The sequence below is a fragment of the Flavobacterium sp. B183 genome (genome assembly GCF_023539155.1).
In the GTDB taxonomy this organism is placed as follows: domain Bacteria; phylum Bacteroidota; class Bacteroidia; order Flavobacteriales; family Flavobacteriaceae; genus Flavobacterium; species Flavobacterium tructae.
In genome coordinates this window covers 634,387-692,057 of record NZ_CP097434.1, presented here as the reverse complement: position 1 = coordinate 692,057, position 57,671 = coordinate 634,387, and the positions used below count along the sequence as shown (strand labels likewise).

Annotated in this window: 46 protein-coding genes and 1 tRNA gene (1 of these 47 running past the window's edge); 25 read left to right on the top strand and 22 right to left on the bottom strand. The window is 36.9% G+C overall.

Annotated elements, in window-relative coordinates; all coding sequences use genetic code 11:
• Both M4I44_RS03180 and M4I44_RS03175 read left to right on the top strand, forming a co-directional pair.
• Positions 1-269, top strand: the 3' portion of a protein-coding gene (locus tag M4I44_RS03180) for a hypothetical protein (protein WP_249966496.1). 850 nt of this gene lie to the left of the window's left edge; only the last 269 of its 1,119 coding nucleotides appear in the window; the start codon falls outside the window, past its left edge; the stop codon is at positions 267-269.
• Positions 266-1,621, top strand: coding sequence for a hypothetical protein (locus M4I44_RS03175; protein ID WP_249966495.1), 1,356 nt, complete (start codon positions 266-268; stop codon positions 1,619-1,621). The genes M4I44_RS03180 and M4I44_RS03175 overlap by 4 nt, the downstream gene beginning before the upstream one ends.
• Before the next feature lie 261 nt (positions 1,622-1,882).
• Here the strand turns inward: M4I44_RS03175 and M4I44_RS03170 are convergent, their stop codons facing one another.
• Complete coding sequence (locus M4I44_RS03170; RefSeq protein ID WP_249967405.1) at positions 1,883-3,244, bottom strand: hydroxymethylglutaryl-CoA synthase family protein; 1,362 nt, start codon at positions 3,242-3,244, stop codon at positions 1,883-1,885.
• A 321-nt stretch (positions 3,245-3,565) separates the two neighbouring features.
• Between M4I44_RS03170 and M4I44_RS03165 the strand changes: the two genes are divergently transcribed.
• The 3 genes from M4I44_RS03165 to M4I44_RS03155 all read left to right on the top strand — a co-directional run bounded on the left by M4I44_RS03165 (position 3,566) and on the right by M4I44_RS03155 (position 7,088).
• Entirely contained in the window at positions 3,566-4,231 is a 666-nt protein-coding gene (locus M4I44_RS03165; RefSeq protein WP_017497708.1) for a succinate dehydrogenase cytochrome b subunit, read from the top strand.
• Positions 4,232-4,242: 11 nt separating this feature from the next.
• Positions 4,243-6,243, top strand: a complete 2,001-nt coding sequence (locus tag M4I44_RS03160) for a fumarate reductase/succinate dehydrogenase flavoprotein subunit (protein WP_249966494.1) — start codon at positions 4,243-4,245, stop codon at positions 6,241-6,243.
• 98 nt (positions 6,244-6,341) lie between these two features.
• The gene (locus M4I44_RS03155) at positions 6,342-7,088 is read left to right on the top strand and encodes a succinate dehydrogenase/fumarate reductase iron-sulfur subunit (RefSeq protein WP_017497710.1); all 747 of its coding nucleotides are present in this window, start codon (positions 6,342-6,344) and stop codon (positions 7,086-7,088) included.
• 241 nt (positions 7,089-7,329) lie between these two features.
• Here the strand turns inward: M4I44_RS03155 and M4I44_RS03150 are convergent, their stop codons facing one another.
• Entirely contained in the window at positions 7,330-9,633 is a 2,304-nt protein-coding gene (locus tag M4I44_RS03150) for a family 20 glycosylhydrolase (protein WP_249966493.1), read from the bottom strand.
• Positions 9,634-9,822: 189 nt separating this feature from the next.
• Between M4I44_RS03150 and M4I44_RS03145 the strand changes: the two genes are divergently transcribed.
• Complete coding sequence (locus tag M4I44_RS03145) at positions 9,823-10,599, top strand: DeoR/GlpR family DNA-binding transcription regulator (protein WP_249966492.1); 777 nt, start codon at positions 9,823-9,825, stop codon at positions 10,597-10,599.
• Here M4I44_RS03145 and M4I44_RS03140 read toward each other — a convergent pair.
• The 11 genes from M4I44_RS03140 to M4I44_RS22515 all read right to left on the bottom strand — a co-directional run bounded on the left by M4I44_RS03140 (position 10,596) and on the right by M4I44_RS22515 (position 26,952).
• Positions 10,596-11,666 (bottom strand): dipeptidase, encoded by a 1,071-nt coding sequence (locus M4I44_RS03140; protein ID WP_249966491.1) that lies wholly within the window; start codon positions 11,664-11,666, stop codon positions 10,596-10,598. The two genes, M4I44_RS03145 and M4I44_RS03140, sit on opposite strands and share 4 nt — an antisense overlap.
• 138 nt (positions 11,667-11,804) lie before the next feature.
• On the bottom strand, positions 11,805-12,920 hold the full coding sequence (locus M4I44_RS03135; protein ID WP_249966490.1) for a D-TA family PLP-dependent enzyme: 1,116 nt from the start codon (positions 12,918-12,920) through the stop codon (positions 11,805-11,807).
• A gap of 3 nt (positions 12,921-12,923) precedes the next feature.
• On the bottom strand, positions 12,924-13,571 hold the full coding sequence (locus M4I44_RS03130; protein WP_017497715.1) for a bifunctional 4-hydroxy-2-oxoglutarate aldolase/2-dehydro-3-deoxy-phosphogluconate aldolase: 648 nt from the start codon (positions 13,569-13,571) through the stop codon (positions 12,924-12,926).
• A 9-nt stretch (positions 13,572-13,580) separates the two neighbouring features.
• Complete coding sequence (locus M4I44_RS03125; protein ID WP_249966489.1) at positions 13,581-14,612, bottom strand: sugar kinase; 1,032 nt, start codon at positions 14,610-14,612, stop codon at positions 13,581-13,583.
• A 224-nt stretch (positions 14,613-14,836) separates the two neighbouring features.
• The gene (locus tag M4I44_RS03120; protein WP_017497717.1) at positions 14,837-15,304 is read right to left on the bottom strand and encodes a RidA family protein; all 468 of its coding nucleotides are present in this window, start codon (positions 15,302-15,304) and stop codon (positions 14,837-14,839) included.
• Between the two features lie 4 nt (positions 15,305-15,308).
• Entirely contained in the window at positions 15,309-16,628 is a 1,320-nt protein-coding gene (locus tag M4I44_RS03115; protein ID WP_017497718.1) for a GntP family permease, read from the bottom strand.
• A gap of 220 nt (positions 16,629-16,848) precedes the next feature.
• A complete protein-coding gene (locus M4I44_RS03110; RefSeq protein WP_249966488.1) occupies positions 16,849-18,378 on the bottom strand; it encodes a SusD/RagB family nutrient-binding outer membrane lipoprotein in 1,530 nt (509 codons plus the stop codon).
• Between the two features lie 11 nt (positions 18,379-18,389).
• Positions 18,390-21,545, bottom strand: coding sequence for a SusC/RagA family TonB-linked outer membrane protein (locus tag M4I44_RS03105; RefSeq protein WP_249966487.1), 3,156 nt, complete (start codon positions 21,543-21,545; stop codon positions 18,390-18,392).
• Between the two features lie 363 nt (positions 21,546-21,908).
• Positions 21,909-23,408: a SusD/RagB family nutrient-binding outer membrane lipoprotein gene (locus tag M4I44_RS03100; RefSeq protein WP_249966486.1), complete on the bottom strand. Its 1,500-nt coding sequence runs from the start codon at positions 23,406-23,408 to the stop codon at positions 21,909-21,911.
• An 18-nt stretch (positions 23,409-23,426) separates the two neighbouring features.
• Positions 23,427-26,663: a SusC/RagA family TonB-linked outer membrane protein gene (locus M4I44_RS03095; RefSeq protein ID WP_249966485.1), complete on the bottom strand. Its 3,237-nt coding sequence runs from the start codon at positions 26,661-26,663 to the stop codon at positions 23,427-23,429.
• 160 nt (positions 26,664-26,823) lie between these two features.
• Positions 26,824-26,952: a hypothetical protein gene (locus M4I44_RS22515; RefSeq protein WP_256472438.1), complete on the bottom strand. Its 129-nt coding sequence runs from the start codon at positions 26,950-26,952 to the stop codon at positions 26,824-26,826.
• A gap of 240 nt (positions 26,953-27,192) precedes the next feature.
• Between M4I44_RS22515 and M4I44_RS03090 the strand changes: the two genes are divergently transcribed.
• Positions 27,193-27,960 carry a nitrilase family protein gene (locus M4I44_RS03090; protein WP_249966484.1) on the top strand — a complete coding sequence of 256 codons (768 nt, stop codon included), beginning with the start codon at positions 27,193-27,195 and terminating at the stop codon, positions 27,958-27,960.
• 15 nt (positions 27,961-27,975) lie between these two features.
• Here the strand turns inward: M4I44_RS03090 and M4I44_RS03085 are convergent, their stop codons facing one another.
• Together M4I44_RS03085 and M4I44_RS03080 are read right to left on the bottom strand one after the other, a co-directional pair.
• Complete coding sequence (locus M4I44_RS03085) at positions 27,976-28,419, bottom strand: cytochrome c oxidase assembly factor Coa1 family protein (RefSeq protein WP_249966483.1); 444 nt, start codon at positions 28,417-28,419, stop codon at positions 27,976-27,978.
• A 24-nt stretch (positions 28,420-28,443) separates the two neighbouring features.
• Positions 28,444-30,138, bottom strand: coding sequence for an Ig-like domain-containing protein (locus tag M4I44_RS03080; RefSeq protein ID WP_249966482.1), 1,695 nt, complete (start codon positions 30,136-30,138; stop codon positions 28,444-28,446).
• A 174-nt stretch (positions 30,139-30,312) separates the two neighbouring features.
• Between M4I44_RS03080 and M4I44_RS03075 the strand changes: the two genes are divergently transcribed.
• From M4I44_RS03075 to M4I44_RS03060, 4 genes are all read left to right on the top strand, one after another.
• Positions 30,313-31,317 carry a hypothetical protein gene (locus tag M4I44_RS03075; RefSeq protein WP_249966481.1) on the top strand — a complete coding sequence of 335 codons (1,005 nt, stop codon included), beginning with the start codon at positions 30,313-30,315 and terminating at the stop codon, positions 31,315-31,317.
• Complete coding sequence (locus M4I44_RS03070; RefSeq protein ID WP_249966480.1) at positions 31,277-33,634, top strand: hypothetical protein; 2,358 nt, start codon at positions 31,277-31,279, stop codon at positions 33,632-33,634. Before M4I44_RS03075 ends, M4I44_RS03070 begins: the two co-directional genes overlap by 41 nt.
• A 22-nt stretch (positions 33,635-33,656) precedes the next feature.
• Positions 33,657-34,061: a methylmalonyl-CoA epimerase gene (gene mce, locus M4I44_RS03065; protein WP_017497728.1), complete on the top strand. Its 405-nt coding sequence runs from the start codon at positions 33,657-33,659 to the stop codon at positions 34,059-34,061.
• Between the two features lie 147 nt (positions 34,062-34,208).
• Positions 34,209-34,282 (top strand) — tRNA-Ile (locus tag M4I44_RS03060).
• A 209-nt stretch (positions 34,283-34,491) separates the two neighbouring features.
• Here M4I44_RS03060 and M4I44_RS03055 read toward each other — a convergent pair.
• The 3 genes from M4I44_RS03055 to M4I44_RS03045 are packed head-to-tail and all read right to left on the bottom strand — an operon-like array spanning position 34,492 to position 38,517.
• Entirely contained in the window at positions 34,492-36,987 is a 2,496-nt protein-coding gene (locus tag M4I44_RS03055) for a TonB-dependent receptor domain-containing protein (RefSeq protein ID WP_249966479.1), read from the bottom strand.
• Positions 36,977-37,933: a FecR family protein gene (locus M4I44_RS03050; RefSeq protein ID WP_249966478.1), complete on the bottom strand. Its 957-nt coding sequence runs from the start codon at positions 37,931-37,933 to the stop codon at positions 36,977-36,979. The genes M4I44_RS03055 and M4I44_RS03050 overlap by 11 nt, the downstream gene beginning before the upstream one ends.
• A gap of 2 nt (positions 37,934-37,935) precedes the next feature.
• Positions 37,936-38,517: an RNA polymerase sigma-70 factor gene (locus M4I44_RS03045; RefSeq protein ID WP_249966477.1), complete on the bottom strand. Its 582-nt coding sequence runs from the start codon at positions 38,515-38,517 to the stop codon at positions 37,936-37,938.
• 139 nt (positions 38,518-38,656) lie between these two features.
• Here M4I44_RS03045 and M4I44_RS03040 point away from each other — a divergent pair, with 139 nt between their 5' ends.
• On the top strand, positions 38,657-39,247 hold the full coding sequence (locus M4I44_RS03040; RefSeq protein WP_249966476.1) for an outer membrane beta-barrel protein: 591 nt from the start codon (positions 38,657-38,659) through the stop codon (positions 39,245-39,247).
• A 245-nt stretch (positions 39,248-39,492) separates the two neighbouring features.
• On the opposite strand, the gene M4I44_RS03035 is transcribed toward M4I44_RS03040, so the two are convergent.
• The 3 genes from M4I44_RS03035 to M4I44_RS03025 all read right to left on the bottom strand — a co-directional run bounded on the left by M4I44_RS03035 (position 39,493) and on the right by M4I44_RS03025 (position 48,614).
• Positions 39,493-41,676, bottom strand: coding sequence for a TonB-dependent siderophore receptor (locus tag M4I44_RS03035; RefSeq protein WP_249966475.1), 2,184 nt, complete (start codon positions 41,674-41,676; stop codon positions 39,493-39,495).
• A gap of 145 nt (positions 41,677-41,821) precedes the next feature.
• A complete protein-coding gene (locus tag M4I44_RS03030; RefSeq protein WP_249966474.1) occupies positions 41,822-48,139 on the bottom strand; it encodes an Ig-like domain-containing protein in 6,318 nt (2,105 codons plus the stop codon).
• A 31-nt stretch (positions 48,140-48,170) separates the two neighbouring features.
• On the bottom strand, positions 48,171-48,614 hold the full coding sequence (locus M4I44_RS03025) for a hypothetical protein (RefSeq protein ID WP_249966473.1): 444 nt from the start codon (positions 48,612-48,614) through the stop codon (positions 48,171-48,173).
• A 765-nt stretch (positions 48,615-49,379) separates the two neighbouring features.
• On the opposite strand from M4I44_RS03025, the gene M4I44_RS03020 reads away from it, so the two are divergent.
• Positions 49,380-49,592, top strand: a complete 213-nt coding sequence (locus M4I44_RS03020; RefSeq protein ID WP_249966472.1) for a hypothetical protein — start codon at positions 49,380-49,382, stop codon at positions 49,590-49,592.
• Positions 49,593-49,627: 35 nt separating this feature from the next.
• Here the strand turns inward: M4I44_RS03020 and M4I44_RS03015 are convergent, their stop codons facing one another.
• Positions 49,628-50,218 carry a riboflavin synthase gene (locus tag M4I44_RS03015; RefSeq protein ID WP_089077199.1) on the bottom strand — a complete coding sequence of 197 codons (591 nt, stop codon included), beginning with the start codon at positions 50,216-50,218 and terminating at the stop codon, positions 49,628-49,630.
• Positions 50,219-50,275: 57 nt separating this feature from the next.
• On the opposite strand from M4I44_RS03015, the gene pdxA reads away from it, so the two are divergent.
• The 12 genes from pdxA to M4I44_RS02955 all read left to right on the top strand — a co-directional run bounded on the left by pdxA (position 50,276) and on the right by M4I44_RS02955 (position 57,593).
• Positions 50,276-51,325 (top strand): 4-hydroxythreonine-4-phosphate dehydrogenase PdxA, encoded by a 1,050-nt coding sequence (pdxA, locus tag M4I44_RS03010; RefSeq protein WP_070906468.1) that lies wholly within the window; start codon positions 50,276-50,278, stop codon positions 51,323-51,325.
• 105 nt (positions 51,326-51,430) lie between these two features.
• Positions 51,431-51,973, top strand: coding sequence for a DUF177 domain-containing protein (locus tag M4I44_RS03005; RefSeq protein ID WP_017496279.1), 543 nt, complete (start codon positions 51,431-51,433; stop codon positions 51,971-51,973).
• A gap of 9 nt (positions 51,974-51,982) precedes the next feature.
• Positions 51,983-52,177, top strand: a complete 195-nt coding sequence (gene rpmF / locus M4I44_RS03000) for a 50S ribosomal protein L32 (protein WP_007137315.1) — start codon at positions 51,983-51,985, stop codon at positions 52,175-52,177.
• A 173-nt stretch (positions 52,178-52,350) separates the two neighbouring features.
• Positions 52,351-53,349 carry a beta-ketoacyl-ACP synthase III gene (locus tag M4I44_RS02995; protein ID WP_017496278.1) on the top strand — a complete coding sequence of 333 codons (999 nt, stop codon included), beginning with the start codon at positions 52,351-52,353 and terminating at the stop codon, positions 53,347-53,349.
• Positions 53,350-53,372: 23 nt separating this feature from the next.
• The gene (gene accB / locus M4I44_RS02990) at positions 53,373-53,864 is read left to right on the top strand and encodes an acetyl-CoA carboxylase biotin carboxyl carrier protein (RefSeq protein ID WP_017496277.1); all 492 of its coding nucleotides are present in this window, start codon (positions 53,373-53,375) and stop codon (positions 53,862-53,864) included.
• A 107-nt stretch (positions 53,865-53,971) separates the two neighbouring features.
• Entirely contained in the window at positions 53,972-55,321 is a 1,350-nt protein-coding gene (gene accC / locus M4I44_RS02985; protein WP_017496276.1) for an acetyl-CoA carboxylase biotin carboxylase subunit, read from the top strand.
• 299 nt (positions 55,322-55,620) lie between these two features.
• A complete protein-coding gene (locus M4I44_RS02980; protein WP_017496275.1) occupies positions 55,621-55,917 on the top strand; it encodes a hypothetical protein in 297 nt (98 codons plus the stop codon).
• 73 nt (positions 55,918-55,990) lie between these two features.
• Positions 55,991-56,287: a hypothetical protein gene (locus tag M4I44_RS02975; RefSeq protein ID WP_249966471.1), complete on the top strand. Its 297-nt coding sequence runs from the start codon at positions 55,991-55,993 to the stop codon at positions 56,285-56,287.
• A 29-nt stretch (positions 56,288-56,316) separates the two neighbouring features.
• The gene (locus M4I44_RS02970) at positions 56,317-56,607 is read left to right on the top strand and encodes a hypothetical protein (protein WP_026109966.1); all 291 of its coding nucleotides are present in this window, start codon (positions 56,317-56,319) and stop codon (positions 56,605-56,607) included.
• A gap of 29 nt (positions 56,608-56,636) precedes the next feature.
• Positions 56,637-56,933 (top strand): PepSY-like domain-containing protein, encoded by a 297-nt coding sequence (locus M4I44_RS02965; RefSeq protein ID WP_017496272.1) that lies wholly within the window; start codon positions 56,637-56,639, stop codon positions 56,931-56,933.
• Positions 56,934-56,979: 46 nt separating this feature from the next.
• Complete coding sequence (locus M4I44_RS02960; protein ID WP_017496271.1) at positions 56,980-57,285, top strand: hypothetical protein; 306 nt, start codon at positions 56,980-56,982, stop codon at positions 57,283-57,285.
• An 11-nt stretch (positions 57,286-57,296) separates the two neighbouring features.
• A complete protein-coding gene (locus M4I44_RS02955) occupies positions 57,297-57,593 on the top strand; it encodes a hypothetical protein (RefSeq protein WP_017496270.1) in 297 nt (98 codons plus the stop codon).
• Positions 57,594-57,671: the final 78 nt, after the last annotated feature.

The window sequence follows — 57,671 nt, the reverse complement described above, 5'->3', positions numbered from 1 at the left end:
TGATTGAAATATATCGAGTTATGGGAACTGAGCAAAAAAATGGTCCGTATCAAGAAGAATATTTTTTAAAATTTGAAAGCTATTTTTCTCAGGAAACCATTCAAAAGATTAAAGATTTAAAAACTTCTGCAGATCAAGATGATTATACTAAAGCAGATTTGATGTGGTTCTATGGTTTTTGGGTCAGAAGAAATAATGAAGGGAATTTAAAAGAAGTAGCCTTGATTTTAAAAGAAATAAAAGAACATTATGAAAATTCTGAAGAATGATAAAATCTTATAAAATAATTTTAATCGTTCAGTTTTTTGTACTTATCGCATTAGGTTTTACCTTTTCTAGGGTAGAGTATGGGGAGTTTTTTTCTATAATTACAAAAATTCCATTATTCTTAATTGGCTTTTTTCCTCTTATTTTATTGGGAGTTTCTATTCTAGTACAGCGATTAGTAATAACAGTTATTTATTCGGACTTATCAAAAAATCATTCTGAAAAAGAAGGTGAAGATAAATTTTGGACCATTTCTTTTTTTACCTATGTAATTTTTGCGAGTTTTATGTTTTTAACTTCTCTCATTTGTATTGCTTTAAGTTTCAGAAGTGCAGCAGAAGAGTATAAAGTTTTTATTTTAAAGCTCTGTATTTTCGTAGTTCTTTTAATGGTAGTAAGCTTAATTATTGGTCTTTTTTTTAAGGTAAAAGAAAAGGTTAATGAAGTAAGTAAAATGCTTAGTTCTTTAATGGTTTTTCTTTCGCTAATTCTTTTTGGAGGAGCTTTCTTTATTGGGGTTGGAAGCATGGCTACTCCGGAATGCTATTTAAATGTAATGTTTGACGCTATAAAAGTAATGCCGTTAGTAGATGAAAGACTGGCTTTAGTTGATAGCAGTACTGTAGAGGAAACTGAAGTAATTGGAAATGGAGTGAAATATGTAGAGGATTATTATGGTTTTATAGATATGAATACCTCTAATGTAAAATCTACTGGATTTTTGAGGAATCGATATGATGAAGAATATAGCGATTCTAGAATAAGTAACGAGATAAAATTTTTCTTCAGAGATTTTTTGTATTTAAGGAAAAATCAGTCTTTAACAGGTTATAGAAATGAAACTAAAATTGGGTTGCATATTGATGAATATGTATATGAAACTAAGCTTCTCACGGATAAGTTAAGAGAGAATCCTGATGAACTTAGAGATGCATATGAAAGTTATAGACCGATTTTGTTTGCGCTCTTATCAAGAAATATATACAACGATTCAAATCTAGATTTACTTATAGAGGTCTTGATTTCGAGCAGAGATGATATTTCTCGTGCTGAAAATGAAAATAAGGGTGAAATTGAAGTAATAGATATGATTTATAAAACAATGATTTATGGTGCTGAAAAAGAGTTTCCAAATCATCATTTTAATGAAATCAGCCCTTTTGTTTCAAAAAAAACGTGGGGTTTGATTACTAGAAATTCTAAGCAAAATACAAAAACTGACTACAAAAATAAAGCGACAGCAGTTTGGATTTACAGCTTTTGGGCAAGAAGAAGTCAGGAAGGAAACATGGATGTCGTTTATGCGATATTGAAAGATGTTAAACAGCATTATCAAGTTTTTGATTCTCAATGATTTTTATAAAAGACTGCTCCACGTAGTTAAAAAGGTTTCTGTAGCTTTTGACAAAGTTTTTAGCGCAATCTTGTCATTTCGACCGAAAGGAGAAATCTTCGCGAGTAATTCTACAAAGATTGGTAACATTCTAATCGCAGCTATTTGCGAAGATTTCTCCCTCGTCGAAATGAGAAACTATCTGTATAAAACCAAAAAACCGAAGCAAACTGCTTCGGTTTTTTTATTGGAATTTGGAATTTAAAAAGTTTGGAATTTTACTTAATCTATCCATTTATAATATCTCGCCCCAATCAAAACAGGGATCTCTTTTTCGATTCGGTCTAGAATCCATTCGTTTTTTGGAGTTCTGACGCTTTGTTTTTGTTCTTTTTTATGAAGGCCTTCGTAAGTGTTGAAATCAATTTCTGTGCTTTCTTCCAGATTTTCAAAAAGCTTCACATTTTCCAGTGCAGCTTTCCATTCCGGCTGGATTGTACCTTCAAAAACTTTTGATTTTGATCCGCTTCCGTAAGCTAAGAATCCAAATTGAGTTCCGGCGATTTCTTTATTGGTGTCATAAAAATGAGCCAAAGTCGATAACAATCCCATGAAAATAGAACCCGTATAAAGATTACCAATTAAAGACGAAGCCAATTCAGCAGGTTGTAATTTCTCGGTTACAAAATTTCTATATTCTTCAGATTTTGCGACTTCCTTAATTTTAAGCTGATAATCTGCAGACTCAATGTTTTCTGAAATGATTTTTTCGGCACTGTCTAAAGCGTAGATTTCAGATAACATACGTCGCCCCTGAAAAGAATAGGGAAGGTGCATGATGATGCTGTTCCAGGAATTGTATAAAGTTTCTGTAGTATTTTTTAGTTTCTTGAAGGAGAAATAAGCATTACGGGTACGATCCATATAACATTGGTTAGAGTACTGACCGTCGAAAACCGGTTGGTCTTTATGGATTTCTATTTCGGCTTCTAAATTATCAAACCAGAGATCGTTGTTGGTGTTTTTGGTGATTTCTTCTTTAGAGAGGGTTCGATATGGTTTAAAGAAGTCAAAAACTCCTTTTGTGCTGGTTGCCCAGTTTTCGTCAAAAGCGATAATTCTGGGGTTAGAAGTCACTAACATTGCAACTGCTCCGGCACCCTGGGTATATTCTCCGGTAGAGTTTAAATCATATTTGGCAAAATCAGTTGTTACGACAATTGCTTTTTTGGCGGGATTCAATTTTACGAAGTCAATACAGTTTTGCAAAGCGTCAACACCACCAATACAGGCAAAAGTAAAATCGACTACATCACATTCCGCCAAAGTATCTTCTCCAAATTTTTGCTCCATCAAACTAATTAAAAAAGAACTGATCGGTTTAGAACTGTCGATACTACTTTCGGTTCCAACATAGATCCTGCTAATTTCGTTTAAGTTGATATTGTGATCCAGAATAAGTTTCGTTAAAGCATTGGCTCCAAAAACTACCGGATCCTGATGAACATCGGGTAAAGTCATTTTAATTAGTCCAAGGCCTTTTTCTAATTTTTCGGGTTCAATATTTCTGGCAGTCGCCAAAGTTTTTATAGGTAAATGTATGTTGGCTACATCAAAAGAAATAGCGTCAATTCCAGTTTTCATTGTCATTTTTTTTGAAGCCGATAAAGGTAAAATTATGCTCTTAAAATTCCCTTGTTTTCATTCAATAAAATTCGGGCTCGCTTTACTTTTGAGGAAAACAGAGCAAAAAGGGGTGAAAAATAACAATTTGGTAATTATATAAAAACTAGGAATTCGTTAAAATCACTTGCGAAAAATTTCTATTTTCTTGTTTTTAAATAATTTGCAATAATATCACCGAAAGCTCTTTAAAATCATTATAAATAACAACGAAATGGTTGTAGTTCATGTCTAATTGCTTTATTTTTGTCTAATTTTTTAAAACAAACTACTTTAACACTTATGGCACAATCTGCACTATTGAATGCTTCCATCTTAAAGAAAGTGGCTATGGCTCTTTCGGGAATATTCTTAATCACGTTTTTAGCGCTGCATGTTTCCTTAAATTTTATTTCTATTATTAGTGAAGATGTTTTTAACGAAGCTTCTCACTTTATGGGATACAATCCGCTGATTCAATATGTAATGCAACCTGTTTTGGCAATCGGAGTAATTTTCCATTTCGTAATGGGATTTGTATTGACTGCTCAGAATAGCGCAGCAAGACCAATTGCTTATGCAAAATACAACGGAGCTGCTAATGCTTCTTGGACTTCGAGAAACATGATTATCTCAGGCTTAGTTATTTTGGCTTTCTTAGGATTGCATTTCTATGATTTTTGGTTTCCTGAAGTTACTTACAAATATATTGCAGGTACAGCACCGGACGCGACAAGATATTATGGAGAGCTAGTGCATAAGTTTCATGATCCAATCCGCACAGGTATTTACTGTATCTCATTTGTGTTGTTAGGATTTCACCTTTGGCACGGATTCAGTTCATCTCTTCAATCCGTTGGGATGCACAATAAGTATTCTCGATTCTTAAGTAAAGTTGGTTATGGATTTGCGGTTGTAGTACCGGCACTTTTCGTTATCATCGCATTATTTCATCATTTCAATAATTAATATCAATTATAATGGCATTAGATTCAAAAATTCCAAATGGTCCAATATCGGACAAATGGACAAATTATAAAGATCATATTAATTTAGTAAACCCTGCTAACAAACGTAATTTAGATATTATTATAGTTGGAACAGGTTTGGCTGGAGGTTCTGCTGCGGCTACTTTGGCTGAGTTAGGATATAACGTAAAAGCTTTCTGTTTTCAGGATTCACCACGTCGTGCGCACTCTATTGCTGCACAAGGTGGTATCAATGCTGCAAAAAATTATAAAGGTGACGGTGACTCTGTTTACAGATTATTTTATGATACTGTAAAAGGAGGTGACTACCGTGCACGTGAGGCAAACGTTCACCGTTTGGCTGAAGTTTCTGCTAATATTATTGACCAATGTGTGGCTCAAGGGGTACCATTGGCTCGTGAATATGGTGGATTATTGGATAACCGTTCTTTTGGAGGAACTTTGGTTTCCCGTACTTTTTACGCACAAGGACAAACCGGACAACAATTATTGTTAGGAGCTTATTCTGCAATGAACCGTCAGATTGGTCGTGGAAAAGTAAAAATGTACAACCGTCACGAAATGCTTGACATTGTAATCGTTGACGGAAAAGCGAGAGGTATTATCGCTCGTAACCTTATCACAGGAGAAATTGAAAGACACTCTGCTCACGCGGTAGTAGTAGGTTCAGGAGGATACGGAAACGTGTTTTTCTTATCTACAAATGCTATGGGAAGTAACGCAACAGCAGCTTGGAAAATACATAAAAAAGGAGCGTTTTTCGCGAATCCTTGTTACACACAAATTCACCCAACTTGTATTCCGGTTTCAGGAGATCACCAGTCAAAATTGACTTTGATGTCTGAATCGTTACGTAATGACGGTCGTATTTGGGTTCCTGCAAAATTAGAAGATGCAAAAGCAATCCGTGAAGGAAAGAAAAAAGCAACTGATTTATCTGAAGACGAAAGAGATTATTTCTTAGAAAGAAGATATCCTGCTTTTGGTAACTTAGTACCTCGTGACGTTGCGTCTCGTGCTGCAAAAGAAAGATGTGATGCCGGTTTTGGTGTGAACAAAACAGGAGAAGCGGTTTACTTAGATTTCGCCGCTGCTATTAAACGTTACGGTGCTGAGGCTGCTCACGTAAAAGGATTGAATGAAAATGACAGTGCTTTAGTAACTAAGTTAGGAACGGATATCGTAAAAAGTAAGTACGGAAACTTATTCCAGATGTACTTGAAAATTGTTGACGAAGATCCTTATGTAACGCCAATGATGATTTACCCTGCGGTTCACTACACTATGGGTGGTACCTGGGTTGATTATAACTTAATGACTACCATTCCGGGATGTTTCTCAATCGGAGAATCGAACTTCTCTGATCACGGAGCAAACAGACTTGGAGCTTCTGCCTTAATGCAAGGTTTAGCAGATGGTTATTTCGTATTACCGTATACTATCGGAGATTATTTAGCTCCGGATATTAAAATGGGACCTATTTCTACAGATTTGCCAGAATTCGTAGAAGCAGAAAAAGGAGTAAAAGATCAAATCGAGAAATTTATCAATAATAAAGGAACTCATTCTGTAGATTATTTCCATAAGAAATTAGGGAAAATCATGTGGGATAAAGTAGGTATGGCTCGTAATGCTAAAGGTTTAGCCGAAGCTATCGAAGAAATTGCCGCTTTACGTGAGGAGTTTTATAAAGACGTAAAAGTACCTGGAAGTGCTAACGAATTTAACCAGGAATTAGAAAAAGCAACTCGTGTTGCCGATTTCTTAGAATTGGGAGAGTTGTTCGCAAAAGATGCTTTACACCGTAACGAATCTTGTGGAGGTCACTTCCGTGAAGAGTATCAAACAGAAGAAGGTGAAGCACTTCGTGATGATGAGAACTTTGCATACGTTGCAGCTTGGGAATACAAAGGAAAACCAAGTGAGGCAGTATTACACAAAGAACCTCTGGTTTACGAAAACATCAAATTAGTACAACGTAGTTATAAATAGGGTTTAGTCCAAAGTCCTAAGTCCAAAGTCTTACAGTATTAAGCTTTCGATTTTTGACTTTATGACTTTAGACTTTAAGACTTTTAAACTTATAGAAAATGAAACTTACATTAAAAATATGGCGTCAGAAAAACGCCCAAGATAAAGGAGGGATTGTTGAATATCCTATTGACGGAATTGAACCGGATATGTCTTTCCTTGAAATGCTTGACGTTCTTAACGAACAATTGATCAATAAAGGAGACGAACCGGTAGCATTTGACCACGATTGTCGCGAAGGAATTTGCGGAATGTGTTCTTTGTTTATCAACGGAGAAGCACATGGACCAGACAGAGGAGTTACTACTTGTCAGTTGCACATGCGTATGTTCAAAGATGGTGATACGATTTTTATCGAGCCATTTAGAGCAAAAGCTTTCCCGGTAATTAAAGATTTAGTAGTTGACAGAAGTTCTTTTGACAGAATTCAACATGCAGGAGGATTTATCTCTGTAAATACTTCAGGAAATACAATTGATGCGAATACAATTCCTATCAACAAAGACGATGCAGATAAATCTTTTGATGCTGCAGCTTGTATTGGTTGCGGAGCTTGTGTTGCAACTTGTAAAAACTCATCAGCAATGTTGTTCGTTTCTGCAAAAGTATCTCAATACGCTTTATTGCCGCAAGGTAAAGTTGAAGCAGTTGACCGTGTTTTAAATATGGTTCACCAAATGGATGCTGAAGGTTTTGGTAACTGTACAAATACCGGAGCTTGTGAGGTAGAATGTCCTAAAGGAATCTCTCTTGAAAATATTGCACGTATGAACCGTGAGTATTTAGCAGCAAGCTTGAAAGGATAATTTTAAACGTAGCCTTTTAGATATACAAAAAGCATCCGTCGATAGGCGGATGCTTTTTTTTGTTAGCTCCAGAGGAGCGATAGGTGTTAGATTGTAAATATATATCGCTCCTCTGGAGCTTTTTTATAGGTCTTGTTGAAGTTTTATAAATATATTACCCCGTTGGGGTTTTACTGTTGCTTTTTTATGAATTTTTGTTCCATCAAAGGAGTTGTTATTTTGGGTTATCTCTTTTGTGCTTTTATTCGTAATAGAATTGCGAAGCGCTTATTTCCTGTTTTTCTTTTCCTTCGGGCTGGATGAAACAGTTTAAAGTAGTTCCGCCTACCTGATCAAAATAGCTGATGTTGAACTTGTGAAACCCTTTTTCAAGTTTTACGGTTCCGTAGGCTTCGTTGAGCCAATGTATTCCGTCGTTATTTACGATCAGTTCATTGTCGATAAAAAGCTTCGACCCGTCGTCTGAGAGCGTTGAAAAGGTATAATTTGCAGTTTCCGGTACGTAAATATATCCGTCGAATTTTAGGCCAATGTAGCGCTCTTTTTTCGTTTTCCACTTTTCACTGCTCATGGTACCTTCGAATATTCCTGAATTTACGGGTTTCACTAATTCTAAATCCTGAACCTGCTGAAATAAGGTTCCGATAAAGTATTCGTATTTTAAACCTTGTTTGGTTGGTTTTACAGCTAAAGCAGGTTTTAAATCAGGATTTCGGAGTATAATTTTATTAATAGAGCTTTTTCTTCCGCTTGGGCTAATCTGAACTGTTTTTACGATTCTGAATTCTCCTTTTGGAACATGTATCGTGACAGGTTTGGTGTAAAGTTCTGCCGTTTCATCGGGGTTATAGCCATCAATGGTATAAAAAATTTGTCCGTTTTTGATGGTTGGTTTTAGATCCAAGGTATATTTAGAAGTGATTAAAGCGGTTTCGTTTGCTCCAAACGGTGTTGGTACTTTGTATAATCTTTTCTGTAATTCCAGTTTTTCTAAATGATGAGGCATGCGATTCAGAACAAAATTATCGTAATTTTTATTTTGTGGTGCTGTCCAGGCAGTTTCTGCCAAAGCAAATATTCGGGGATAAAGTTGATAATTTAGTTTGGCAGGGCTCGTTAAATATTCCGACCACAAATTGGATTGTACGCCCATGATGTACTTTTGTTCGTCAATCGTTAAACTGTCCACCGGAGTCGGGTTGTAGTTGTACATTTTTTCGACCGTGACTAATCTTCCCACCGTTAAAGGTTCATTTGGCGAATACGCCTGGTTGTAATCCAGATACAAAATGTGCTCCGGATTCATGATGACAAAGTGTTTTTGTTTGGCGGCGGCAATTCCGCCCGATTCTCCACGCCAGGACATTACTGCTGCGTTTGGCGTTAATCCGCCTTCGAGCATTTCGTCCCAACCGAGAATTTGTCTACCATTATTGTTCAGGAATTTTTCGATTCTGGTGGTAAGATAAGTTTGTAATTCATGTTCGTTTTTCAATCCTAATTCTTTGATCTTTTTTTGACAGTTTGGGCATTCTTTCCATCTGGCTTTTGGGCATTCGTCACCACCAATGTGAATGTATTTGCTAGGGAATAACGCCATGACTTCGGTTAAAACATCTTCGAGAAAAGTAAAGGTTTCTTCTTTTCCTGCACAGAAGATATCTTCAAAAACTCCCCAGTACTCAATAACTTTATAAGAACGATCGGGAAAACAGGATAAATTTGGATAAGCGGTAACGGCTGCAGTGGCATGTCCCGGCATTTCGATTTCGGGGATCACATTGACATAATGTTCTTCTGCAAACTTCACAACATCTTTGATTTCTTCCTGAGTATAAAAACCTCCGTACGGATTTCCGTCAAAAAAATAAGGGAATCTTTCGAACTTGTTTCCTACGAGAGTCTGTGCTCTTTTGGAACCTACTTCGGTTAGTTTTGGGTATTTTTTAATTTCAATTCTCCAGCCCTGATCGTCAGTTAAATGCCAATGAAAATTATTTAATTTATAACTGGACATCTGAGCGATAAAATCTTTTATAACATCAACACTAAAAAAGTGTCGGCAAACGTCTAAATGCAGACCTCGGTAATCGTATCTCGGTTCATCTTCTATGGTGACACAAGGAAGTTTTATTTCCTGACTTTTGGGTTTGTTCGGAAGCATTTGCAGTAAACTCTGAACCGCATAAAACAATCCTTCTTCACTTCCGGTAACGGTTATTTTTTTTGGAGTGATAACAATTTTGTACCCTTCTTTTTTTAGAGAGGAAGCTGGATTTTGTGTTATGAATACGACATCGATAGTGCTTTTTTTGTTTGCAGTATTTGCGTTTATGACAGACTCCAACAGCTTTGCCGTTTTTTGTTCTTTAGCGCTGTATTTATTCTTTTCAAACAGTACTTTAATTTGTCCGTTGAAACGAATACTGTCTCCGGTGGCTTTGTAGAAATTGGGAGCCGGAATGATCGAATTATTATTTAAGGAAGTTTGAGCACTTCCAAAAGAATAACAAAATAGTAAAAGAAGAAAAACACTTTTTTGCATGGTTACTTTTTGAGTTTGTTAAACAAATATAAGATTTGTTGGTTGAGTTGCATTTTTTTTGCAAAAGCGATTTGTATTTAAAAGTCTTTATAATAGATGAATTAACTTTTTTATTACATTGTATTGTAATTTGTTTCGCAATAATATTGCATTAATTGTTTACATTTGCTTTACTAAAAATGAACTTGCATGAATAATGATAATGAAGTGGTTAATTACACCAAGGAAGAACGTAAAAATCTTATTTTAAAAGAGATTAACCTGCACACCCGTGTAAGTTTTGAAACCCTTTCGGCTAAATTATTTGTTTCAGAAGATACTGTGAGACGGGATATTAATGAACTTGAATCAGAGTCCTTATTGATTAAAGTAAAGGGTGGTGCGATGACAAAAGCCTATCACCATTCGTCTTCCAATCAAACTTATGCAGGTGAAGCAAAACAAACCATTGCACAGAAAACTTTAGGTTTACTTCGTGATGGTATGGTTTTATTGCTTGGTGGCGGAACAACGATCAGAGAGTTTATCCGATTGATTCCTGATACTTTAAATCTGACTATTTTTACCGTTACTGTTTTATCAGCAGTGGAGCTTCTGGACAAACCCAATGTTAAAATTATCATGATTGGCGGCAGCATTTCGTCGTACAGCCAAATGTGTGTGAGCGGCGATGTCTACAATCAGCTGGCTAATATTAAAGTCGATTTGTTAGTATTAGGAACCAATGCCTTAGACATCGAAGGCGGCTTTTCGGATTCTGACTGGGAAACGGTTCAGGTTAAAAAAGCAATGATTCAGGCTTCTGAAAAAACGGCCATTCTTACGATTTCTGAAAAACTGGATACGGTTCTAAAAATGAAAATTGCCAACTTATCCGAGGTTGATTATGTGGTAACGGAAGTAGATCCCGATCACGAAAAACTACAGGCGTATAAGAAGGCAGTTCCCAGTTTAGTTTTTGTTTAATCCCAGTTTTTTAGTAAAAAGTTGATCCAGTTTTGATGAAAGATTTTATTTAAATCTTCGTCATTATACCCATGATTTTTAAAGATCAGAACTAGTTTCTGTAAATCGGCGATAGTGTTTAAATCGTACGGAGATTGCTCTGTACCAAAAGCACCATCAAGATCGGAGCCTACACCGATATGATTGGCATTTCCGGCCAATTGGCAGATGTGATCCATGTGTTTGAAAACAGTTTCAAGATTGCAGTTGGTTCCCTGTGGGGTCGAAACGCCTCTTTCCCAATTCGGAACCAGCATCCAGGCATCTAAAGCACCTCCAATAACTGCTCCACGCGAAATCAAAGCCTTGATCATTTCGTCGCTGTACTGACGGTTGTGATCTACCAGACTTCGGCAATTGTTGTGGCTTGCCCAAACCGGTCCGTTGTAGTGGTCTAATGCCTGCCAGAAAGCATCATCGCACAAATGAGTGGCATCCAGAATAATGTTCAAACGTTCCATTTCTTTGAGTAAATCAAGTCCGTTTTGCTGCATTTTTCCGGTGGCATCCGTTCCGTTTGCGTATCGGCCGGGACCATAATGTGCCGGTCCGATAGCGCGTAATCCGTACTGATGTGCTTTTGCCAGATATGAAATATCAATAATAGAATCAGCGCCTTCTAAACTTAAAATATAGCCAATCGGCTTTTTATCATTTGGGGTTCCGTCATTCCATAAATCAATCTGTTTCAGTAGTGATTTTTTGTCTGTAATGGGAGTTATTTCTCCGGCTTCTTCCATGGCTTTGTACCAGGAGAGCTGCCCTTGTGTTTGTGCCCATGCCTGTTCAGGAGAGTTCCAGCCGGGGATAAGGCTGTCGGGTTTTACAAATCGTGCAATTTGCGTGGCGACCACAATTCCAATATTTCCTTTTCGCAAATCAGGAAAAGAAACAGTGGCACGTTCGCGATCGGGTTTGTCTGTCATGCCTTTTTCTAAATGGCGTAAAGTGGAAACGTCGTTTCGTAGGTCTCTGTTCCATTCCATCGCATTCATGCTAAGGTCTAAATGGGCGTCTATTATAAACATAGTATTATTTTTAAGGTGCAAAGGTTCAAAGGGACAAAGGGACAAAGGTTCAGAGGTTTTCTACAAGGTCTATAGTCTTTTTTCTTTATTCTATTCTCTTTCTTCTTGATTCTATTCTCTTGATTCTATATCTCTTCACTAGATATTAATTTTCCGACTTCTCGCAACCACTAGCCACTGATCACAAATCTGCTGTTCGCTATTGACTACCTGAACGGAATCGTACAATGCGCAAGTGGGGCAAACGTGGTAGGGCTGTGCGTAAATGGTATCCCCAATCGCATAGTTGTTTTCACTACGATTTTCGATGATCAGATGTTCTTCAGAATGTGAAATTGGAATTAGGTTATTGTCATTTAAAATGACCAGTCTTTTATCGATAGGGTTTTCAGAAGCGACTGCTTTGTACCCAATGTCGATACAAAAAGTAGTATTGGTTGGTTTTGAGATGATGGTTCCAACGATTACCAAAGCCGGTTCGAAATTTTGCTCCGGTAAGTTAATTTGATAGTTGGAATCCCAGAAGACAAAAGTTCCCGGACTGCATTCTACATTTTTCTGTGTGGCATAAAAGGGAAAGGTGTTAGATCCTCCGGCTACAATTTTTAATTCATAACCCAGTTTTTTCTGTAGAGCTTCGATTTCTTCGTTTATGCTAAAGAAGATATTTGAGGCAACCGAATTTCGATGTTCGACATCTCCTTTCAGATGACCATCATACAGATGAATACCTGCAAAATGTATATTTTTAAGTTTGATAATTTCGTCAATCAGCGCTTCCCAGTTTTTAGAAATTGAAATTCCGGTTCTGTTCATCCCGGAGTTCAGATCCAGGTAAAGGGTAAGTTTTAGGTTGTTTTTATGTGCCGCAATATCCAGTGCTTTTGCCGATTCGTAATTGTCAACAATGGTTGAAAAAGCGGTAGCAGGATATTTTTTAAGTAACGAAATCCATCGCTCTTTTTTATTGCCTACAGGCTGATAGGCGAGAAGTACGTCTGCAATTTCGTGTATGGCAGCAAGTTCTGCTTCGGCAATTGTGGCACATTTAACTTTGTTGATGTTATAGGTTTTAAACAAGTCCAGAATCTCCCCAATTTTATGGGTTTTGATGTGTGGTCTTAATTTTTGAGTATCACCGTTCACAGATTCTATCAGACGTTCAATGTTGGTCTGAATACGATCTTCGTAAACGGCCAAAAATGGTGTGTCTACACGGATTTCGGAGCTAATTTTCCACCAATTGTTTTGCATAACTTAGTTTCTTGTTTTTTTGACAACTTCAATTAAATTTTGAAAAGCCTGAAGTGACTGCTCATAACTTAAATCGAGCATCATTTCTTTTGTAAATAAATTAGAACCAATTCCAACGCAAACCACTCCCGATTTGAACCATGATTTCAGGTTGCTTTCTTCTAAGGTTACGCCGCCGGTCGGCATTATTTTTAAGTTTGGAAAAGGGGCTCTGATAGCTTTTACATATCCGGGACCACCAATTTTATCGGCCGGAAAAAGTTTTACAATTTCGGCACCTAATTTATTGGCATGGAGTATTTCGTTTAAGGTCGCGGCTCCGGGAATCCAGTAAATATTGTTTTTGAAACAGTAGTTCCCAATTTCCGGATCGGTATGTGGACAAACGATACAATCTGCTCCTAACTGATGAAAGGTTTCAGCATCCTGAACGCTTAATATTGATCCAACGGCTATTTTAACCTCTAAATTATTTGCTTTTTTAAAATGGATCATTTGGCTAAAAACTTCTTTAGCATCAGTTGCACGAGCAGCAAACTCGATAATTTTTATGCCAGCATCAGCCGCCGATTGCAAGACTATTTGGGCTGTTTCAATGTTGATTTGTGTCACTAACGGAAGTACACCTTGCGTTTTTAATATGCTGTACATGTTTTTGTTTTATCTGTTAATTCTGTTACTTGAGCCATTTTTAATAAAATGATTTACTTCGTCAGGAGTGCTTATCGCGAAATCTCCATGAATACTTTGTTTGATGACACCACAGGCAGTTGCCCATTCGATGCAATCCTGACCGGATAATTTATGAGTCAGTCCGTATAATAATCCTGCGTTGAAGGCATCACCGGAACCTATCTGATCTGTTACCGCATGAATTTTATGTTCAGATGTCTGATAAAAATTGCCTTCATGAAGGAGTAATCCTTTGTATAAATGTGCCGGCCCGTCAGACTTTCTGAAACTCATGGCGAGTGTTTTTAGAAAAGGCATTTTTGCTTTTAACAATTCGAATGTTTTTTGAAAACGGTCGGCATCCGATTCTCGTGTGTCGGTTTTTATTCCGAAATAAATTTCAATCGCATCTAAATCGGCAACTGTGATGGTGCTGTATTGAAGCAGATCAGGCATGACTTCTGACGGATGTTTCCCGTATTGCCATAATTTGGAACGGTAGTTAAAGTCGGAAGAAATAGGGAGTCCTTTTTGATGTGCCGCGAGAATGGCTTCTTTACAAACCAGAGTTGCTTCATGCGAAACTCCCGGACTTATTCCGGACCAATGAAAATGGGTGACATCGGCCAAAGCCAAATCCCAGTTAATCTGATCTTTTTGTATGGTCGCAAAAGACGAATTGCTTCGGTCGTAAATCACTTGTGATTGTCGGATTTGATTTCCGGCTTCGACAAAATATAAACCTAAACGGTCTCCGCCATAAACACATTTCGAGGTGTTTACTTTGTATTTCTGAAGTTCGTTTACAGCCAATTGCGCTAAGTCATTTTGAGGCAATCGGGTAATGTAATCGGTAGGTATTCCTAGTTGAGAAAGCAAAACACAAACATTTGCCTCGGCACCACCCACGTAAACTTTTATTTCGTTGGCCTGTGTAAATCGATTTCCGTTGGCAACATTCATCCGGAGTAATAATTCACCGAAAGTTGCGATTTTTGTTTGTGAGGTATTTGTATTCATGTTTTTTGTTTTTTTGCCACAGATTATATGGATTTCAAGGATTTATTAAAGGTACGGTTAATTTTTTTTTAGCGAACTACTCGAACGATAGCGAACAGGCGAAGCAATTCACGAATTTTTAATTTACTGCCGTAGTGGTGAAATTCATAAATTGTTTCGTTTGTTCGTCACAACGGACGGAAAAATAATTCTTTTTAATCCTGTAATCTGTGGCATAACTTTTTTTAATATAATTCGAAAACGGCTTCAACCTCAACAGGAATATTATCTGGTAAAGAACCCATTCCTACGGCACTTCGTACTCCAATTCCGTTTTCGGGTCCCCAAACTTCAGCAAATAATTCACTGCAGCCGTTTATAACGTACGGATGTCTTAAGAACTCGCCATTGCAGTTCACCATTCCGAGTACTTTTATCACTTTTTTTACTTTGTTCAGACTTCCAAAATTGGTTACAATTGTAGAGAGCATGGTTAATCCGACTTGTCTTGCTGCTAATTTTCCTTCTTCGATGTCCATGTCATCACCAATTCGGCCAATGATTAAGGATTTGTCGTCTCTTACAGGCCCGTGACCTGAAAGGTATAAATATTTACCATCAACTAAATAGGGCTTGTATATTCCTAAAGGCTGTGGTGCCGGAGGAAGAGACAATCCAAGGGTTTCAAATTTTTCTTGTGGTAATAAATTCATGATATTAATGTATTATAGAGTTTAAAATAAAAACGAAAATGATTCCTAAAACAGATACTAAGGATTCCATAACGGTCCATGATTTGAAAGTATCTTTCAGGCTGATGTTAAAATATTCTTTGAACATCCAGAAGCTTGGGTCGTTTACGTGAGAGCACATTAAACTTCCTGCTCCAACAGACAGTACTAATAGGTTAGGATCAAGTCCGGCTGTTTGTAATAGAGGCAATAGAACCGTGGCGGTCATTAATCCGGCCGCTGTTGCTGAACCTACGCAAACACGAATAATTGCTGCCATCATCCATGCTAATAGATATGGGTGAATGTTTATTTGTGTTAAAGCTGTAACGATGGTTTCATTAACACCGCTCACAATCATGACTTCTTTCAGACCGCCGGCTCCTCCAACAATTAAAACGATTAAGGCAACATCTTTTATCGCAACGGCATAGTCCTCCATTACAGAGGTGATGCTGCGGTTCATTCGGATGCCTAAAGTATAAGTACAGATCAGTAAAGAGATCAGCATGATCATGCTAGGTTCTCCAATTGTTTTGCAGATATCAGCCAGAGTTTCATTTTTAGAAATCATGGGTACTATCGAGGTCACTGTTAATCCGAAAACCGGAAATAAAGCAGAAAACAAACTCAGTGAAAAACTCGGAAGTTTGCCTTCGTTTACAACTTCTTCAACATTTAAGATTTCGTGATCCGATTCGGTTTTGATGTTTTTGAGTAAATTCGAAAACAATAAACCTGCAATAAAAATGGTTGGTATGGCGATGATAATTCCATAAACTAAAACGAGTCCAAGATCGGCATTAAAAATACTGCTTAAAGCCATGGGTGACGGATGTGGGGGTAAGAAACCGTGTGCTACTGAAAGCGACGCCAGCATTGGAATACCGAGATATACTTTTGACAGCTTAAATTGATGGGCTACTGAGAAGATTAAGGGTACTAACAAAACAAAACCAACACTATAAAATAGAGGTATCCCAACAATAAATCCGGTAATCATTAAGCCAAGGCGAACGTATTTTTTACCCGTCCATCCCATAACCGTTTTGGCAATAACATTGGCGGCGCCTGATGAAACGGTAAGTTTACCAATACAGGTTCCGAAAACAATAATCAGCGTAATAGATCCTAACATTTCGCCCAAACCTTTTTGTACAGTTTGTGATAAAGTGTTTATCGGCAGACCTAAAAAAAGGCCTGCTAATAAAGCTGTTATGATAAAGGCGATAAACGGATTGATTTTAAGCCAGGCGATCTGGACGATTAGAAATGCAATGCATGCCGTAAGAATTAAAATGCTCATTTATCTATTTGTATTATTAACTCCGTTGAGAGTAATTGGTGTAAAATTTATTAAACACATAGTAACATAGATTTTTTACTTAATAAAAGAATAACAAAAAAGTCAGCTTTTAAAACATAGTCCCGATGCATCGGGATGCGTATTAATGCAAGTGAAACATCTTTTTAGGATTGCAGGATCTATGTTTCTATGTGTTTGATTTTGTCAACGGTTATTATTTTTATTTATCCCACCAGATTCTTGTAGTAAACGCATCAGGTCCCTGACGTTTAACTGCTTCTGCTAAGTTAGCTGAATTCACGGAATATTCACTTACCGGGTATTTGATACGTCTTGGAATGGTTCCGTTAGTAACATTGCCTGGAAAGTTTATCGGGACTAATGCAGGATACCCGGTTCTTCTCCAGTTGGCATAAATTTCCTGCTCGTCTACAAACAATGCAATCCAGATCTGGCTGTGGATCTGATTCATCTTTTGGTCAAAAGTTCCTGCCAGATTATACGGATTTGTTGTTAGATATGCTGTTGCGTCGGTAATAGCATAAGCTGCACCGTAAATTCCCATGTTCAGGAAAGATGCTTTTACAGCTTTCTCATATAAATCTTTATCGTTTTCAGCGGTGTACCATCCTCTTATGGCGGCTTCGGCCAGATAAAGGTTCGTTTCGGCATTGCTCAGGATCATCATAGGAGCATCGTATCGGAACACAGTACTTTGGTTAGGTTCAGAATAAGTGCCTTGTTCTGCCGGAGACGGAGCCGTTTTAGTTCCGTTCGGAAAACCTTTTTGTACTGCAGGATCTGTATTTTGTACCGTTCCCTGCCAAACACCAGAATAAACACTAAGTCTTGGATCTGAAGTAGCTTTTAGTACATCGATGAAAGTTTTGGCCAGTTTTCCGCCTTCTGTGTTTTTTTGTCCGAAGGAGTCTTTGGCAAAATCAAGACTTCTGGAGTCAATACCGGCAGGATTTCTGTTGAAATCATTTGGCCCATCAGTGTATTTAATAAGCGCATTGTCCGTTCCGTTTACGATTACTCCACCGGTAATGGCTTTTGTTACCCAGGTTTTGGATAATGCAGGATCAACTTTTGAAAGTCGTAAACCAAGACGAAGCATTAAAGAGTAAGAAAACTTCTTCCATTTGGCGATATTGCCTTCATAAATAAAATCGGCCTTGCCAAAACTTGCTTTGGCCGGATCTAAGGCTGCTGCTGCTTCATCAAGTTCTTTTAGTAAGTCCTTGTAGATGAATTCTTGACTGTCATATTTTGGAAGAAAATGTTCGTTAGTATATGCTTTTGATGCCTCGGTATAAGGAATGTCCCCATATAAATCGGTCATACGGTGGTAGATATAGGCTTTCCATATTCTTGCGATATTGAGTTTGTTGCTCTCGACCGGATTATCTTTTAAAGTGTTAATTACCGTTTGGATTTCATTGACAGCCGTTGGATAACCTCTGTTGAAGTAAGCAGAATAGTAAGACTCGTTATTTAAGTACTTGTCTCCCACACCTGATGCTTCTTTATAGGTAGCATAATGCTGTAGCATACCTCCGCATTGCAACACGTTTGTAAAAAAGTAGTTGTTGTTTAGGCCATCAAGTTGTGACTGACTAAAAATAAAAGTCGCATTTGGTACTTCAACAGAATTGGGGTTGGTGTTGATTTCTTCAAAATCTTTGGTACAGGCTGTCATACTTCCTAAAAGTATACCTGCCATATATAAAATGGTTCTCTTTTTCATGGTTTTGTTCTTTAAAATTTAACATTTAAACTTAGTCCGAAACTTCTTGTTCTAGGTACTCCAAATTGCTCTATACCCTGAGCATTTCCGGCACTAAACACAGATTCAGGATCCACATTTGGAGTTTTCTTGTAAAGAATGAACAGGTTTCTTGCAATAAAAGAAACTGAGGCTCCCTGAAGTTTGGATAAAAAACCGAATTTTTCAATTGGCAGTTGATAGCCAATAATCACTTGTCTTAGTTTTATGAAACTGGCATCGTAAACGAAATAAGAAGATATGTTTCTTAAACCGTCATAATAAGTTCTTAGATCTGCCGGAGCAATAACCATATTTACAGGATTTCCTTTAGGATCAACACCTGAGATTGGCAATCCGTTCTCACGACCTTCCAGTGTCATTTTGGTCAATCCCATACGGGTTCCGTACAAGTCAGTTCCGGAGTATAAATCTCCACCAAATTTACCGTCAATTAAAAAGCTGAACGATACTGATTTGTATTTAAATTCATTACTGATACCTGCCGACCAGGGATGAACACCCTGACCCAATTCTTCAAGAGGACCTTGTGCGACAGTTGCCGTATTGCCGCTTACATTATACACTGTGTTGCCATTGGCATCTTTAAGAGGTTTGTAACCTTTTATAGTACTGTAAGGACGACCAACGTCGCTGTTCACGGTGACATATCCGTTCACAGAAGTTGCCATAGTAAGCGAATTCAATTGACCAGTAAGTGATTCAACGGTGTTTTTGTTGTAAGATCCGTTGATGCTGGCTTCCCATGAAAAGTTATCGTTGTTAATGATTTTTCCGCTCAGTAAAAGTTCAACTCCGGTGTTTTTCATTTTTCCAAGATTCAGTAAAGCGGTTCTTGCTCCTGAGGCGTTGGAGATGGTAGTTTCTACAATGTCATTTGTGGTTTCGCGGTTGTACCAGGCAAAATCAAGATTTAAGCGATTGTTGAAGAATCCCATGTCTGTTCCAACCTCCACAGTTGTTGAAGTTAATGGACTTAGTGTCGAATTTGGAACTCTTGAACCTGTTGTACTTTGTAAGTATTGACCGTTATGTCCACCCTGAATCATAGAGTAAGATTGGTTTAAGGCGTATGGGTCCGGAGTAGCTCCACCAACTTGTGCCCAGGAAGCTCTTACTTTGCTGAATGAAATCCATTCCGGCATTTTTACAATGTCTGAAAGAATTACGCTTGTTCCTACTGACGGATAGAATATCTTATTGTTGTCTTTTGAAAGGGTAGAAAACCAGTCCTGACGTCCAGTAAAGTTTAAGAAAACCACATTTTTATAATCTAAATCTGCGGCAGCGTAGACAGAATTTGTTTTGGTTTTTCCGTACGGATAGGCATAGGTTATGGTGGCTAAGTTGGTTAAAGAGTAGAAGTCGTCTAATATAAAATTAGATCCGTCTATTCTCACTTCGTCTCTTACATTGGTACGGGAGTTAACTCCAAGTAAAGCATTCAAAGAGAAATCTTTGTAGATGTTTTTCTTAGTGTAGTTCAGAATGGCTTCAGAGTTTAAATTGGATAATTTAACTTTTGATCCCTGTCCGTATCCAACAGGATTGTTTAAACTTGTTTTAGGAATGTAGGCGTAAAAATCGTAATTCGTATAGTCTTGCCCGATTCTTCCCTGAAGGAATAATTCGGGAGTAAAGTTCACTTTTACGTTTAGCATACCGATAAAGCGGTTTTTGGTATCGCTGTTTTTAATTTTATTAACGGCGAAGTAAGGGTTGGTAGCCACTGCAACGGGATTCCAGGCTACCTCTCTGCCATTCGCATCATAACCCGGAGAAAGATTTCTAATGTCGACTGTATTGCCGATCATATAAGTTGCCCAGTTCGGATTTGCTTCTGCATCAGATACTGTAGTTCTGTTCTCTGTTTTGTCGATATTGTATTGTGCGACAACGTCAAATTTTAACCAGTTTGTTACGTTAACATTACTCGCAATGTTGACGCTTTTTCGATTAAAAGAAGTATTAGGTACAATACCCTGATTGTCCATATTCATAAACGAAAGACGTCCGGATGCTTTGTCGGTTCCTCCTGATAAAGCAAGAGAGTTGATAAATGTAGTTCCGGTTTGGTAGAAGTTTTTAATGTTGTCTTTTTGAGGAGAGTAAGGTCTTTTTACACCGTCAAACTGAATTACGTCTGTCCCGTCCATTTTAGCTCCCCACGACCAGCGTCCGTATTCTATAGCCTTTGCTTGAGTTAATGGCTTTTGTCCTGCATCTCCGGATCCGTATTCATATTGCCAGTCCGGTTTAATAGCCGGAGTTTCAAAAGTAAAGGAAGTGTTGTATTCTGCACCAATTCCTTTTTGAGCTGATCCTCTTTTAGTCTGAATTAAGATCACACCGTTTGCAGCATTTGCCCCATACAGTGCGGCAGCGGTTCCTCCTTTTAGTACCGTGATGCTTTTGATGTCATCGGGATTGATAACGGAAGTACCATCACCACGGTCTACGTTAATTCTTGGTGATCCCGGTGCATTTCCGGTACCCGGTAAGTTTAATTGTGTATTGTCTATTGGCAAGTCGTTTACAACGTACATCGGTTGATTGTTTCCGTTTAAGGAACCATTTCCACGAATTACAACTCTGGTTGATCCGGTTGGCCCTGTTGCAGTACCACTCACGTTTACACCGGCAATTTTTCCTGCCAGGGCACTGGTGATGTTCGTTTCTTTGGCTTTTGTAAATTCAGTTCCCTTAAGTTCGGTTACAGCATAAGAAATTGCTTTTGTACTTTTTTTAACTCCCAGTGCAGTTACTAAAACCTGTTCGAGTACATTTTCAGCAGGTTTTAAACTTATTACTACATCTGTGACCTTATCTAGTTTATACTCTAAAGTTCCGTAACCCATGTAAGAAATGATGATGTGAGTTTCATTTTCCGGAACATTTAGTTTAAATTTTCCTGTTTCATCGGTTATAGTAGCTGTTTTCGTATTGCCTTTGGCGTAAATAGTAGCTCCGGCAATTGGCATTCCATCGTCCTGACCAATGACCTGGCCCGAAATTTCAATCTGACTGCTTTTTTGTTCAAAGAGATGCGTTTTAATTGCAGTCTCTTTTGCATTTGCTGAGAAGATTACTCCCCCAATAAATACTAATGAAATTAGCTTTGCTTTCATAATACTTTGGTTTTCATGTTTTATTTTGGTTTTATTGGCGATCAAATATATAGATAATTTCTATTCATTTGCATTTTTTTTGCACAAAGTGCATTTTTTTTGCAATATTTTTTTCTGAAGTGTTTTTATAATCCAAAAGAAATGAGGTTTCTAAAGGTGTTCTGAGAAAATTTTGCAGAATGAGTTTTTTTGGAAAGAATTTATTTTAATCTTAAAATTCGTATTTTTAGATTGGTAGGAATGGGTGATTTTGCTTGTTTTTGATCGGAAAGGCCTAAAAAAATACCATTCGCAATTCTTTATAAATTACGAATGGTATTAGGATCAACATGAAAGGAGTTGTGTTGGATAGGGTTTAGTAGTTTAATCTACATCCCACCAAAGTTTAGCAAACCAGCTGTTGTTGTTGTATTTAGCACTGGCAGCAAGGTAGTTCTGTTTGTTAGCGGTAGATTCTTCAGGCGGATAGGGTAGTCTTGAAGGCATAATTCCGTTTGTTGTAGATCTTACAGTGGTTATTTTAATCAAAGTTGGAAAATTTACGCGTCTATGATTACTATAAGCTTCCATTCCGTTTAAGAATAAAGTGAGCCACTGCTGGGTTGCGATCTCTTCCAGTTCTTTCCCTGGTGTAAGGTTCTTTGTGGCTAAAAAGGCAGTAATAGCATCATTGTTAATAATGCTGGCATCTTTAAAAATAATCCATTGTCTGATTCCGGCTTCAATTCCTTTTTTGTAAAGAGTTTTGGTGTCGCCTGTGTATAGATTTCTAAAAGAAGCTTCTGCCAAAAGGAGTTGTGTTTCAGAGTAGGTGAGATGCAGGTACGGAGCACTGTTTTCGTATAAATAAGGTTGTATTTTAGAAAGACCATCACTTCCTCCGGGTGCGAATTCGTATCCATAGATGTTTGGGTCAATACCAACATAATTGCCATTTACGGGTAAGAACCATATTTTTTTTCTCGGATCATCCCCCAGTGCGTTAAGTATCGTGATAGTAGCACGATCGAATAATTCATTGCCTTTAAAGGCGTGAGAAAGTCCATTACCATTGTTTGTTGCCCCACTTGTTTCCGGAAGTGTCGAGTCGTGTTTCATGAAACAATTGTCATCATTGCTCGTAAATATACCATTGGTAACGGCTTTTTGAATTTGCTCTTTGGCAAGGGCAGGATCTGCTTTTGAAATCCTCATCGCGCAGCGTAATCTCAATGAATTAACCATTTTTTTCCATTTTGAGATATCGCCAGCATAAAAAATATCCCCTCTTATCGGATCGGTACCTGATTGTAGTTGATTATAAGCTTCGTCCAGAAGTTTAAAAAAGTCAGTGTAAATATCCTTTTGGCTGTCGTATTTGGGATAGAGAACTACTTTGTGATAGCCTAAACCTGCTTCAAAATACGGAATGTCTCCGTATAAATCTGTGAGACGCTGGAATGCCATTACTTTAAGTGTTTTTGCTAAGGCATTCATATTTTTGTATTCCGGTTTTCCGTTGGTTTTTTCAGTGAGATCTACTACATTGCGTATTAAGCCTCCGCCATAATTTGCGTTCCAAAGTGCTCCCTGATATTCCGTATTTGCAGCATAGAAAGAGCCGTAAGTTGTAGTTGCCCATGCTGCTCCTAAGTGCTGCACAAATCCTTCGCCATAAATAAGATTGGCTCTCCACTGTTCAAAGATTCCGCCAGAAAGGGCAGCCTCGACTCCGGTTAATTGTAAATGAGGAGCTACACCTAAGAAAGATTCCGGATTGGTATTAGTTTCTCTAAAAAGTTCATCGTCTGCGCAATTGGTTGTGCTAAGCAATAAAATTACACCCAGCATACAGTTTGTTAAATGTGTTATATGTTTTTTCATTAGGATCAAATTTGAGTGTTAGAATGATAATTGTAAGTTAAAACCATAAGATCTTCTATAAGGCAAAGAACCATATTCAAACCCTTGCCCGTTTCCGTTCGTATAGGTAGATTCGGGATCGATGTTCGGAACTTTAGAATATACATTCCATAGGTTTCTTCCGATAATAGAAAATTTAAATCTTTCGAACCCCGTACCTTTTAGCCATTTTTTTGGAAAATCGTAACCTATAGAGACTTCTCTCAGTTTTACGTAAGAGGCATCATAAACAAAAGGTTCCGGTGTAGTGTTGTCGCCATATAAACTTCTCCAGTACGTTTGTGGGTTGACATATCGGGTGTTATTTTGGTATCCGGTTACATTGCCTGTATTGTCTCTAACTTCGGTTACTCCAGGGACAATAAGACCTGCAGTTGGGGTTAGCTGGCCTATTTGATTTAATGTTTTTCCTGCTGCGACCTGCTCGGCAACCCATGCGTTGTACCCGTCTCTTCCTTCTAAGGTTTCATTTGTTAGTCCATTATAAGCGGCATAAGCATTGGTCATGGAATAAACTTTACCTCCAAATTTCATGTCAAAATTGGCTCGAAGACTAATTCCTTTGTATGAAAATTCGTTTGTTACACCGCCGATCCAGTCCGGAGCAGTTCTGCCTAAACTCTCATAACCATCAGTTAAAAGTGGAAGCCCGTTAGATCCAATAATGACTTGACCATCTGGGGATCTCTGGAACTTTCTTCCGTAAATTTCGGTAGAACTTTCTCCTACTTTGGTTACAATTTGTGCACCGGCCCATCTTGCATTGGATACTACCTGAAGATCAGTTTGATCGGTTAGTTCAAGTAAAGTATTTCTGTTTTTTGCAAAGTTCAGAGTCATGTCCCAATTGAAACCGTCGGGATTTCTAAAAATTCCTCCGGTTATTAAGGCCTCAAAACCTTTGTTCTCAACTGCACCGGCATTGGCATTTATGCCTACAAAGCCAGAGGCCTGCGAAACGTTTAATACGATGAGCTGATTTTTAGTTCGGGTGTAGTAATAAGATAAATCAAGCTGTAGACGATTTTTGAAAAAACCTAAGTCAGCTCCTACTTCGTAACTTGTTGTAAATTCTGGCTTTAAGTGGTTGTTCGGAAGGATGCTGTTCGTTATAGAGCCTATAGAGTTGCCTAATAAGGGTTTAGATTGTATGTTGTAATAAAGAGCTGTATTGTAAGGTGTTTCCAGTGCTTTTGCAGTTCCTGCCCATGAAGCTCTGATTTTTCCAAAAGTTAATACATCGCTTTTCATGTCGAAACCATCAGTAAAGATAAAACTGGAGGATACTGACGGGTAGAAGTAGGAATAATTATTGTTACCCGCTGTGCCAACAGCCGTGGCTAAAGTGGAATTCCAGTCGTTACGTCCGGTAAAGTCTAAAAACAGATAGTTTTTGTAATTGGTTCTTAAGTACGAGTATACCGAGCGTACGAGTATTTCGTCGTTTGTTTTTGGACTCAGAATACTGGATACGAAATTAGCTTGTTTATTGATTCCGTTTGTAATCATATCACTAAGAGCAACTCCTGAAATTATTCTTTGAGAGTTTCTTTGATTGGCTCCAACACCAAAGGTTATGTTAAAATCGCCAAACGTTTTTTGAGCGTTCAATAAGGCTTCTGTGTTGTATTCCTGAAAGGTAGTGTTGTTGTTTATCAGGGAGCCATTTTGCCTGGAGTTCCAGGTGCTTCCAGCGTTAACAAAATCAGAACTTTCAAATGTAAAACGGTCAATTCCGGCCCTAGCTGTAGCGCTTAACCAATTGGTAATGGCGTAAGTGGCACTGAAATTTCCTAGAATTCGATTTTTTTGCGTTTCGTTTTTGTTTTCGTTTAGTACAAAATAAGGATTTAGTCGGTTGGGGTCTGAGTTCCAGGGGTAATATATGCCGTTTGGGTTTTCGTAATTTTTTAACCAGGCCTGGTCAATATTTGGGGCTATTGCAGCTACAGATAATCCGAGGTTGCCGGCATCGTCGGATAATGAAGGTCTGTTGTCTGTGTTTTCAGTGATATAGCTAAATTTTGCATCCAGTGTCAGTTTCTGTATTTGTGAATTAACGCCTAATGTAAAAGTGTTTCTTTTTAAACCGCTTTTAGGAACTATGTCAGTAGCGTCAAGATTGGAGTAATTTAATCTAAAGCTGGTATTGTCTCCTCCTCCTGATAAACTAAAGCTGTTGTTGACACTTACTCCAGTTCTGAAAAAATCTTTAGTGTTGTTTCTGGCATTCTCATAAGGTTTGTAAGAGCCGTCAAAAATTCGTGTTGTAGTATTGCCGGCCGATCCAAATTTTGGCCCCCATGCACTTGTAGTGGCATTTTTTGCGTTCGCAATATCATTTGGATTTGGGAGTAGACCATTTGATCCAGTACCATATTGTCTTTGAAAATCTTTATAGGTTGTATTAATTTGGTCAAACGTGGTTGTTCCGTTATATTCTGCTTTTAATGAGTTTTTTTTTCCTTTTTTGGTGGTAATAACGATAACCCCGTTGGCACCGCGCTCTCCGTAAAGTGCACTGGCGGCTCCCCCCTTCAGTACAGAAATGTTTTCGATGTCATCCATGTTTAAGCTGGATAATCCATCCCCATTATCGACACCATCTGAATATCTTCCTGATTTAGAATCAGTGACCGAGGCTAGTCCGGTATTGCCTAAAGGAACTCCGTCTACAACAAATAGAGGCTGATTGTCACCACTAATAGATCGGTTTCCTCTTATTACAATGCGGGAACTGCTTCCAAAACCCCCTGTAGTTTGCGAAATGTTAACCCCTGCAACTTTTCCATATAAAGATTGTGCTACGCTTAGTGTGGGATTGTCTGCTAAATCTTTTCCTTTTACGTCCTGAAAAGAATAGCCCAGTTCTTTTCTTTCTCTTTTGATGCCTAATGCGGTAACGACTACTCCAGAAAGGGCTGTTGCAGCAGCTTCTTTTAGTTTTATGTTGAGGTTGTTAGAATTGCCTATTAGGATATGTTGTGGTTCTAATCCTAAAAAGGAAATCGTAAGTGTTTTTCCTTCCTGTACATCGATAGAGAATTTACCGTCAAAATCGGTTGTGGTACCTCTTTTTTCTTCTTTTATGCTTATGGATGCTCCCGGTATCGAGATGCCATTAGTATCGGTCACCGTTCCTTTGATGGTTTTTACTTGCGCCTGGGTGACCTGTATCGCAAAAAAGAACATAAATAATAAAATAGTTTGTTTCATTCTTTGGGTTTTTAGTTAGTTGAGGTTTATTGATTGATTGTTTTTTTTGTTTCACTGGTGAGGTGAAAAGAGTTTCTTAATTCGTTTCCTGAAGACGAATTATTAGAAATAGAATCCTGTTGCTTTTACTACAGTTGTGGTCTTTACTGTAGCTTTAGTATTACGCTTTAAAGAATAAGGAATCTGCTTGTGGTATTTTAGTGCTTTGCTTTTTTATTGCAAATGATTCGTGACTGTTTGTAAGAATCATTGTTGGCGGTCCGCCCTTTAAAACTGGGTGTTTTTTCATAATTAAGTGTTTTTTAAGGTGTTGTGTTTTTTAATCAGCGGTCAAATATATATAAATTATCTTCATTGTTAGCAATATTTTCGCATAAATTGTGCAAGATTTTTGCATAATTTTTTCAGATAATGTTTTTTTATTCTGAAAAATCCGATATTTACTGGGTTTGTGGCTCTTTGTAGGAGGGTTTGTGAAACTCAAATCTTATTTAGACTTTTTGTTTTAAAAAAAAGGTATTTTTACCATATGAAAATCGCACTTATACAATCAAATCTTTACTGGGAGAATGCTTCAGAGAATAGAAAGCAGTTTGAGACCAAAATCAATTTAATCGATGCTGACGTTAATCTGATCGTGCTGCCGGAAATGTTTTCAACGGGATTTACGATGAATGCCGCAGCTGTTGCCGAAACGATGCAAGGGGAGACTATCTCCTGGATACAGTCTTTGGCGAAACAAAAAAAAGCAGCTATTGTGGGAAGTCTCGTTATTGTTGAAAACGAGAAGTATTACAATCGAATGGTATTTGTTTTTCCGTCAGGTGAACTTCAATATTACAACAAGCGCCATTTGTTTTCGCTTGCAGGAGAAGATCAGTTTTATACCAGAGGAGATGAAAAAGTAATTGTGAATTATCTGAATTGGAAGATTTGCCTGCAGGTTTGTTATGACTTGAGATTTCCTGTTTTTGCCAGAAATGTCGAAAACTACGATTTGCTGCTGTATGTGGCCAACTGGCCCAAAGTAAGAACCAACGCCTGGGATGCTTTGCTTAAAGCTCGTGCGATCGAAAATCTGAGTTATGTGATTGGGGTTAACAGAGTAGGGCTGGACGCCAATAATTTTGAACATATTGGACATTCGCAAGCGGTTGATTTTTTAGGAAATTATATTCTCGAACCACAGGAGAGTGAAGATGTTTTTGTGGTGGAATTGGATAAAAATTCGATGTTAGAAATCCGAAAAAAACTTGATTTTTTAAGTGATAAAGATGTGTTTAGAATCGATTTTTGATTCTAATTCGAAAGCTTATTTTTGAGGTTTTTCTAAGACGATAATTTCGTTTTTAGGATTTTTGGTGCGGACAGCAATTTTTTGGTACACCCATTCTGTTCCTTTTTTGAAAGCGGAAATGTTTAGTTTACCCTTTTTTTTGGCTCCGTTGACTCTCACGGATAAATTAACGGTATTGTGATTGTTGGAATACATAACGTTTCCTTCCAGAATAGCCAGTTTATCGATAGTTTCAATTGTGCCAATGTTTTCAAGTATGCTTGGGTTTTTGTTCGCTTGTTCAATTGCTTTTTCAAAAAGCAGCTCGTCTGAATAAGCTTTGGCGATATCAGTAATGCTATTTTGAGAGGTTGACGCAGCTAAAATTCCAATTAAAAAGATACATAGAAAGGCGGAAGGTAAAAACCATTTCCAGTTTCTTTTGAACCAGTTTTCTTTTTCAATTAAATCGTTTTCCATAGCGCTGCGCTCAGCTATTAAAATTTAAAAGGCTTTCCTTTTTTTCTCCTCGTCTTTTTTCTTTTTTTCTGCTTGTTTTTTCTCTACTTCAGGATTGAACGGGATACTTAAATCAATAGCCTGATCGACATCCCAATTAGTGCGAACATCTACTGGAGTTTGGTAATAAAATACTTCTTCGGCGTACTTTTTATTCAGGAAATCCCCTGAGTCATAAATTTTGTTCTTATTGTCGTCGTAGATTATTCGAATCGTAAATTTATCAGGGACTAATAAATTGAATTCAATTTTAGTCTTGCCTTCAGAATAATCACTGGCGTATACAACATCCCCTTTTGCGTTAGTTGCTTCAACAATAATTGGAAAACGTTTTACATTTTTTAGGTTCAGAACCAGGTTTCCATAATCAGCAGGTTCTTTTGTGCTTAGTTTAATAGCCAGAGTGTCATTGGTTTTTTCGTAAAAATCAGTCAGTGCACCCGGGAAAAATGTTATGCTGTATTTTTCAACAGGCTCTTTTTTGAAATCAACATAGAGTTTTTGCTCAAATTCATCGTATTCTGTAGTAAAATCTACAGCAGTTGAATCTTTGTTAACCAATCGAATTTTTGATTTGTCAAATTTTACCAGCGGGGTAGTTGATTCTAAGGTAAATCGATCACGGAAATTGATAGTCCCGTTTTGAACAGCGGTTATGTTTAAAGTGTCTTTCTTTTGGTCTTTAATTTTTACACTAAATCTTTTGTTGTATTTTTCTTTACTAACCTCTACTGCCAAAGAATCTGCTTTAACTTTTAGAGGTTTGTACCAAATTTGCAGGGAATCCTTTTTAGGAAATGCGGTAACAATCGTTTCCATGGTATCGTTCCCGTGTTTCAGGACCACTTTAGGTTTCGAAAGTTTAAAGTTTTGCTTGCTTTCATAAGGAAGGTACAGCCTGTTTCCTGAGGCTTGTACAGGTTTTACAGCTTTAAACGGAAGAACTTCTTTGAATAATTCCAATTCAAAAACAGTGTCGTTCGGAACGGTAATGTAGTGTTTGATAAAGCCAATTTTATCATCTTTCGGGTTGTATCTGTTGTTGCTTCCTTTGTCTTTCAGGGCCATCAACAGGTATTTTCCGGCCTTTAAGTTTTCTAATTTGAAAGTACGTAAACTGTCCAGCGTATTGGTAATGTAGCGCGGACTTTGCTTGTAAATTAAAGAATCCTGGTAGGTATCGTTTATCTCATAAAGCATTACCGAAACAAAATTATCTACATTTTTCTCATAAGCATCTTTAATTTGTCCGCTTATCGAAAGCGAATCAATAGAAGAACCTGTTGAAAAAACATATTTGAATTGGTTTATCGAGTTTCCTTCGTTGTTGTCTGCTATACTTTGTCCGAAGTTAAAACTGTAGGTAGTGTTCGGCAGCAAAGTGTCTTTTATTTTAATCGTGATCACTTTACTCGGTGTGGTAGGTAAAATCAACGGCTCATGTTTCATTGGCGGCGAAACAATAAGCTGCTTGTTGAGGTTTTTAAGTTTTACATACTCGTCAAAACCCAGAATAATTTCGTTGCCTTTAAAATCAGTACTGAAATTTTTAGGCGAGCTGTATTTTAAAACCGGAGCCAGTGTGTCTTTTAGTCCGCCGGTAATGCTGCCGCGTTTGGCACAGCTTAACATAAAAAAGACCAGTAAAAATGCAATATATCTAAAGTTGTTTTTCAACATAACGGTTTCTGAATTTGATTGCACAAAATAACAATTATATTTGCTTTAATTGAAACTTTTTAGCCATTTATTAGGATTTACAGCTTTTGCAAATTGCTCTTTTTTTAAAAATTCAAAACAATAACAGCGAAGAATTTCTTACTTTTGGGTTTAAAATGTAATTTTTCCTAAGTTTTGATCAAAAGATTTTTTATTGGTTTCTTAATTCTTTTTCTGATTTCCTGTAATAAGAATGAAAAGCCGGTTGTTGCTTTTTATTACTGGAAAACCATTCTGAAATTATCTGAAACGGAGAAGCTTGCTTTGAAGGACAATGAAGTCACTAAACTTTATATCAGGTATTTTGATATTGGCCAGCATCCCCAGACCAAAGAACCCATTCCGCTTAGTCCGATTCGTTTTCAGGACGCCGTAACCAAGTTCGAAATTGTACCCGTAGTATTTATTCAAAACAAAGTTATGTTGTCTTCTTCTCTTGATGTGGAGGATCTGGCGCAGAAAACAGTTCGTCTGATTGAAGAAATCAGCACGAAGAACAAAATTACATCTCAGGAAATTCAGATCGATTGCGACTGGACCCTTAAAAGTAAAGACAACTATCTTAAATTTATTGAGCGTGTTAAAAAGCTTTCCGGAAAAAAGCTCTCCGCAACAATTCGCTTGCATCAGGTGAAATATTTTAAGAAAACTAAAATTCCGAACGTAGATTCCGGAGTTTTGATGTATTACAACATGGGGTCAATTGCTCCCGATTCTTTAAATTCGATATACGATCAGAAAATTGCAGAACGCTATTTAAAAAGCCTGAAAAAGTATCCGATGCATCTCGATTTTGCCTTGCCCATATATTCGTGGGGAATTCATATCCGAAACCAAAAAGTAATTGGTTTACGTTCTAAAATGAATGTAGCTGAGCTCAAAAGGGATCCAAATTTTCAACAACTAAGCGGGATCTTTTTTAAAGCGAAAAAATCCAATTATAAGAATGGAGTTTTTTACGAAGAAAATGACCTCTTAAAAATGGAGACAATTTCGGCAGAAGATTTAAAACAAATGGCGGAAGAACTGGGCGAGAATACCGCGCAGCAGCCAAAAGAAATTATATTTTACGATTTAGACGAATTCAATTTAAAAAACTATGAAAAGAATATTTTTGAACAAGTTATTTCTTGTTTCTAGTGCGGTTTTACTTTTTGCATACGGAGTAATTTATGCCTGTGCAGATGGCGATTGGGATTATTTTGGATCGTACAGTTCTAATTTTACTCCCGAAACTTTTGCAGACAAATCGTATTCACCGCTTTTCCTGTCGGGTGGAATTTTCTACGGAATTGGTTTTGATACCGAGCACAATTCCCGTTTCAATAAAGATATTAAGTCCGATTGGGGAACCTATCTTAAAGGAAAAATCGATACCACTACCGTCAATTATTTTTTAATTGGAGACGAAAAACCGGATTATTATTCGGAGAATAAAAGCCCGATAAAAAACAAAGAAGAAATCAAAGATCTTCATGTGTATTATAAAAACAAAAAGGAAAATAAATCCTCTTTGAAATGGGGGAAAAAGATTTCGCTTAAGGATGATAAAGTAAAAAGCTTTGTAGAGTTTTTGTATCTGGCGCAAAAAATAGAAACCGTTTCTATTAACAGAGATTATTGGAGTTACGATCCGGTGGTGGCAAAAACATTCAATGATGCCAAAATGATTCAGTCGATCGAGAATGTGTACAACACGACTTCGGATCCTTTCCTGAAAAACAGATATTGGTTTTTGACCATGAAAGCTCGTTTTTACAGCAACAACAAACAAAAAGCCGTTGATTTTTTTAATAAAACAGAAAAATCGGTTCCTAAAAATGTACTGTATTACCGAGCACTTTCCTACGTGGCAGGAGTGAATCACAAGCAAAATAAATTTGCAGCTTCAAACTATTTGTACGCACAGGTTTTTGATAAATGCCCGGAATTGAGAACCGTTACGGCTTATTGTTTTAGTCCGAAAAATGAAACCGACTGGAATAAAGCGTTGACGATGGCTAAAAATAATAAAGAAAAAGCAGCGCTTTGGGCTGTTCGTGGTTACTACAAAGACGAAAAACAGTCCATTGAAAAAATCTATGAATTAGATCCTAAAAGCGAACATCTGAATTATCTGGCAACACGATTAGTGAACAGACAAGAGGAGGCGATAAACAATTCTTTTCAGAAAGATGGAGGAGAAAATCAGCCTATGAAAAAACTTAGTGTGGCTGAAAACAAAACCGAAAATCAGGTGAAGGTGGATCAAAAAACATTGGATTTAATCGCTAGAATTTCAGCAGCGGGAAATACAGACCGACCTTACTTATGGGATTTGTCTCTGGGGTATTTACAGACTTTAAAAGGAGATTATGCCAATGCAGATAAGAATTTTGATAAGGCGGTAAAAACGCTTCCTAAAACAGAACTGGCAGGAATGCAGCTTCGTTTGCTTCGTTTTGTAAATAACTTAAGCAAAATAGATAAACTTACGGATAAAAACGAAAAAACAATCCTCGCCGATTTAAACTGGCTGTATTTTGAACTTCCAAAGAATTACAAAGGACAGGAATTTCGTTATCAGAATGCTTCTTCCTGGAGCAGAAGTTATTTGTCAACGCTTTACAGAGAAAAGGGGAATCCGGTAATGGCTGAAATTTATGGCGAATCGCGTTACAGTTATTGGAACGATGGAAATTCATTCTATGACAATGAAAAAGTTTTATTAGACATGAAAGCTTTCTTGTCTAAATCCAATAAATCTGAAATTGAAAGTATCGGAGCTGGAATTTATAGTTTGAAATTGAAGGATATCAACAATTTTCAGGCGGTTCAGGCAACCTTTAAAAATAAAATACCGGAAGCTATTGAGTACATGAAACAAACCGATTCGGTTCAATACAGCAAGTTCCTGGGGAATCCGTTTAACGGAAATATAAAGGACTGTCATGACTGCGATCACACGGCGTATCAAAAAAGAAAATATACTTTTATGGATTTCCTGACCACCATAAAGGAAATGCAGGGTAAACTGGCTCAAAAAGAAGACATGTACACGAATAGCTTATTGTTGGGTAACGCCTTTTATAATATTACACATTTCGGAAACGGAAGAACTTTTTATGAAATCACAATTATAGGTTACGGTTCAAGTCCGTATTCTTTCAGGGATTCGATGAAGCGAATGATAACCAATTGTGATCTTCCTAGAATGTACTACCAAAAAGCGTTGGAAGCGGCCACAACAAAAGAGCAAAAGGCAAAATGTATTTATATGCTGGCGAAATGCGAACGAAACGAATATTACAATAATAAGTACAACAATCTTAAAAACTGGTGGGAAGCCGACGACGATAAAATTAATTTTATTGCCTGGAACGGTTTTAAAGCGCTGCAGAAAGACTATTCGGATACGAAATATTATCAGGATGTTATTGCCGAATGCGGTTACTTTAATACGTATGTAAATCAATAATTGAAATTAAAATTTAGAGGTTATGGTAAATAAAATTGAGCATATCGGAATTGCCGTGAAGAATATGGAGGACGCCAATGTGCTGTTCGAAAAATTATTGGGCGTTCCGTCCTATAAAATGGAGTCGGTAGAAAGTGAAGGGGTTTTGACCTCGTTCTTTCAAACCGGAACCAATAAGATTGAACTTTTGGTGGCGACGAATCCTGAAAGTCCTATTGCGAAGTTTCTGGAGAAAAAAGGAGAAGGAATCCATCATATCGCTTTTGATGTAGAAGACATTCATGCCGAAATCGCCCGTTTGAAAAACGAAGGTTTCGTGCTGATTAATGACGTTCCTAAAAAGGGAGCCGATAATAAATTAGTGGTTTTTTTACATCCGAAGAACACAAATGGTGTTTTGGTTGAGCTTTGTCAGGAAATTAAATAAAATTTTTTCTTTTTAGGATTCGAAATAAGCAGTTGAAAATCAATTGTGTTTTAGGAAACACAGGGTGTTGTTTGAAATTAAATGCAAATCATCTCCCAAAATATTTGGAGTGAATGAAAAATAGTAGTAATATTGCATCCTCAAACCGGTCCTATAGCTCAGCTGGTTAGAGCACCTGACTCATAATCAGGTGGTCCCTGGTTCGAGCCCAGGTGGGACCACTACAGGAATAAAGCCTTTACAGCAATGTAGAGGCTTTTTTGTTTTATCAATTAATTAGGATCAATATTACAAACCGGACAGGTTTTTAAAACCTGTCGGATTTATTTATGTATAAGGGAAGAAAATGTATTGGTTCATTTCAAGGGCTGCTATCAAAAAAAGAGATTGTAGATTTTATTTATGCCTTGTTTTTTAAAGATTCTGGAAATTAGTTTAATTTTTCTTTACCCGTCCCAAAAGTATAAGTATATCCAACGTAAGGAAAATATTTAAACATTCTGGCCTGTTCAACATTAAAGGTACCATTACTTAAACTGGTTTCAATGATAAAAGGTGGAGATTGTCCTACGAGATTGTTAACTCCAAAATACAATCTGGATTGGTTGCCGGATTTCGTTTTTTTTGTTTTTGAGACGCCAACATCGACATTGTAATTTCTCGGTAGGCGGTAGTTATTTGGCTTCGATATTTCGTTGCTTTGGTTGGGATCTACTGGGTACGAGTCTTTTTTATCATTATAGGAAAAAGATTCTGGTGCCGAGATTAAAACACCGGAACTATAATTAAACATGGTGGATAGTACCCAGGATTGATTAATATTCCAGGTAACAGCTCCTTTTATTTGATGGGTTATATCGTTTGGAGAATTAAACGTCTGACCATTATTTATTGTGGGGAATCTCAATGTCGATTTGCTCAGGGTATACGATGTCTGTACATCAAACTTTTTGAACTGCTTAGAAAATTCAAGTTCCAGGCCTCTTGAATTGCCAAACCCGATTAGAGGGGATTGTATTTCGTCTTGATCTGGAGTATCATAAAGGGGTTGATACATTAAAATATTGGATACTTTTTTTTCGTATAGCTGTAGTCGGATGTATCCTTTGTTTAAAGTTTTTTCATAGCCTGCTTCATAGATAAAAGCTTTTTCCGGAGGTAACTGATCTGTACTCGGCATTCGTAAATCTGAGGGTAAGGCATAGGTATTCTGAGTAATTTGATGATAAAATTGCTCCATTATGGCATAGGAGACAAAGAGACTATTAGAAGTGTTGTACTTATAAACCAAACTGGTACGGGGCTGAAAAGAATTATAAACCTTGTTTTTAGTTAAAAAAGTTGCATAATGAAGACCCGCTTTTATTCGAACTTTATCAGACAGCGTTATATCATTGTCCCAATAGGTTTTGAAATGTACTGACTTTATCAATTGCTCTCTTTCAATATTTTTACTGGAAAAATTGGTCATATTTATTCGTAAGCCTATAGCACTATTTAGGAATGACGACCAGTGATAATTCAGGTTGTTTTCGATACCTATATCTGTAATGCGAAACTTTCTGGTTCCATCCTCATCTGCATTAGCAAACTGGTTGTTATAGTTGCTTAGCATTAGAACCGAATTCTGAAACAGTCTGGGATTATATACCCTGTTCCAGCGCAAAGAAAGTGTTCTGTTGTTCCAGGTAAGCTGAGGTGCTTCGGAAGAAAAGAAATTTACACGAATAAGATCTCCGCCGGTATAGGCACCAAGGTAAAGCCGATTGGAGGAATTAATAAAATAGTTAATCTTAAAATAGGCATCATACATCCGGTATTTAAAATTAATATCCTGATCAAAAATCGCTTTGGTCAAAGCATCAATCCAGCTTCTTCTAGCACTAATCATAAAGGACATCTTGTCTTTTATGATAGGTCCTTCAATCATCGCAGAACCCGTTAGTAAGCCAATATTAGCGGCCCCATGGTAGGACTGCATGTCGCCATCTTTTGTTTTAACATCTATGACCGACGAAAGTCTTCCTTCGTAACGAGCCGGAAAGCCGCCTTTGAAAAAACTTATTTGTTTGATGGCCTGCGAATCGAAAATAGATAACAAACTCGTAAAATGATTGTAGTTGTAAATAGGGACACCATCTAATAAAACCAAATTCTGATCGCTTGAACCTCCTCTTACATTTAATGAAGTGCCATAGGTGCCCGGTTTTAAGGTAAGAAGTTTTAACGGGTCTGATTGCCCCATTAGAAAGGGAAGAGTGTTAACATGCTGCGTATCGATTATGCTGGAAATCTCATTTAAAGGTTTTTTGGATGACTTAACTTCAACCGGAGCAAGGGATAGTCCCATTGTAAGATTAAAGTTTTTTTTAATGGTCTTGTTTACCAGTATCGTATCTGTTTGTGAAGTAAAACCGGTATAACTCGCATTTATGATGTACTTGTTTTCGGGTAATGTTAGCGTATAATAGCCATAATCATTACAATTAACAGCAATGTTTGTATTTAAAACTCGTACGGTAGCGTAGGGTAGCGCTTCTTTACTGTCGCCTGCATAAACAAAACCGCTAATAGTAAAGGGGTCAGGAGCTCGTGAAACCGTGTAGATAATTATTTTATTGTCTTTTTCGAGAAATTTTACTGATTCTGTTTCAAAAAGAAGATGTAGAAGTGTTTTCAATTTATAAGTTCCTTTGTCGATCTTTATCTTTTTGCCAAGATTGAGTTTATTATTACTGAGGGATAAATTTGCGCCTTGTGCTATAATGGCAGTAATATAAGCTCCGATACTATCATTTTCTATTTGGATAGTGATCTTTTTTTCCAGTAAGCTTGTTTTTTGTGCTTGTAGAGATCCGGCACAAAAGAAAAGTACAAAATAGAATGAAATTGTTAACCAGTTATTTATGAGAGAATTACTTTTCACACGATATGTTTTTCACCCAAACAGTATTGCCTTTTTGTGTATAACTAAGCCCAAACAATAAACGGAATTCTTCCAATATTTCTTTTATGGATTCGTTCTTGAAATTTGTGGTAACGGTGCAGGAATCAGAGATTTTGCCTTCTACCTGTATTTTAATATGATAACAATCTTCAATATCCTGAAAAGCTTTTTGAAGTGGAGTATTTTCGAAAGAAAGAGACTTTGTTTTCCAGGAGAGTAAGTTTTTGTCGGCTGTGTCACTTTTAATTAAGCTGTTGGAAACGTAATGAACGGCCTGTTTTTTCTCCAAAATGACTGTTTGATTAGTAGGAGTGGCGGTAACCTTGACTTTTCCTGTAATCACGTCTACCGATTTTTCTTTTTCTGTTGTTGTTACAACAAAAGAAGTTCCTAAAACTTTTACGGATAGAGTACCCGTATTTACAGAAAAAGGTCTGCTCTCGTCATGTTTTACTTCAAAAAAAGCTTCCCCATTTAAACGGACAGTTCGGTTGTTCCACAGAAATCTTCTATAACTAATACTCGAGTTGTCGTTCAAAGTAACTATTGAGCCATCACTCAATTCGACACTTTTTACCTGCCCGTTAATTGTCTGAACAGTTATCTCGGTATTTGCATACAAGAAAGCGAACGTGCTTATTAAAATAAAAACGGCTGCAACAGCTGTTACGTATAGATATTTTTTGTACAACTGAAATACGGTTATCTTCGTGGAGGATAAATTTGGAGCTATGCGGTTCCAGGCATTAGCGGTTTCAAATAACTGAGGAGAGTCTAATGGCTGACTTTCTGCAAAAAAAATCTTAAGCGAGAGGTATTCATCAGGATTGTTTTTTATCCAATTCATTAACACAGCTTCTTCCTCAGGTTTCGTTTCTCCTGAAAAATGCTTTGCTAATAATACATTAATATCTTGGCTGTCCATGGTTATACCTCTTTTAAATAAAACACAAATTCTTTTAAAACCCCCACTATATAATAACTAAAATACCATATTTTAAAGAAAATAATTAAGTTGGGATGTTGTTTAACAAACTCCCGTATATGTTTGATGGCTTTTCCCATCTGGTTTTCTACTGTTTTTACTGATATTTCTAATTTTTCTGCAATTTGCTTATAGCTTAATTTTTCAAGACGACTTAGTTTGAAAATTTCAAGACATTTTGGAGAAATTCCTTTAAATGCATCTTCTATAAGCTGGTTAGCATCTGTTAAGGGCTTCGTTTCGGGGATTTCTTCGGCAATATCGGCAGACATTTCGTCAACGTCAAACATATAGATTTTTTTTCTCAGAATAGATATGCACCGATTCTTAACCGCTATATACAGGTAATATTTAAGGCTCTTTTCAGAAAGTAAATCCTTGCGGGTTTCCCATATTTTAATCATCAATTCCTGCACCACATCTTCACTTTCATTCCTATCCTGAAGGTATTTATAGGCATGATTGCATAAGGGCTGATAAAGCTCGTTGAACAATTGTTTAAAATGCTTTAGGTCCTCATTCATATCATAAAAAGTAGGGAGATTTTAAATTTTTATTGCAGCGTAATAGGGGTATTTTATTTTTTGACGTATTAGTAATAAGGCAGTGTAAGATATTCTTGCCACAAATTTAAATTTATTAACTATAAAGTAATTAAAACAAATGAAAAAGTCAATTATTGTATGCGTAATTTTTTTAACATTCGGTACAACTGTAGTAAAAGCACAAGAAATCGGTAAACATGAAGTAAATCTAACCTATAGCGATGGTATACCAATGACTTTTGTAGAAGGTTTTTCAAATGCATTATCTTCTGCAATTCTGGGGCAAAAATTAAATTCTGAGACAACCTCTTCCGGAAATTTTGGTTTGGGGTATCGATATCAGATCACTGAACGAATAAGAGTAGGTGGTGATGTCGCTTTTCAACAGGAACAAACCAAACAAAGCGATAAAAACAACATACTTATTGCTAAGAGAACCAATAACTATTTTATGGTCATGCCTACGTTATCGTTTAGTTACATAAAAACAGAGTGGTTGGATTTTTACGGATCCGCTGCTGCAGGTGTTATTATGGACAGATATACAAGCACAGAACCTAACAAACCAGCCGTTAAAGACAATAATGTAGATTTTGCTTTTCAGGTTAATCCTGCAGGTCTTCGCGTAGGTAAAAAACTTGGGGGATTTGTAGAAGCAGGATTTGGACATAGAGGAATTATCAGTGCAGGTCTAAACTATAAATTTTAAATACTAATTTGACCTGTGGGTGTATTTAATGAAAAAATGAAATACCTCCATCTAAAATATTTAACCAATCTGGAAGAATATTGTACAGAGAATTAACCTTTAAATAGCTTTTAAAAAGACCGTCTCATTATCCGAAACGGTCTTTTTGTATTTTACAACACATCCCTTTTGTTGAATAATGCAAACCTTTTTTTTTGTAAGGAAAGGAGTTTAGATTTGTAAAAAACAGAAATGGGAATTTTGTATTAGAAGTGATATTTTGCTGCCACAGATATATTTCTGCCCGATGCATTGATACCCGATGCAAAAACACGGTACTGTAGGTCTAAAATATTCTCAATTCCGGCATAAAGCGAAATATTTTTATCGACCATAAAGGATGTTTTGAAATTAAAGGTTTGCCATGACGGCATACCTCCTTTTGGAGCATATTTTTGGTTGTCCTCACCATTTGTAGAATAATCGCTTATATCTTTCTTGCCATTAAATAATGTATAGAAATCCAGAAGTATTATTTTATTTTCATATTTCAATCCTGCTTTTCCATATATTGGAGAGATATGATCTAATGGAGTATTCCCCGTGCGGTTCATTATTTCTCCTTTGGTAAAAGTTACCGTACCATAAATTCCCAGTGGTTTTGTGATGGCCATTTTCAGGGTGGAAGAAAAACCGCCTACATAAGCATTCCCTTTATTTTGCATGGCAAAGACCTCGCTTTGCACTCCTTCGTATATCACCGAACTTTGTCCATTGTACAAAAAATGATCGGTAACAATGGCATCAAAAAGACGGGTATAATAAACTGTATTGTCAAACTGAATTCTCTTTCCCTGCCCCAATGCTATAGTAAAATCGGCTGTTACTGATTTCTCAGGAGCAATATTTCGATTAGGGACAATCAAGGTTCCGGGCACTGATTCGAAAAGCTTTCCTAAATCATCCACGTTTGGGACTCTGTAGCCCGAAGCCAAATTGAAAACCAATTTAGTGCTCTCAAAATTCTTTGCAATTCCGGCAGTACCGCTGTATGTGAAGTTACTCTGCTCGATGACATCATATGGAAGTCGGAAAAAAGAATTATTAGCAATAGTACTTTTTAAGGAAGAATAACCGGTACGAATCCCCAAATTATAGAAAGTAGTTTCGTTTATTTTTTCATTATAAGTTGCAAAAACATCTGCTCTAAAGGTATGATTTATACCGTTTGGGTAACGAGTATCTGTTGGAGACACAATACCGGTGATGCGGTTTGAACTGGTAGCAGTCGAATTTAGATTATCATAAAAGAATTCGGTTCCGTAAAGAAAGTCACCCTTGCCTAGTTTCGTTCTGAAATCTGCGTTAAAAGCAAATACATTTACTTTTTCGACCTGACTTTTAGTTTTATCATCGTTAAATTTTCTTGAGATTCTGCTTTCTTCAATGTTTTGATAGCTCATTCCAAGATTCATATCACTGTTGAACAAGGCCTTTTGTTTCGAAAATTTATAAGCTGAAAGAAATCTTTTCTGCGGACCGTAATTCCAAACAGCATGTTTCAGCCCCGCACCTGATGGATCTGTAAGACGATCATATCTTGGCACATCTGAAGAAGTCGAATATTGAAGATTCAAGCTGTGCTGTGTATATTCATCTGGTTGAAAAAGTATCTTTTGCATGACATTATATTGCTTATATCCGGAAAACTTTTGAATAAGTGGATTCTTATTCTGCACCAAATAATCTACATTGTTTGTAGTTTCAACATATTGAGGACGCTCGCCAAAAGATTCATTCTTTCCATTAGAATTGCCTCCCATTCTCAAATCGCCGTAATCATTATACGAGAAAGAAGATAGGGAACTCCATCTTTTACCTGCAAAATTAAGATCAAAATGCTGTGTAAATCCATTATTGGCACTGTTGTATCTTGACATTGCATTTCCTGAAAACACTTTGTTATCAGTTTGGGACAGAAACAGAGGGTTTTTGGTTCTCATATTAATGGCGCCACCTAATGCATCGCTCCCAAAAATAGTAGATGCAGGTCCGAAAAGAACATCAATCTGTTCCAGCGAATTTTCGTCAACCGTAATGATATTCTGTAAATGTCCCGCTCTGTAAATAAGGTTGTTCATTCTGATTCCATCCACCAGAAGCAGAATCTTATTGGCTTCAAACCCTCTTAAAACGGGACTTCCTCCGCCTTGTTGCGATTTCTGAACAGATACGGTACCTGTGTTGGCTAGTAAATCGGCAGTGTTTTGGTTTTTTTGAAACTCTATTTCCTTTCGCGAAATGTGTTTAATATCCTGAGTCGACTTGGAGTAGCGTTCTGTAATGATATGTATCTCTTTTAATTTTTTAGGCTCTGTAGTGTCCGAAATTTGTTGCGAATAAGCTGTAATAGCACCAAAGAATACTATTAAAAAATATGTTTTTTTCATGTAATATTAAATTAGTTTGAAATTTTCTTTTGAACAGAAAAGGTGTTGATATGGTATTATAGAGTGTTAGGATTACATAACTCCTATAAAATCGATGAATGCTAATTATTGTTTTCTGTGTAACATAAAAGGAGAGTAAAAAGCATTATTTCTTTTTCTTGTACATAGAAGGCTTTTCTATGATAATTATTTTTTCACTATATATCTTCTCATTTAAATGAATGTGTACAATGTAAGTTCCGGAAGGTAATCCCTGAATGGTTACTTCTTTCTCAAATATGTCATTGTTGATAGGTTCACTTTTTTGCTCTCTAACGATTCTGCTGTTTACATCCATTATGCTATAGTAAAAACTCTTTCCGGCACAATCAATAAATTTGATGTTGAAATGTGTAGTACACGGATTTGGGTATAAGATGTATTTAGGTTTAAGTACAGGAGGATTTTCAACTGCCAGATTTTCACAGATTCCTATCTTAGACCAAGTGGATTGGTCCTGATTAGGTTGTTTGTTTTTGTTAATTATCAAGGCTCTGTAAATAATGTTCTGATAGATTACCTGATCTCCAATTAAATAATCAGTTGAAATATTCCATGCCATACTTTTGCAATTTTTGCTCACTATATTCAAATTTGCAAATGTATATTCGGTACCATTTTCAAGAACAGCGATGGCTGTGAAATAGTGGTCTCCCGAACTTATGTTAGTAAGAACAGATAAATAAGGAGATTTATTTATTGTAGAAATTATTTCCCCATTGTCTTTAATGATAATGTATGATAATACAGCATCAGGATCAGTAACATTGAAAGTGAATAAAAGGTCCTTTCCAGTGTCTACCACCTGATTATTTTCAGAAGAAGAAATCATACTAATAGTTGGGTTTGTTTTCGCAACAATAATTACAGGAGCCGAGCTGGTCACGTTTCCGGTATTGTCTGTAGCCTTTGCTACTATCTGATAAGTTCCCGCAGATACCTTTTCCCAATTGTATGTATACGGGCTGGTTGTTGCAGTCGATAATAAAGTTGCTCCGTTATAGAATTCTACTTTAGAAATTGTTCCATCAGAATCGGCTGCTGCGGCATTTATTGTAATACTTGCAGGAGCAATGAATGTAGTATTATTAACGGGAGCAGTAATTCTTACTGTCGGAGCCTGATTATTAGTAACAACTATGTTTACGGTAGAAGATGTTGCTGTTGCATTTGTATTATCATATGATTTTGCCGTTATAGCATAAGTTCCCATAGCCACATTTTTCCAATTGTAGGTATACGGGCTGTTTGTCGAAGTTGATAATAAAGTTGTTCCGTTATAGAATTCTACTTTAGAAATTGTTCCGTCAGAATCGGCTGCTTCAGCATTGATTGTAACAGTTGCGGGAGCAATGAATGTAGTATTGTCAACAGGAGAAGTGACTCTTACTGTCGGAGCCTGATTATTAGTAACGACCAGGTTTACCACGGCTGATGTTGCTGTTACATTTGCATTATCATATGATTTTACCGTTATGGCATAAGTCCCCACAGGTACATTTTTCCAATTGTAGGTATAGGGACTGGTTGTTGAAGTTGCTAATAAAGATGCTCCGTTATAGAATTCTACTTTAGATATTGTACCATCAGAATCGGTTGCTACAGCATCGATAGTAATACTTGCAGGAGCAGTAAATACAGTATTATTGGCAGGAGCATTAATGGCTGCTGAAGGTGATTGATTGACAGGTGTATTTACTGTAATTGCAATTGGAGAAGAAGTGGTAACATCGTCATCATTATCATAAGCTTTGGCTGTTAATGTGTACGTTCCGGCAGCTACGTTTTTCCAATTGAAAATATACGGACTTGCATTAACGGTTCCTAAAAGTGTAGCGCCATTATAGAATGCTACTTTGTTTATATTTCCGTCGGCATCTTTAGCTGTGGCGGATATATCAAAAGTGGCAGGAGCAACATAAATTGCATTGTCGGCCGGAGTGGTAATACTTACTGTGGGTGGCTGGTTTACTCTGACTGAAACAGCAGAAGAAGCGGCAACATCTCCATTATTGTCGTAAGCTTTGGTAGTTAAGGTGTATGTTCCGGCAGCTATGTTTTTCCAATTGAAAGTATATGGACTTGCATTAACGGTTCCTAACAAGGTAGAGCCATTGTAGAATTCTACTTTGTCTATACTTCCGTCGGTATCATTAGCCGTGGCTGAAATATCGAAAGTGGCCGGAGCAGCATAAATTGTATTGTTGGCCGGAGCGGTAATGTTTACTGTTGGTAGCTGGTTCACTTTGACTGAAACAGCAGCAGAAGAGGTAGCTATTCCATTATTATCGTAAGCTTTGGCAGTTAAGGTGTACATTCCGGCAGCTATGTTTTTCCAGTTGAAAGTATACGGACTTGCATTAATAGTTCCTAATAATGTGGTACCATTATAGAATTCTACTTTGTTTATGTTTCCGTCGCTATCGTTAGCTGTGGCTGCTATATCAAAAGTGGCTGGGGCAGTGTAAATTGCATTGTTGGCCGGAGCGGTGATACTTACTGTTGGAGCAATATTATTGATGATAGTAAAATTCACAGGAGCAGAAGAAATAACCTTCCCGGTAGAGTCGTAAGCCTTTGCTATCAGAGTGTAAGTTCCGCCACTTACTCCTGTCCAGTTATAATTGTACGGACTGCTAGTGGATGTGCCAAGTAAAGAAGCTCCTATGTAGTATTCCACTTTGCTTACAGAACCCTCCACATTGGCAGTAATATTAATTGTTGCAGGAGCAATATAAGTAGCAGCATTAGCAGGAGTAGTAATGCTTACCTTTGCTAAATTGTCTAACCCGCAAAATTCAATTTCAGCTACATTACAATATCCACCCGCAGGAGATAAGTATCTTACATATCTGAAAGCAGTATCATTGGAAACAGCAACCTCATTCCATGCCAGAATTGGAGTAGAAGGAATGGTGTATAGATCCACTACCCCACTACTGAAATCAGCAACATTGCTCCCCTGGAATTTTCCACCTGTCATTCTACTTTCTCTAGTTGCTCTTGGATAAAAGCGTATCCCTTTAACAACTTTTGCTGTTCCAAAATCTAATCCGGTATAACCATTATTAGTTGTACTGGCTTGAAAAGTGGTACTTAGGTCTCCGTCAAATGCTTTATCATATGTAGAATATGAGTAATAAGGAGCAGTACCAAAAGAGTTGCCTGAAAGCGGAGAACAAGGAAAAGTAATATTAACAGTTATAGGGGAAGAGTCTGTAGTTCCACCGCTATTATCATACGCTTTAGCAGAGAGCGTGTAAGTTCCTATTGGGGCATTTGTCCAATTATAACTGTATGGGCTGGTTGCTGAAGTCCCTAACAGAGTGGTGCCATCGTAAAACTCCACTTTACTGATAGTGCCATCAGAGTCAGAGGCTGTTGCATAAATAGTAATACTTGCAGGATTCTTAAAGACTGCATAATCGTCAGGTGAAGTAATGGAGACTGTTGGGTTTTGATTTCCCACTACCACGGTAATATTAGGGGAAATAGCTACATCATTTAGATTATCATAAGCCTTTGCATAAAGTTGATAAGTACCGCCAGGAACTCCTGTCCAGTTAAACGAATAAGGACTTGATGTAGCAGTGCCAAGTAAAGTGGTACCCTGATAAAATTCGACTTTACTTATTGATCCATCTTTATCAGAAGCAGTTGCTGTAATGTTTATATTTGCAGGAGCAGTAGCATAAAGTTGATTATTGAGAGGTGCCGTAATATTTACTGCTGGAAGCTCATTAGAAGCACATAATTCAATCTCAGCAACATTGCAATAACCACCGGTCGGAGATAAATACCTGTAATACCTGTATGCCGTACTATTAGGTATGCTAACGTCCTGCCAGGCATAACCGGGCTGGGTTGGGACGGTATATAGATCCACGAAATCAGCAGAAGTAGACGTATTGGAACCCTGAAATTTTCCGCCTTTGATTCTTGTTGCTTGTGATCTCCTTGGATAATATCTGATATTTGTAACCACTTTTGCTGTTCCAAGATCTAATCCGGTATAACCTGAGCTGGCTGATGAAGCATCAAAAGCGGTGTTTATATCTCCGTCAAATGCTTTATCATATTCACTGCCTGTTGCATAAGGAGAAGTGCCAAAGGGAGTTCCTGTGACTTTATTACAAACAAAAGTCACAGTAACCGTTACTAAGGCAGAGCTTTTCTTGTTTCCCAGATTATCATAAGCTACAGCCGTCAGATCATATTTTCCTGGCAATACTCCATTCCACGTATGATTATATGGAGAGGACATACTTGTACCTAGTAACATAGTCCCATTATAGAATTCTACTTTACTAATATTTCCTGAGCTTACAGAAGCGGTTGCATTGAGGTTGATAGTAGCCGGACTGCTAAATGTTGTATTGTTGACTGGCGAAATCATAGCCACCATAATGTTACTCGGAGGAGGAACCAAATCACTCTGCCATACTCCTCTTCCATAATAATAAACAGTCAATATACCTTTAGAAATACCATCATTATAAATATCCATATCTGTCATGTCGCAAATTATAGGAAGGCCTGAAGAGTAGTTTATCCAGGAGGGTTTAGTGTTGTCCTTATAATAAACACCCAAGGAATAAGAAGCGTAGACAGCCTCATTCGTGCTTTTGTGATCAGCTACCACCTTTCGCACCCATGCTGCAGGGAATCCTTTTGTAGTTGTCCATGTTGTTCCTTTATCCGCAGAGCGATAAATAGTAGTTCCAAGTCCTAAGTATACAATATCTGAGTTGGGTATAGGAGCTACAGAACCATTAGTCGATGTAGCAGGAAGTGTTGTCTGAACAAAAGAGGCATCAGTCTTTGCATTGTCTGATCTGTATAATGCAGGTAAATCTGTAAATACATATAAACGATCTGCATTACCGGGATCTATCTGGAGGTCTTTTATAGTACCAGATGGTACAGTGTAAATAAGTGTCCAGGAAGGAGAGGCTGAAGTTAGATTAAAGCAACGATAAATTTTTCCGGCGTTAGCGTAGTAAGCAATATCTGCATTTTCCGGAGTGAAAGCAAATCTTGCGCCTGATGGAGTTTCTGGGAGATTCGCACTTAAGATGGAATACTTCGGAGAATAACTACGTCTCTCTTCGGATGAGTCAGAGTAAAAATTATTGGAATAATCAAACCACATAATCGAACCAAAGTCACCACCTCTGTCATTATAAAAGGTGCCGTTGTTGTAATAAAATCCACCATTGTCCTGCGTCCCTATGTAGTGTAGATTTCTATTCGTTTTGCCAATGGCACCATGATAAATTTCGGTGGCTGCAATACCGTCAGACTTTGGAGTCCAGGCTCCTGTTCCGTTAGCGGTATTGCTCCAGACCCCGCCATCGTTGGCATTCCAGAGCTGACCGCTAACATAAGGATCAAATAAAATATGATGTTGGTCGGTATGAAGGTCGGATGCCCAGGATGGCTGTTGCTTTAACCATGTAACACCTGCATCTGTAGAACGCCATATCACATGAGCACATACATAAAGCTCATTTGAATTAACTGGATTGACCTCAAAATCAAAATTATAACTTCCCTGTCCGCCTGAAGTTGCCGAATATCCGGCAAGATGTTCCGTAGTCGAACGCATGTTTGTAAAGGTACTTCCTCCATCTGTTGATCTGTAAATTTCTCCTATAGCACTAGCACCAACATTGGCAACATAAACAATGTTGGGATCGGCTTCAGAAACGGATACCCTTGTTCCGTTAGTACCAAATATAAAGGCTGGAGAAGTGATTTCTGTCCAGCTGTTTCCAGCGTCAAGAGAGCGATAAAAGTTTTTAGAAGCCGTTGCATAAATGGTCTGGCCATTTGTGCCCGGTTTGAAACAGATGTCCTGAACTCCAATACCAGAAATAGATTGTAAGGTCCAATTAGCACCTGCATCTGTCGATTTATAGATCCCGTTATTGGTAGCGGCAATGATCGTATTGTGATCCGTAGGAAGAAAAAGCATGTCTATAACCAATCGATTGCCCATTCCGGAATTAGATACTGTCCAGGTGGCTCCTCCGTTGATCGTTTTATAGACACCTAAACCATTATAATAATAATTTGCATCACCTGTTCCCCAATACATCACCTGATCGTTGACAGGATCTACAGCGATAGAGGCAGACGATGTTCTAACAACCTGATCAGTGCCTATTGACTTCCAATTAAGTCCCTTATCATTACTCTGATACAATCCTCCTGAAGCACTGGCAGCATACATTTTGTTAGGATCTGTGGGGTGAAATTTAATTTGACTACATCGTCCAATACCGTGTACCTGACCAATGGTTTTCTCCGGAAAGGCTATTGGTCCAATGTTTTTCCAATTAGGAATAGGGGTTTGAGCACTTGTACCGTTAAAGAAAAGAAAGCATACAAGTAACACTGCAATACGTAGATTTGTTTGCATAGATTATTTTAAGATTATCGGGGAATTATTTTTATTTTTTTTGCCTGCTTTGTAGTTCCTGTTGGACCATCTCCTGAATTTCATCGGGAGTCATTACCCTTCCGTCAGATTTTACAAAACCTTCGCTTTGGATTCTCCAAAATTTAAATTTCTTAAAATCTTCGGCGTACTGAAGCGATTCTTTTTTTAGTGTTCTATTGCTTTTAAAGAGTCTGGAAATGAATGATCTTTCTTTTAATTCTTCCAACGCTTCTTCTTCTCCCTCCATCAATTCTAACGGATTGGGTTTTCCTTTCCAAAATTCATTAAAAGCAACATTAGTTTCATTGAAGTTTGCATTAGGATCCTTCATCATTTCTTTCCATTTCGCACTTTTACGAAACTCTTTCAGTTTTTCCTTTTTAATCTGTGATTGGGCAATTGACAGTTGCAAAAAGAACAACAATGGAAGCAGTATAATAGTAGTTTTCCTCATTTGATAATAGATTTAAGTTAATTGTCTGCTTTTAGGGGGCTAAGCAAGCAAAAATGTAAATGAACTTTTTTCGGTTTTTCTTTGTATATAAATCTTTTTTAAATAAAAAAACTTACTATAAAAAGACATAAGTTAAGTTGTCGGAATTGAGTTAGTTTTCTTTAAATCAGGTGTTTTTGTCTTCTGATAATAGCTGATTTGTTCCCTGATTTAGAATTCAAAAAATAAACGCGGTTTAAAACTTACTTTGATTAGAAATAGACTCAAATTTTTGTTTTATATAGGGCAAAAGTATCGCTTTAGTCTTGCTTTTAACGGGCTATTGTAATAACTGTAATTGGTGTGTAATGGGAGGTTATTTGTGGTTAATATCTGGTTTTTTGAATAGAAAGCAGTTGCTCGTGTTTTAGAGTAGTTAGTTTTGCGAAATAACAGTGTAATGAACTAAAACGGATGTATTTTTTTCGTAAATCACGCAATCCGGATTTATTGTGATAAAAAAGGAGTTTTGATTTGTGGAAATAGAAAACTAACAGACAGGAATATACGTAAATAGCAGTGGGGGATTGATACTTTAAGGTTTATTCTTACGGTAAAATGGGCAGATTATTTTTGTTTTGCTTTTTTTGTTTTAAACCTTGTGGTTCTATAAAAATCTTATACATTTGTCGCACAATTCGCTGTAAGCCCCTGTTTTTGTGAGAATTGTAGTAGATAAAAATAAGTTTAACAACCTACCTTGCTGTTTTGCAGCATGTTAAAATTATGAAGACAATAAAGACCGTTTTTTTTACAGTTTGCCTGACCTTGATAAGTGGTTTGAGTGCTTTGGCACAATCTATACCGCCTCCACCAGATGATCCAAACGATCCGGACATAGTGCCAATAGACGATCATTTAGTATTTTTGGCAATAGTGGCCGTTGTTTTAGGGATTACAATTATATATCGAAATAAAATAAAAAAAGCTTCAGCGTAAACTGAAGCTTTTTTTTTATGGGTATATTCTGTAAATTATTTGTTTATGGCATAAAGTCTTGAAATGTATTTTCCAACAACGTCAAATTCAAGGTTTATTTTAGTCCCAACTTTGAAGTTTTTAAAATTAGTATTTTCAAAAGTGTAAGGAATAATCGAAACGCTAAATTCGTTTGTTTTTGAGTTTACGACCGTGAGGCTTACTCCGTTTACCGTAATAGAACCTTTTTCGATGGTAATATTGCTGAGGTTTTTGTCGTATTCAAAAGTGTAATTCCAGCTTCCGTGTGCTTCTTCGATTTTAATGCAGGTTCCGGTTTGGTCAACGTGCCCCTGTACAATGTGCCCGTCCAGACGGTCTCCAAGTTTCATTCCTCTTTCCAAATTTACAATATCGCCTTCTTTCCAGTCGCCAATATTGGTTTTTAAAATGGTCTCGTCGATAGCGGTTACGGTATAAAATGAATCTTTTATAGCTACAACCGTCAGGCAGATTCCGTTATGAGAAACGCTTTGGTCAATTTTTAATTCATTAGTGATTGTGGAGTCAACTGTGATGTGAAGATTGTTTTGATCTTTTTTTATTTCGTGAATCCTTCCTAGGGTTTCTATAATTCCTGTGAACATTTTGGTTTTATTTTACTAAATTTGCACATCAAAATTAGTAATAAATAATCTGAGCTCATGAATAAAAAAGCAGAAAATATAATTGTTGGAATTTCGGTTGGAGATTTAAACGGTATTGGAAGCGAAGTTATATTAAAAACATTCGAAGATTCTCGTATGTTGGAGATGTGTACGCCAGTTATTTTTGCAAACGCCAAAATACTTTCTTTTGTTAAAAAAAGCTTCACGTCGACTGTTCAGTTTCACGGTGTAGATAAATTAGAGCAGGTTTTGCCAGGAAAAGTCAATGTTTTTAATCTTTGGAAAGAGGGGGTTGATATTAACTTCGGTAAAAATGATGAGAAAATTGGCGAATACGCAATTAAATCATTTGTTGCGGCTACCAAAGCGCTAAAAGAAGGTTTGGTAGATGTTTTGGTAACGGCGCCAATAAACAAATACAATATTCAATCGGAAGATTTTAAATTTCCGGGACATACCGATTATCTGGACAAAGAATTAGAGGGAAATGCTTTAATGATGATGGTTCAGGATAATTTACGAGTAGGTTTGCTTACCGATCATGTACCGTTGAATGAGGTTTCTTCGCATTTGACAGAAGAATTAATCGTTAGAAAGATTGAAACAATCAGAAAATCACTGGTTCAGGATTTTAGTATTGTTAAGCCAAAAATTGCTGTTTTAGGATTGAATCCACATAGTGGTGATGGAGGTGTGATTGGGAAAGAAGAAGATTTGATTTTGAAGCCAGCTTTGAAAAAGATTTTTGAAAAAGGAACTATGGTTTTTGGGCCATTTTCGGCAGATGGTTTTTTCGGAAGTGGTCAATATGAGAAGTATGATGCTATTGTAGCTACTTATCACGATCAGGGACTGATTCCGTTTAAAACATTGTCGTTTGGTAAAGGAGTGAATTATACGGCTGGTTTGAATAAGGTTAGAACCTCACCGGATCATGGTACGGCTTATGATATTGCCGGAAAAGATATGGCAGATTTTAACTCATTTAAGGAGGCGGTTTATCTTGCAATAGATATTTTTCGCTCGCGTAATCAGTATGAGGAGATTACTGAAAAACCACTCAAAATAAAAGAAAAACAGTTATAAACAAAAAAGGTGAATAAGATTATTAGTTTTATAATAATTTTATATCTTTGCACCCCAATTCAGGTATCTGAGTTTTAGATATGGATTGGACAAATTGATGTTGAAATGAGCAAAACAAAAGAATTTTTAATTCCTTTCGTAGGATTAAAACTAGGAAAACACCATTTTGAGTATCAAATAAGTAACACGTTCTTTGCGAACTTTGATTACGACGAATTTCAAAGTTCAGATATCAAAGTAGGTTTAGTTTTAGATAAGAAAAGCAACATGTTAGAGTTGGAATTCAAACACAAAGGGACTGTAAATGTACCTTGTGATCTGACAAGCGAAGATTTTGATTTGCCTTTAAAAGGCAAAATGAAATTAATAGTTCGTTTTGGAGAAGAATTCAATAACGATAATGAAGAGCTTTTAATCTTACCGCATGGAGAGCATGAAATTGATGTAGCACAGTACATTTATGAAATGATTGCACTGTCGGTACCTCTAAAACGAGTTCATCCAGGAGTGAAAGACGGCAGTTTGCAAACTGACGCTTTAAAAAAACTGAATGAGCTAACGGTTAAAGAAGAGAAAAAAGAGAGTAAACAAGAAGAAGATATTGACCCGCGTTGGGACAAATTAAAGAAACTATTAACGGATAAATAATATAGTAAAATGGCACATCCTAAGAGAAAAATCTCGAAAACAAGAAGAGATAAGAGAAGAACACATTATAAAGCTACTGTAGCTCAAATCGCTACATGTCCTATTACTGGAGAAGCACATTTATACCACAGAGCTTACTGGCATGAAGGTAAAATGTACTACAGAGGGCAAGTTGTTATCGATAAATCTGTAGCGGTTGCTTAATACGTTTTTGTAAATGATACTGGAACTCTCACATAGTGAGAGTTTTTTTTGTTGGTTATACTTTTCTTTTTTTAAGAAAATAACTGCAAATTAATTTCGTTTTTTTTTGTAATTTTCAAGTCTTTTAAAAATTTTTCAGATACGCTGTATTTGAAACGAAATAATAGAATATAATGAATACAATCACAGCCGCAATTACCGCTGTTGGAGCTTACGTTCCCGACTTTGTACTTTCGAACAAAGTTTTGGAAACGATGGTCGATACCAATGACGAATGGATTACTACTCGTACCGGAATTAAAGAAAGAAGGATTTTAAAAGATGCTGATAAAGGAACATCGTTTCTTGCTATAAAAGCAGCACAGGATTTAATAGCAAAAGCTAATATTGATCCGTTAGAGATTGATCTGATTATAATGGCAACAGCTACAGCAGATATGCCGGTGGCCTCTACAGGAGTCTTTGTTGCGACAGAAATTGGAGCGACCAATGCATTTGCTTATGATTTGCAGGCGGCATGTTCAAGTTTCTTATACGGTATGTCTACCGCTGCAGCTTATGTGCAGTCAGGAAGATATAAAAAAGTATTATTAATTGGTGCCGATAAAATGTCATCAATTGTAGATTATACAGACAGAGCAACTTGTATTATTTTTGGCGACGGAGCGGGAGCCGTTTTATTCGAACCAAATTATGAAGGCTTAGGCTTACAAGATGAATACTTACGAAGCGACGGTGTAGGACGCGATTTTCTTAAAATTTCTGCAGGAGGTTCTTTAACTCCAACTACAGCAGAGACCGTACAAAACAAACAACACAATATTATTCAGGACGGAAAAACCGTTTTTAAATACGCTGTAACCAATATGGCCGATGCCAGCGAATTGATTTTGCAAAGAAACAATCTTACGAATCAGGACGTGAATTGGTTAGTGCCACATCAGGCAAACAGACGTATCATCGATGCTACTGCAAACAGAATGAATCTTGAGGATTCAAAAGTATTGGTGAATATTGAAAAATATGGTAACACTACTTCAGCTACGTTACCATTAGTGTTAAGCGACTTTGAACATTTGCTTAAAAAAGGAGATAATATTATTTTTGCCGCTTTTGGTGGAGGATTCACTTGGGGATCTATTTACTTAAAATGGGCATACGATAAAAAATAAATCAAAACTAAAAACGAATCATTATGGATTTAAAAGAAATTCAAAACCTAATCAAATTTGTAGCAAATTCGGGTGTTGCAGAAGTAAAGTTGGAAATGGATGATGTGAAAATCACGATCAGAACAACTTTAGAAACGAATGTAACTGAAGCTACTTATGTACAGCAATTACCAGCTCAGGCAGCATTGCCACAAGCAGTTGTTCCTCAACAAACAGCTCCTGTAGTTGTAAATGTAAGTGCAGAAGCACCTGCTGCTGCTGTTGAAGATTCTAAATTCATTACTATTAAATCTCCAATTATTGGAACTTTTTACAGAAAACCATCTCCAGACAAACCAGTATTTACTGAAGTTGGAAGCACTATCGCAAAAGGTGATGTTCTTTGTGTAATTGAAGCAATGAAATTATTCAACGAAATCGAATCGGAAGTTTCAGGTAAAATTGTAAAAATTCTTGTTGACGATATGTCTCCTGTAGAATTTGACCAACCTTTATTCTTAGTTGATCCATCATAAATAAATTTAGATTTTAGATTTTAGATTTTAGATTGATCTGACAGAATTAATACAGACATCTAAAATTATCTAATGATCAAATTGTCTAATTATCTAATTAAAATAAGATGTTTAAAAAAATATTAATTGCAAATAGAGGAGAAATTGCACTTCGTGTAATTCGTACATGTAAAGAAATGGGGATCAAAACTGTAGCAGTTTACTCTACAGCCGATGCTGAAAGTTTACATGTTAAGTTTGCTGATGAAGCGGTTTGTATTGGGCCCCCTCCAAGTAACTTATCGTATTTGAAAATGTCAAATATAATTGCTGCTGCCGAAATTACTAACGCAGACGCAATACATCCAGGTTATGGATTTCTTTCTGAGAATGCTAAATTCTCAAAAATTTGTCAGGAGCACGGAATCAAATTTATTGGTGCAGCTCCTGAGATGATTGACAGAATGGGAGATAAAGCTTCTGCAAAAGCGACAATGAAAGCTGCAGGAGTTCCATGTGTACCAGGTTCTGACGGATTATTAGAATCTTTCGAACAAACACAAAAGTTAGCTAAAGAATTTGGTTACCCGGTAATGCTTAAAGCTACTGCCGGTGGTGGTGGAAAAGGAATGCGTGCGGTATGGAAAGAAGATGAATTATTGAAAGCATGGGAAAGTGCACGTCAGGAAGCTGCCGCTGCATTTGGAAATGACGGAATGTACATGGAGAAACTTATCGAAGAACCACGTCATATCGAAATTCAGGTTGTTGGAGATTCATACGGAAAAGCATGTCACCTTTCTGAAAGAGATTGTTCTGTACAACGTCGTCACCAGAAATTAACTGAAGAAACACCTTCACCATTCATGACTGACGAATTGCGTGCGGCAATGGGAGAAGCAGCTGTAAAAGCGGCAGAATTCATCAAGTACGAAGGAGCCGGAACAGTAGAGTTTTTAGTGGACAAACACAGAAACTTCTATTTCATGGAAATGAATACTCGTATTCAGGTAGAGCACCCGATCACTGAACAAGTAATTGACTACGATTTAATTCGTGAGCAAATTATGGTGGCGGCCGGAATTCCAATTTCAGGAAAAAACTACTTACCACAATTACATGCCATCGAATGCCGTATTAATGCCGAAGATCCTTATAACGATTTTCGTCCTTCACCAGGAAAAATTACTACACTTCATATGCCAGGAGGACATGGTGTTCGTTTAGATACTCACGTATATTCTGGTTACAGCATTCCGCCAAACTACGATTCGATGATTGCAAAGTTAATCACAACTGCACAATCAAGAGAAGAAGCTATCAGTAAAATGCGAAGAGCTTTAGATGAATTTGTTATTGAAGGCATCAAAACTACAATACCATTCCATAGACAATTGATGGATGACCCAAGATATATTGCAGGAGATTATACTACTGCTTTTATGGATACATTTAAAATGAAACCTATAGAGGAATAAAATTAAAGGCTGTTGATTTTTCAACAGCCTTTTTTTATGTTACCAACTGGTAAACCCGATAGGTTTTAGAAACTTATCGGGTTTGTTTTTTGGTAGAGTAAACACTTTTGGTGTGTATTTTTTATACAGGTTTTTCCTGAGTTACACACTTTTTATAAATTTTGAATTTTGGCACAAATGGTTTAATTCCTTTAAAAATAAGGATTTAGCTAATTGTAGGTACAACGTTTTCGTTACGGCATAATAATTTCATTATCTAAAGCGTAAACAACTATTAAATAATTTAAAACGTACACATTATGAAAAATTTATTTTTATCAGCCGCAATTGTTTTAGGAGGTTTAACATCATTCGCATCAAATGCTCCAATTGCAAACACTATCGTTAAAACGGTTTCTGTTGCAGACGAATATACAGAGATCAAACTAGAAGAGCTACCTGCTCCAATTACCGAAGCTTTGAAAAAAGCATATCCAAGTGCTGTAGTTACAAAAGCGTATAAAAACGAAAAATCCGAGTACAAATTAGACGTTACAGTAGGAGAAAAGGTAGGTAACCTTTTTGCTAATGCAGACGGAACCTGGATTAAAAAATAAGGTAAAGCCGTTCTTATGTTTATACAAATTAAGAACATTAAAATAAAATTAAGAGTACTAAAATATAAAAACTATGAAAAATTTATTTCTATCAGCCGCAATCGTTTTGGGAGGTTTAACATCATTTGCTTCAACTTCTCCAATGTCAAATACAATCGTAAAAATAGCAGTTATCCAGGACGAGTACACTGAAATTAAGGTGGAAGAAGTTCCTGCTGCTGTAATCGATGCTCTTAAAAAAGCGTATCCGGATGCAATACTTTCAAAAGCATACAAAAATGAAAAATCAGAGTACAAGCTTAGTGTTACGGTAGGTGACAAAGTAGGCTCTCTTTATGCAAATGCAGATGGAACCTGGATCAAAAAATAATTAATTAAGAACCATTAAAAAGGATCATTATGAAAAAGTTAATCTTATCGGCAGCTATCGTGTTAGGTAGTTTGTCTATGCAGGCAGGAAATGGAACAATGACAGGTTTATTGGTAAAAACTGTAAGTGTTCAGGATGAATATAAAGAAGTTGATGCGGTTCCGGCTGCGATCAAAACCGCATTAGACAATGCTTATCCGGGAGTAAAACTGGATAAAGCTTATGTAAATGCAAAGAAGGAGTATAAAATAGAGATAACCGTTAGAGGAGAAAAATCTACAGTTTATACAGATGCTTCCGGAAATATTCTTAAAAAATAACGATTAGTAACCCATAAAAACCATTTATTATGAAAAAGTTAATTTTATCAGCAGCGATTGTTCTTGGAGGTTTATCCGTTCAGGCAGCAACTTCGACAGTGAAAACTTCAGACATTCAATCTGTAATTGTTCAGGATGAATACAAAGAGATTGGTACAGATGCAGTTCCGGCTGCAGTAAAGTCAACAATCGAAAAATCTTTTCCTAACACAAAACTTGAAAAAGCGTATAAGAGTGAGAAGGATGAGTATAAATTGGAAATTTCCAGCGGAGATAAAAAATACACTGTGTTTACAGATGCTTCCGGAAATATTCTTAAAAAATAATTGCCTAATTTTATCAGCTAATACTAATTAAAAAAAGCAAGTACTTATGAAAAAATTAATTTTATCAGCTGTAATCATTTTAGGAGGTTTATTAACGAATGCAGAAGCGACTACATTAAAAAAATCAGTTTTGAATGTTGTTAAATTTCAAGACGATTTTAAGGAAATAAAACCAGAAGCACTTCCTGCTGAAGTTAAAGCGACTTTAGAAAAATCTTTTCCAGGTTCAAAGCTTGTAAAGGCTTATGTAAATCCGAAAAAGCAGTACAAATTAGAACTTAATTCCGGGGCCGATCAGGACAAACATTTTGTTTTCACAAATGACAAAGGAGTCATTGCCCCGAAATATTAAAAAAGAATAATATGAAAAAGTTAGCCTTATCAGTAGCAGTTGTTTTAGGAAGTTTATCCGTTTCTGCGAATACTGTTGTTGCTCAGGAGCAAATAAAAATTGCTGTTAATGTTCAGACAGAATATACAGAAGTTGCTGCAGATGCTGTGCCAGCTGCTGTGAAAACTGCATTGCAAACAGCGTATCCTGGAGCAAAACTCGCGAAAGCATGGGTAAACGAAAAAAAGGAATATAAACTTGAGATATCAGTTGGGGACCAAAAGGCTACTGTTTTTTCAGATGTCAATGGCAACTGGTTAAAGATATAATTAGGTGAATTTTAGATTTATGTTTTTGGTGAAAAAGAGATTGCGATAAGCAATCTCTTTTTTTTTACATAATTTTGT

What these genes read in the sequence shown, in the direction of transcription:
- M4I44_RS03175 (WP_249966495.1), top strand. Translation starts at nt 266, where the DNA reads ATGATAAAATCTTATAAAATAATTTTAATCGTTCAGTTTTTTGTACTT.
- M4I44_RS03170 (WP_249967405.1), bottom strand. Translation starts at nt 3,244, where the DNA reads ATGAAAACTGGAATTGACGCTATTTCTTTTGATGTAGCCAACATACAT.
- M4I44_RS03165 (WP_017497708.1), top strand. Translation starts at nt 3,566, where the DNA reads ATGGCACAATCTGCACTATTGAATGCTTCCATCTTAAAGAAAGTGGCT.
- M4I44_RS03160 (WP_249966494.1), top strand. Translation starts at nt 4,243, where the DNA reads ATGGCATTAGATTCAAAAATTCCAAATGGTCCAATATCGGACAAATGG.
- M4I44_RS03155 (WP_017497710.1), top strand. Translation starts at nt 6,342, where the DNA reads ATGAAACTTACATTAAAAATATGGCGTCAGAAAAACGCCCAAGATAAA.
- M4I44_RS03150 (WP_249966493.1), bottom strand. Translation starts at nt 9,633, where the DNA reads ATGCAAAAAAGTGTTTTTCTTCTTTTACTATTTTGTTATTCTTTTGGA.
- M4I44_RS03145 (WP_249966492.1), top strand. Translation starts at nt 9,823, where the DNA reads ATGAATAATGATAATGAAGTGGTTAATTACACCAAGGAAGAACGTAAA.
- M4I44_RS03140 (WP_249966491.1), bottom strand. Translation starts at nt 11,666, where the DNA reads ATGTTTATAATAGACGCCCATTTAGACCTTAGCATGAATGCGATGGAA.
- M4I44_RS03135 (WP_249966490.1), bottom strand. Translation starts at nt 12,920, where the DNA reads ATGCAAAACAATTGGTGGAAAATTAGCTCCGAAATCCGTGTAGACACA.
- M4I44_RS03130 (WP_017497715.1), bottom strand. Translation starts at nt 13,571, where the DNA reads ATGTACAGCATATTAAAAACGCAAGGTGTACTTCCGTTAGTGACACAA.
- M4I44_RS03125 (WP_249966489.1), bottom strand. Translation starts at nt 14,612, where the DNA reads ATGAATACAAATACCTCACAAACAAAAATCGCAACTTTCGGTGAATTA.
- M4I44_RS03120 (WP_017497717.1), bottom strand. Translation starts at nt 15,304, where the DNA reads ATGAATTTATTACCACAAGAAAAATTTGAAACCCTTGGATTGTCTCTT.
- M4I44_RS03115 (WP_017497718.1), bottom strand. Translation starts at nt 16,628, where the DNA reads ATGAGCATTTTAATTCTTACGGCATGCATTGCATTTCTAATCGTCCAG.
- M4I44_RS03110 (WP_249966488.1), bottom strand. Translation starts at nt 18,378, where the DNA reads ATGAAAAAGAGAACCATTTTATATATGGCAGGTATACTTTTAGGAAGT.
- M4I44_RS03105 (WP_249966487.1), bottom strand. Translation starts at nt 21,545, where the DNA reads ATGAAAGCAAAGCTAATTTCATTAGTATTTATTGGGGGAGTAATCTTC.
- M4I44_RS03100 (WP_249966486.1), bottom strand. Translation starts at nt 23,408, where the DNA reads ATGAAAAAACATATAACACATTTAACAAACTGTATGCTGGGTGTAATT.
- M4I44_RS03095 (WP_249966485.1), bottom strand. Translation starts at nt 26,663, where the DNA reads ATGAAACAAACTATTTTATTATTTATGTTCTTTTTTGCGATACAGGTC.
- M4I44_RS22515 (WP_256472438.1), bottom strand. Translation starts at nt 26,952, where the DNA reads ATGAAAAAACACCCAGTTTTAAAGGGCGGACCGCCAACAATGATTCTT.
- M4I44_RS03090 (WP_249966484.1), top strand. Translation starts at nt 27,193, where the DNA reads ATGAAAATCGCACTTATACAATCAAATCTTTACTGGGAGAATGCTTCA.
- M4I44_RS03085 (WP_249966483.1), bottom strand. Translation starts at nt 28,419, where the DNA reads ATGGAAAACGATTTAATTGAAAAAGAAAACTGGTTCAAAAGAAACTGG.
- M4I44_RS03080 (WP_249966482.1), bottom strand. Translation starts at nt 30,138, where the DNA reads ATGTTGAAAAACAACTTTAGATATATTGCATTTTTACTGGTCTTTTTT.
- M4I44_RS03070 (WP_249966480.1), top strand. Translation starts at nt 31,277, where the DNA reads ATGAAAAGAATATTTTTGAACAAGTTATTTCTTGTTTCTAGTGCGGTT.
- mce (WP_017497728.1), top strand. Translation starts at nt 33,657, where the DNA reads ATGGTAAATAAAATTGAGCATATCGGAATTGCCGTGAAGAATATGGAG.
- M4I44_RS03050 (WP_249966478.1), bottom strand. Translation starts at nt 37,933, where the DNA reads ATGGACAGCCAAGATATTAATGTATTATTAGCAAAGCATTTTTCAGGA.
- M4I44_RS03045 (WP_249966477.1), bottom strand. Translation starts at nt 38,517, where the DNA reads ATGAATGAGGACCTAAAGCATTTTAAACAATTGTTCAACGAGCTTTAT.
- M4I44_RS03040 (WP_249966476.1), top strand. Translation starts at nt 38,657, where the DNA reads ATGAAAAAGTCAATTATTGTATGCGTAATTTTTTTAACATTCGGTACA.
- M4I44_RS03035 (WP_249966475.1), bottom strand. Translation starts at nt 41,676, where the DNA reads ATGAAAAAAACATATTTTTTAATAGTATTCTTTGGTGCTATTACAGCT.
- M4I44_RS03030 (WP_249966474.1), bottom strand. Translation starts at nt 48,139, where the DNA reads ATGCAAACAAATCTACGTATTGCAGTGTTACTTGTATGCTTTCTTTTC.
- M4I44_RS03025 (WP_249966473.1), bottom strand. Translation starts at nt 48,614, where the DNA reads ATGAGGAAAACTACTATTATACTGCTTCCATTGTTGTTCTTTTTGCAA.
- M4I44_RS03020 (WP_249966472.1), top strand. Translation starts at nt 49,380, where the DNA reads ATGAAGACAATAAAGACCGTTTTTTTTACAGTTTGCCTGACCTTGATA.
- M4I44_RS03015 (WP_089077199.1), bottom strand. Translation starts at nt 50,218, where the DNA reads ATGTTCACAGGAATTATAGAAACCCTAGGAAGGATTCACGAAATAAAA.
- pdxA (WP_070906468.1), top strand. Translation starts at nt 50,276, where the DNA reads ATGAATAAAAAAGCAGAAAATATAATTGTTGGAATTTCGGTTGGAGAT.
- M4I44_RS03005 (WP_017496279.1), top strand. Translation starts at nt 51,431, where the DNA reads ATGAGCAAAACAAAAGAATTTTTAATTCCTTTCGTAGGATTAAAACTA.
- rpmF (WP_007137315.1), top strand. Translation starts at nt 51,983, where the DNA reads ATGGCACATCCTAAGAGAAAAATCTCGAAAACAAGAAGAGATAAGAGA.
- M4I44_RS02995 (WP_017496278.1), top strand. Translation starts at nt 52,351, where the DNA reads ATGAATACAATCACAGCCGCAATTACCGCTGTTGGAGCTTACGTTCCC.
- accB (WP_017496277.1), top strand. Translation starts at nt 53,373, where the DNA reads ATGGATTTAAAAGAAATTCAAAACCTAATCAAATTTGTAGCAAATTCG.
- accC (WP_017496276.1), top strand. Translation starts at nt 53,972, where the DNA reads ATGTTTAAAAAAATATTAATTGCAAATAGAGGAGAAATTGCACTTCGT.
- M4I44_RS02980 (WP_017496275.1), top strand. Translation starts at nt 55,621, where the DNA reads ATGAAAAATTTATTTTTATCAGCCGCAATTGTTTTAGGAGGTTTAACA.
- M4I44_RS02975 (WP_249966471.1), top strand. Translation starts at nt 55,991, where the DNA reads ATGAAAAATTTATTTCTATCAGCCGCAATCGTTTTGGGAGGTTTAACA.
- M4I44_RS02970 (WP_026109966.1), top strand. Translation starts at nt 56,317, where the DNA reads ATGAAAAAGTTAATCTTATCGGCAGCTATCGTGTTAGGTAGTTTGTCT.
- M4I44_RS02965 (WP_017496272.1), top strand. Translation starts at nt 56,637, where the DNA reads ATGAAAAAGTTAATTTTATCAGCAGCGATTGTTCTTGGAGGTTTATCC.
- M4I44_RS02960 (WP_017496271.1), top strand. Translation starts at nt 56,980, where the DNA reads ATGAAAAAATTAATTTTATCAGCTGTAATCATTTTAGGAGGTTTATTA.
- M4I44_RS02955 (WP_017496270.1), top strand. Translation starts at nt 57,297, where the DNA reads ATGAAAAAGTTAGCCTTATCAGTAGCAGTTGTTTTAGGAAGTTTATCC.